The organism is Paenibacillus sp. 01T424 (assembly GCF_056398745.1).
In genome coordinates, this window is sequence record NZ_JBFTPZ010000038.1 from 1 (window position 1) to 57,671 (window position 57,671).

General features: G+C 43.1%; 50 protein-coding genes and 1 pseudogene (1 of these 51 running past the window's edge). 19 read left to right on the forward strand and 32 right to left on the reverse strand.

Translation table 11 applies throughout. The features are described from left to right. Positions 1–26: 26 nt before the first annotated feature. Both AC1DPK_RS24770 and AC1DPK_RS24775 read left to right on the forward strand, forming a co-directional pair. Positions 27–170: a tautomerase family protein gene (locus AC1DPK_RS24770; protein ID WP_477511975.1), complete on the forward strand. Its 144-nt coding sequence runs from the start codon at positions 27–29 to the stop codon at positions 168–170. Positions 171–283: 113 nt separating this feature from the next. Further along, positions 284–2,035 carry a methyl-accepting chemotaxis protein gene (locus AC1DPK_RS24775; protein WP_441880943.1) on the forward strand — a complete coding sequence of 584 codons (1,752 nt, stop codon included), beginning with the start codon at positions 284–286 and terminating at the stop codon, positions 2,033–2,035. Between the two features lie 107 nt (positions 2,036–2,142). Here AC1DPK_RS24775 and AC1DPK_RS24780 read toward each other — a convergent pair whose 3' ends face one another. The 5 genes from AC1DPK_RS24780 to AC1DPK_RS24800 form a co-directional block, all read right to left on the reverse strand. After that, a complete protein-coding gene (locus tag AC1DPK_RS24780; RefSeq protein WP_441880942.1) occupies positions 2,143–2,814 on the reverse strand; it encodes a hypothetical protein in 672 nt (223 codons plus the stop codon). Continuing rightward, complete coding sequence (locus tag AC1DPK_RS24785) at positions 2,807–3,493, reverse strand: hypothetical protein (protein ID WP_441880941.1); 687 nt, start codon at positions 3,491–3,493, stop codon at positions 2,807–2,809. The genes AC1DPK_RS24780 and AC1DPK_RS24785 overlap by 8 nt, the downstream gene beginning before the upstream one ends. Before the next feature lie 14 nt (positions 3,494–3,507). Further along, entirely contained in the window at positions 3,508–4,137 is a 630-nt protein-coding gene (locus AC1DPK_RS24790; protein WP_441880940.1) for a DUF4004 family protein, read from the reverse strand. 165 nt (positions 4,138–4,302) lie between these two features. Next, the gene (locus AC1DPK_RS24795; protein WP_339203848.1) at positions 4,303–4,935 is read right to left on the reverse strand and encodes a hypothetical protein; all 633 of its coding nucleotides are present in this window, start codon (positions 4,933–4,935) and stop codon (positions 4,303–4,305) included. A 139-nt stretch (positions 4,936–5,074) separates the two neighbouring features. Further along, entirely contained in the window at positions 5,075–5,578 is a 504-nt protein-coding gene (locus AC1DPK_RS24800; RefSeq protein WP_477511939.1) for an ankyrin repeat domain-containing protein, read from the reverse strand. A gap of 194 nt (positions 5,579–5,772) precedes the next feature. Between AC1DPK_RS24800 and AC1DPK_RS24805 the strand changes: the two genes are divergently transcribed. Further along, on the forward strand, positions 5,773–6,192 hold the full coding sequence (locus AC1DPK_RS24805) for a GNAT family N-acetyltransferase (protein WP_441880938.1): 420 nt from the start codon (positions 5,773–5,775) through the stop codon (positions 6,190–6,192). A gap of 159 nt (positions 6,193–6,351) precedes the next feature. Here the strand turns inward: AC1DPK_RS24805 and AC1DPK_RS24810 are convergent, their stop codons facing one another. The 4 genes from AC1DPK_RS24810 to AC1DPK_RS24825 form a co-directional block, all read right to left on the reverse strand. Continuing rightward, complete coding sequence (locus tag AC1DPK_RS24810; RefSeq protein WP_441880960.1) at positions 6,352–7,356, reverse strand: alpha/beta fold hydrolase; 1,005 nt, start codon at positions 7,354–7,356, stop codon at positions 6,352–6,354. A gap of 219 nt (positions 7,357–7,575) precedes the next feature. Next, the gene (locus AC1DPK_RS24815) at positions 7,576–8,742 is read right to left on the reverse strand and encodes an MFS transporter (protein WP_339203852.1); all 1,167 of its coding nucleotides are present in this window, start codon (positions 8,740–8,742) and stop codon (positions 7,576–7,578) included. Positions 8,743–8,910: 168 nt separating this feature from the next. Beyond that, positions 8,911–11,817 carry an excinuclease ABC subunit UvrA gene (uvrA, locus tag AC1DPK_RS24820; RefSeq protein ID WP_477511940.1) on the reverse strand — a complete coding sequence of 969 codons (2,907 nt, stop codon included), beginning with the start codon at positions 11,815–11,817 and terminating at the stop codon, positions 8,911–8,913. 7 nt (positions 11,818–11,824) lie between these two features. Beyond that, on the reverse strand, positions 11,825–12,781 hold the full coding sequence (locus AC1DPK_RS24825; protein ID WP_477511941.1) for a nucleotidyltransferase domain-containing protein: 957 nt from the start codon (positions 12,779–12,781) through the stop codon (positions 11,825–11,827). Positions 12,782–13,019: 238 nt separating this feature from the next. On the opposite strand from AC1DPK_RS24825, the gene AC1DPK_RS24830 reads away from it, so the two are divergent. Together AC1DPK_RS24830 and AC1DPK_RS24835 are read left to right on the forward strand one after the other, a co-directional pair. Next, positions 13,020–14,528, forward strand: a complete 1,509-nt coding sequence (locus AC1DPK_RS24830) for an S-layer homology domain-containing protein (protein WP_477511942.1) — start codon at positions 13,020–13,022, stop codon at positions 14,526–14,528. A gap of 29 nt (positions 14,529–14,557) precedes the next feature. Beyond that, a complete protein-coding gene (locus tag AC1DPK_RS24835) occupies positions 14,558–15,277 on the forward strand; it encodes an ankyrin repeat domain-containing protein (RefSeq protein ID WP_441880934.1) in 720 nt (239 codons plus the stop codon). Positions 15,278–15,339: 62 nt separating this feature from the next. Here AC1DPK_RS24835 and AC1DPK_RS24840 read toward each other — a convergent pair whose 3' ends face one another. Together AC1DPK_RS24840 and AC1DPK_RS24845 are read right to left on the reverse strand one after the other, a co-directional pair. After that, entirely contained in the window at positions 15,340–15,786 is a 447-nt protein-coding gene (locus AC1DPK_RS24840) for an acetyltransferase (RefSeq protein WP_441880933.1), read from the reverse strand. A 24-nt stretch (positions 15,787–15,810) separates the two neighbouring features. After that, the gene (locus AC1DPK_RS24845; RefSeq protein ID WP_441880932.1) at positions 15,811–16,725 is read right to left on the reverse strand and encodes a GNAT family N-acetyltransferase; all 915 of its coding nucleotides are present in this window, start codon (positions 16,723–16,725) and stop codon (positions 15,811–15,813) included. Positions 16,726–17,027: 302 nt separating this feature from the next. On the opposite strand from AC1DPK_RS24845, the gene AC1DPK_RS24850 reads away from it, so the two are divergent. From AC1DPK_RS24850 to AC1DPK_RS24865, 4 genes are all read left to right on the forward strand, one after another. Beyond that, entirely contained in the window at positions 17,028–17,840 is an 813-nt protein-coding gene (locus tag AC1DPK_RS24850) for an alpha/beta fold hydrolase (protein WP_477511943.1), read from the forward strand. 134 nt (positions 17,841–17,974) lie between these two features. Then, positions 17,975–18,409: a YciI family protein gene (locus AC1DPK_RS24855; protein WP_441880930.1), complete on the forward strand. Its 435-nt coding sequence runs from the start codon at positions 17,975–17,977 to the stop codon at positions 18,407–18,409. A 244-nt stretch (positions 18,410–18,653) separates the two neighbouring features. Then, complete coding sequence (locus AC1DPK_RS24860) at positions 18,654–19,310, forward strand: transmembrane-type terpene cyclase (RefSeq protein ID WP_441880929.1); 657 nt, start codon at positions 18,654–18,656, stop codon at positions 19,308–19,310. A 215-nt stretch (positions 19,311–19,525) separates the two neighbouring features. Further along, positions 19,526–20,425, forward strand: a complete 900-nt coding sequence (locus AC1DPK_RS24865; RefSeq protein ID WP_477511976.1) for an SDR family oxidoreductase — start codon at positions 19,526–19,528, stop codon at positions 20,423–20,425. An 84-nt stretch (positions 20,426–20,509) separates the two neighbouring features. On the opposite strand, the gene AC1DPK_RS24870 is transcribed toward AC1DPK_RS24865, so the two are convergent. From AC1DPK_RS24870 to AC1DPK_RS24885, 4 genes are all read right to left on the reverse strand, one after another. Next, positions 20,510–22,195 (reverse strand): response regulator transcription factor, encoded by a 1,686-nt coding sequence (locus AC1DPK_RS24870; RefSeq protein WP_477511944.1) that lies wholly within the window; start codon positions 22,193–22,195, stop codon positions 20,510–20,512. A 28-nt stretch (positions 22,196–22,223) separates the two neighbouring features. After that, a complete protein-coding gene (locus AC1DPK_RS24875; protein WP_477511945.1) occupies positions 22,224–23,549 on the reverse strand; it encodes an ABC transporter substrate-binding protein in 1,326 nt (441 codons plus the stop codon). A gap of 121 nt (positions 23,550–23,670) precedes the next feature. Beyond that, a complete protein-coding gene (locus tag AC1DPK_RS24880) occupies positions 23,671–25,452 on the reverse strand; it encodes a sensor histidine kinase (protein ID WP_477511946.1) in 1,782 nt (593 codons plus the stop codon). 26 nt (positions 25,453–25,478) lie between these two features. Then, positions 25,479–25,661 (reverse strand): hypothetical protein, encoded by a 183-nt coding sequence (locus AC1DPK_RS24885; protein ID WP_441880924.1) that lies wholly within the window; start codon positions 25,659–25,661, stop codon positions 25,479–25,481. 53 nt (positions 25,662–25,714) lie between these two features. Between AC1DPK_RS24885 and AC1DPK_RS24890 the strand changes: the two genes are divergently transcribed. The 6 genes and pseudogenes from AC1DPK_RS24890 to AC1DPK_RS24915 all read left to right on the forward strand — a co-directional run bounded on the left by AC1DPK_RS24890 (position 25,715) and on the right by AC1DPK_RS24915 (position 33,363). Then, entirely contained in the window at positions 25,715–27,109 is a 1,395-nt protein-coding gene (locus AC1DPK_RS24890) for an ABC transporter substrate-binding protein (protein WP_477511947.1), read from the forward strand. A 98-nt stretch (positions 27,110–27,207) separates the two neighbouring features. Further along, positions 27,208–28,122: a carbohydrate ABC transporter permease gene (locus AC1DPK_RS24895; protein WP_430054572.1), complete on the forward strand. Its 915-nt coding sequence runs from the start codon at positions 27,208–27,210 to the stop codon at positions 28,120–28,122. A 15-nt stretch (positions 28,123–28,137) separates the two neighbouring features. Then, positions 28,138–28,953, forward strand: coding sequence for a carbohydrate ABC transporter permease (locus AC1DPK_RS24900; protein WP_076271505.1), 816 nt, complete (start codon positions 28,138–28,140; stop codon positions 28,951–28,953). Between the two features lie 17 nt (positions 28,954–28,970). Further along, positions 28,971–31,004 carry a DUF5107 domain-containing protein gene (locus AC1DPK_RS24905; RefSeq protein WP_477511948.1) on the forward strand — a complete coding sequence of 678 codons (2,034 nt, stop codon included), beginning with the start codon at positions 28,971–28,973 and terminating at the stop codon, positions 31,002–31,004. Between the two features lie 502 nt (positions 31,005–31,506). Next, a pseudogene (locus AC1DPK_RS24910) lies at positions 31,507–32,670 on the forward strand (family 8 glycosyl hydrolase); the annotation flags it as partial. A gap of 48 nt (positions 32,671–32,718) precedes the next feature. Next, entirely contained in the window at positions 32,719–33,363 is a 645-nt protein-coding gene (locus AC1DPK_RS24915) for a discoidin domain-containing protein (protein WP_477511977.1), read from the forward strand. Between the two features lie 65 nt (positions 33,364–33,428). Here the strand turns inward: AC1DPK_RS24915 and AC1DPK_RS24920 are convergent, their stop codons facing one another. Continuing rightward, the gene (locus AC1DPK_RS24920; RefSeq protein WP_339203870.1) at positions 33,429–34,019 is read right to left on the reverse strand and encodes a TetR/AcrR family transcriptional regulator; all 591 of its coding nucleotides are present in this window, start codon (positions 34,017–34,019) and stop codon (positions 33,429–33,431) included. Between the two features lie 52 nt (positions 34,020–34,071). Further along, the gene (locus tag AC1DPK_RS24925; protein WP_477511949.1) at positions 34,072–34,527 is read right to left on the reverse strand and encodes a VOC family protein; all 456 of its coding nucleotides are present in this window, start codon (positions 34,525–34,527) and stop codon (positions 34,072–34,074) included. Positions 34,528–34,750: 223 nt separating this feature from the next. Here AC1DPK_RS24925 and AC1DPK_RS24930 point away from each other — a divergent pair, with 223 nt between their 5' ends. Together AC1DPK_RS24930 and AC1DPK_RS24935 are read left to right on the forward strand one after the other, a co-directional pair. Continuing rightward, entirely contained in the window at positions 34,751–35,104 is a 354-nt protein-coding gene (locus AC1DPK_RS24930; RefSeq protein ID WP_477511950.1) for a PadR family transcriptional regulator, read from the forward strand. Then, a complete protein-coding gene (locus AC1DPK_RS24935) occupies positions 35,091–35,642 on the forward strand; it encodes a DUF2812 domain-containing protein (RefSeq protein ID WP_477511951.1) in 552 nt (183 codons plus the stop codon). Before AC1DPK_RS24930 ends, AC1DPK_RS24935 begins: the two co-directional genes overlap by 14 nt. 63 nt (positions 35,643–35,705) lie before the next feature. Here the strand turns inward: AC1DPK_RS24935 and AC1DPK_RS24940 are convergent, their stop codons facing one another. Then, entirely contained in the window at positions 35,706–37,508 is a 1,803-nt protein-coding gene (locus AC1DPK_RS24940) for a glycoside hydrolase family 3 protein (protein ID WP_477511952.1), read from the reverse strand. Positions 37,509–38,296: 788 nt separating this feature from the next. After that, a complete protein-coding gene (gene bglX / locus AC1DPK_RS24945; RefSeq protein ID WP_477511953.1) occupies positions 38,297–40,471 on the reverse strand; it encodes a beta-glucosidase BglX in 2,175 nt (724 codons plus the stop codon). Positions 40,472–40,586: 115 nt separating this feature from the next. Here bglX and AC1DPK_RS24950 point away from each other — a divergent pair, with 115 nt between their 5' ends. Then, positions 40,587–41,381 carry a helix-turn-helix domain-containing protein gene (locus AC1DPK_RS24950; protein WP_441880917.1) on the forward strand — a complete coding sequence of 265 codons (795 nt, stop codon included), beginning with the start codon at positions 40,587–40,589 and terminating at the stop codon, positions 41,379–41,381. 58 nt (positions 41,382–41,439) lie between these two features. Here AC1DPK_RS24950 and AC1DPK_RS24955 read toward each other — a convergent pair whose 3' ends face one another. From AC1DPK_RS24955 to AC1DPK_RS25010, 12 genes are all read right to left on the reverse strand, one after another. Next, on the reverse strand, positions 41,440–42,189 hold the full coding sequence (locus tag AC1DPK_RS24955; protein ID WP_441880916.1) for an N-acetylmuramoyl-L-alanine amidase family protein: 750 nt from the start codon (positions 42,187–42,189) through the stop codon (positions 41,440–41,442). Between the two features lie 179 nt (positions 42,190–42,368). Further along, on the reverse strand, positions 42,369–43,472 hold the full coding sequence (locus AC1DPK_RS24960) for a hypothetical protein (protein WP_441880915.1): 1,104 nt from the start codon (positions 43,470–43,472) through the stop codon (positions 42,369–42,371). After that, positions 43,469–44,938 (reverse strand): HAMP domain-containing sensor histidine kinase, encoded by a 1,470-nt coding sequence (locus AC1DPK_RS24965; RefSeq protein WP_477511954.1) that lies wholly within the window; start codon positions 44,936–44,938, stop codon positions 43,469–43,471. Before AC1DPK_RS24965 ends, AC1DPK_RS24960 begins: the two co-directional genes overlap by 4 nt. Beyond that, the gene (locus AC1DPK_RS24970) at positions 44,935–45,630 is read right to left on the reverse strand and encodes a response regulator (RefSeq protein ID WP_441880913.1); all 696 of its coding nucleotides are present in this window, start codon (positions 45,628–45,630) and stop codon (positions 44,935–44,937) included. Before AC1DPK_RS24970 ends, AC1DPK_RS24965 begins: the two co-directional genes overlap by 4 nt. A gap of 228 nt (positions 45,631–45,858) precedes the next feature. Beyond that, positions 45,859–46,488, reverse strand: a complete 630-nt coding sequence (locus AC1DPK_RS24975; protein ID WP_477511955.1) for a hypothetical protein — start codon at positions 46,486–46,488, stop codon at positions 45,859–45,861. Between the two features lie 231 nt (positions 46,489–46,719). Beyond that, the gene (locus AC1DPK_RS24980) at positions 46,720–47,715 is read right to left on the reverse strand and encodes a cell wall hydrolase (RefSeq protein WP_477511956.1); all 996 of its coding nucleotides are present in this window, start codon (positions 47,713–47,715) and stop codon (positions 46,720–46,722) included. Positions 47,716–47,860: 145 nt separating this feature from the next. Further along, positions 47,861–48,406, reverse strand: a complete 546-nt coding sequence (locus AC1DPK_RS24985; RefSeq protein ID WP_477511957.1) for an RNA 2'-phosphotransferase — start codon at positions 48,404–48,406, stop codon at positions 47,861–47,863. A 32-nt stretch (positions 48,407–48,438) separates the two neighbouring features. Then, positions 48,439–49,530 carry an NAD(P)H-dependent flavin oxidoreductase gene (locus AC1DPK_RS24990; protein ID WP_477511958.1) on the reverse strand — a complete coding sequence of 364 codons (1,092 nt, stop codon included), beginning with the start codon at positions 49,528–49,530 and terminating at the stop codon, positions 48,439–48,441. A 160-nt stretch (positions 49,531–49,690) separates the two neighbouring features. Then, a complete protein-coding gene (locus tag AC1DPK_RS24995) occupies positions 49,691–50,320 on the reverse strand; it encodes a hypothetical protein (protein ID WP_477511959.1) in 630 nt (209 codons plus the stop codon). A gap of 173 nt (positions 50,321–50,493) precedes the next feature. Continuing rightward, positions 50,494–51,534 (reverse strand): serine hydrolase domain-containing protein, encoded by a 1,041-nt coding sequence (locus AC1DPK_RS25000; protein WP_477511960.1) that lies wholly within the window; start codon positions 51,532–51,534, stop codon positions 50,494–50,496. After that, positions 51,534–53,948: an excinuclease ABC subunit UvrA gene (locus AC1DPK_RS25005; RefSeq protein ID WP_477511961.1), complete on the reverse strand. Its 2,415-nt coding sequence runs from the start codon at positions 53,946–53,948 to the stop codon at positions 51,534–51,536. Before AC1DPK_RS25005 ends, AC1DPK_RS25000 begins: the two co-directional genes overlap by 1 nt. Before the next feature lie 26 nt (positions 53,949–53,974). Next, positions 53,975–54,910, reverse strand: a complete 936-nt coding sequence (locus AC1DPK_RS25010; protein WP_441880906.1) for an AraC family transcriptional regulator — start codon at positions 54,908–54,910, stop codon at positions 53,975–53,977. Positions 54,911–55,088: 178 nt separating this feature from the next. Between AC1DPK_RS25010 and AC1DPK_RS25015 the strand changes: the two genes are divergently transcribed. Further along, positions 55,089–55,733, forward strand: coding sequence for a phosphatase PAP2 family protein (locus AC1DPK_RS25015; RefSeq protein WP_441880905.1), 645 nt, complete (start codon positions 55,089–55,091; stop codon positions 55,731–55,733). A gap of 179 nt (positions 55,734–55,912) precedes the next feature. Here AC1DPK_RS25015 and AC1DPK_RS25020 read toward each other — a convergent pair whose 3' ends face one another. Beyond that, a protein-coding gene (locus tag AC1DPK_RS25020) for a hypothetical protein (protein ID WP_477511962.1) crosses the window boundary here: on the reverse strand, positions 55,913–57,671 show its 3' portion. Its footprint extends 641 nt past the window's final position; 1,759 of the gene's 2,400 nt are visible here — the last part of the coding sequence; the start codon falls outside the window, past its right edge; the stop codon is at positions 55,913–55,915.

Genomic DNA, 57,671 nt, shown 5'->3' on the forward strand with positions numbered 1-57,671 from the left:
GCGTAACAGAGACCATTGCAGCAGAATTGAGCGTAACAGAGACCATTGCAGCAGAATTGAACTCTCCAAAGGAGCGAATTCGCATTTTAGTTACAGAAATCCCCTCCACCCATTGGGGAATTGCCGGTGTTCCAGCAGCAGAAATTATCGCTCCGCCTAAACATACGTAGTGACTTCCACCTGCATAAATTCAGCCACTTTATTGGACGGTGAGATCGGTACCGCCAATGATGGTGGCTATTTGTTTTGATAACTGTTGCTTAGAAAAGGGGTTTACCTAACGATGAAACAAATCAGCAATTCTAAACAAATGAAACTATCTTTTTTTGGAAAAAACCTGCTTCTCTCCGGTTTGAACATCGTCTTGATTGCGCTTATCCTCATTACAGCCAGCTATTTTATCCAAGAACGAGTTTTAGTCAAAACCTTAAATCAACAGGCAGAAGGTTTTGCAGCGCTTGCTGCAAGTGAATTCGAATTAGCCGAAGTTAAAGAAGCTTTCCAAAATCATGACGTAAACAGTCCGCTCCACAAAAAACTTATTGGGAAAATAGCACATTTTCAAAATACGAACAACAGTGTATCCCAATCCTATTTATACTCTGTTGATATCGCACAAGGAAAAACGCCGATTCTGCTAGCCGTCCCGCAAGACTATATTGACTCCGGCTACACGCCGGGCACCGCTTATGAGCAATCCCCCGTCATGCTGAAGGTCATGAAAAAGTTGCTCGAAAGCAAAAAAGCAGCAACAACAGACATTTACACAAACCGTTATGGACAATGGATAACCGTCGTTCATCCCATCATGGATGAGCAGAACAATGTCATTGCGGCATTTGCGATTGATCTTCATGCGGATATCGTCTCCGAAGGAAAAAAAGAGCTGCTCCTATGGACGTTGTCCGTTCTGATAGCAGCGCTTCTCGTCATTTTGTTTATCCAAATTGTTGTGCTGCGCAAATTGCTTTCACCTATTAAAGAGTTGAACGGTGCTTTTCGTAAAGTTAGCGAGGGTCAGCTTGATGTGAGTCTGCCCACTAATCGTCTGGATGAATTAGGCTTATTGAATGCCCGTTTCAATGAAATGATATTAAGCTTACGAGACATGATTAATGGTGTACAGCAAAATGCCCATCAAGCAACGATTCAAGCGAATGAACTAGCAACGAATGCCGAGCAAAATTCGAAGTCGCTTAGTGAGGTTTCACACCGCATTCGCCAGGTTGCTGTTGGCGCAGAAACGCAGGAACAGGTAGCCTTCGAAAGCTCTCGTGCAATGGAGGAAATGGCAGTGGGCATACAGCGTGTAGCTGAATCCGCAGCTAGTATGGCGGTTGCCTCTGAGGATATGTCTGAGGAAGCCTCACAAGGCAATCTCTATATTACGAAAGTTATCCATCAGATGGATGGCATCCATCAATCCGTTCAACAATCGTCCGCTTCCATCAACTCGCTAAGCGATCGCTCTAACGAAATTGTGCAAATTGTCGAGGTCATTGCTGGAATTGCATCACAGACCAACTTATTGGCACTGAATGCCGCCATTGAAGCAGCCAGAGCCGGCGAACAGGGAAAAGGATTTGCAGTTGTCGCAAGCGAAGTTAGGAAGCTAGCTGATCAATCCCATCAGGCTGCCACTCAAATTGGCGTATTAATCCTTGAGATTCAACGAGAAATAACRCAGGCGGTACATGCCATGGATGAAGGAACGAAGGAAGTAACACAAGGCATGTTAATCGCGGAGGAGACGGGAGATAAATTTCAAACCATATATGCGGCCACGCACAATGTTGCTCAGCTGATTCAAGAGGTTTCAGCCATATCTGAGCAAATGTCAGCGGGCTCTGAGGAAGTCGCCTCCTCTGTTCAGGAGCTCTCAACTATAGCTGAAAGCTCTTCAAAGGCTGCTATTGACGTCGCTAATGCATCGGATGCACAGCTCGATTCTACGAAGGAAATTAGCGCTTCCGCTGTATCACTTAATGAAATGTCCAAGCAGCTGCAAACATTAATTAGCAAATTCAAACTATAAAATAAAAAAAATGCGTCGGCAGATATAAAGCATACACTCTGCCGGCGCATTCATTTCCTCCCACCTAAATAGGGAAAGCTTATTTTGTTCAGGGCGTATTAAAAAAATCATAGTTTTACCTTGTTTTTCACAACTGCACTCTTATGAATTTTCAGTTCATCACGGTATTCCACCGTCTCAATTTCGCAGTCTATACCTATAATTACATTCTCTCCTCTAACGATACTTGCCTTCGTATAATGAAGCTCGATGTTATCGCCCTCGATCAACCCCGCATTGAATATAACCCCGTCCATCGATTTCATCAGCCTCAGCAATGTTCCCACTTTGCTTCTTTTAATTTTGATTTTGCTGCCTCCGACCTCTTTGGCAAAGCTAGGTCCGAACATACTAATAGCCAGCTGATCTGAGCTTAATAATCCATCGATATTTACTGCGCCACTTATGTGCAGCTCTTCCGCTTCACAATCACCTGCTGCATCCAATTGACCCGTTAATTTAATTTTGTCTACTCTAACTCTTCCTTTTGACTTCATCTCACCTCGTCCTTGCAAGCTAAGCCCATTTAAGCTGCCATCAACGGCACATACGCCCGTTATCTTCATATCTTTCGCAATTAAATTTCCAGCGATCTTGACTTCTCCCGTCAGTCTGAGCTTCTCACAATCCACATCACCGTTAAATTTACATTCGCCTGTTATATTCACATTTTGATAAAACCCGCCCGCTGACGTTGTTTCACCTAATACTTTCAATGGATTCCGTATAGGCTCAGTCACTAACCTTCTCCTCCTTCATAATTGCAGCGCCGGGATGTACGGACAGCTTCGAGCGATATTCTACTCGTCCTATCGAGCAGCCCTGACCAATGATGACAACATTACCCCTAACGATATCTGCAGTTGTAAATTCAATATCAATATTGTCGCCTTCAATGACCCCAACACGCAGCTCAGGCTTTAGCTTCGGAATAATTCCACTGAATAATTTATTCCACATTCCCACGTCTGCCTGCCTGATGACCAGGTTTTCCACGCCAATCTCATTCGCTTTTCCTTGGCCTTGCAGTTGAAATTCCAGCTGGCCCGCACTGAACAAGCCGCCAACCGTGAAGCCGCCCTTACCTGTAAAATGCTCTAGCTCACAATCACCTTTTATGCTCATCATGCCATTTAATTCACAGCTTTCGCCGCTAACTCCGCCCGCGATAGTAAGCAAACCATCCGCCTTCATATTTCCAAATTTCATATTGCCTTTCACATCCATCGTACCATTAACTTCAAGCTCATCTGCCGTAAGATGTGCCTTCATTCGTATATGTCCATTTCCCTTAAACCTTCGCGCAACAATAGGTCCGCTTACTTTGCCAACACCATCTATAGATACGTTATCGTAGCTTCCACCTGCGGCACCGCTAACTCCGCTAATCTTTAAATCTGACAGCTGATATTCCGTCATCGCTCTTCCCTCCATTAAGAAAGCTTCCCTTTTAATTGTTCAATCAAATCACCTAAGCTTAGCTTGGCAACAAGTCGGACACCCTCGTCAAATACTAATTCAGTTGGCGAGTGCGCCATGATAAAGGAAGTCATCCCCATTTTTCGAATAAAAAATAGATCCCAGCTTTTCCCCTCGAACTTCCTGACCTTCTCGTTCAAGGTTTGAAACAACAGTTCTGCTTCCTCTAAGCTCAGCTCTCCAAGGCCAAGCAGGTAGTCAACTGCAAATAAATGCACAAGCTCGTCAAAAGAATATTGTCCACCAATTCCAGATAACGCTCCGAACCTGCTTAGGGTCGTAGACGAAACAATGTTACGTTCTCCAATTTCTGCAGCAGTCAATGTCATACCATTAATCGCGGACGTATCAGATAACTTACCTGCTAGGTCATCTAACGAAAGATCATCCTTCATATTAATGATGTTATGGATGCGCGCTAATATCGTCTGTTTTGGGAAAAAGGTTTCTTGTCCTGTAAACGTTGATTTTCGAATAAACCATTCCTCAGGAATAAGCTTCTTTCGTTTCCAACGATATAATTGCCCATACGAAATGCCGGTTAAATCCAGCAGCTCCTTTTTCGAAATTAAATCCTTATCCACTATAATCACCTCTCGAAATGATCGTAACATAACACTGTTACGTTGTAAATGAGAATATCGCAATAAAGAAAGGTTTGGCTGGCTTGCTATTCTTCATTTACATAAAAGAAAAAGGCAGCTCCCGATTCCATTACGAATCAGAAGCTGCCTTTTGATGAAAAAATTTTAGGAATTTATGCCATGTTCATTTCGGATGTTATACATGCCTTGAATTAGCAGCTCCGCAGGATCCCGGTTCAACTGCAAATGTGTCAACAATAGATGTAACGGAATAGCGCAAACGTTGTTTCCGTCTTTAATCGTTGGAAATCCAGCTTCAAAGACTGGACCGTGTTCTTCGTTCCAAGCCAGACCCGCATGTACCTGTTCCGGAGCAAACTCTTCCGTCACAGCTGTTATACATTGTGGAACGAGTATTTTGTCGATTACCGCTTTAGCCTCCTCTTCACTTGCAGCTGCTTGTGAGAGAGGTTTCCCACCCTCGATCTCCATAAGATCGACGAAGAAAGAAGCCATCCACACCGCAGGATCATTGCCCGATTGGAATCTGTTGACCAACTCATGCAAGAAAAATCCGCAGGAATATACGCTGTCCGACTCATCCTTCACATGAAATACAAAAACTGGGCCATAAGCTTCGTGGTTCAATACTTGTCCTTCAACATCGTTAAATTGCATTTTTAAAGCTACGATGCCATTATGGTGAACAGCCTTAATAAGCTCCGCCCATTTCTCCTCGGTCATCGCCGAATCCTTACTGCTTACTTCCTCATTTGTTGTCTCATTGTTTATTGTCATAGTTCTACTCGTCTCCTATAACAGCATCATCTTGTAAATCTCGTTTTTTTCACTAGCCTATCCATCAGCAAGCTTTCTGCTCATTAATTATAGATTACCACAATTACTTACTTTGTTTATATGCAAGTATTTTCCAGACTCATAATCTACTGCGAAGAAACTCAGCCACATTATGGTTTCCTTGCTTGACTGCAAGAGACCAGGCAGTATTCCCTTCTCGATCTTCAGTGTTTAAATTTGCTCCATGCTCAAGCAATATGCGAATGATTTCAATATTATCATCATGAAAAGCTGCAGTATGCAAGCAAGTATGACCATTGCTGTCCAGAAGATTAGTATCGGCATGATGTTTCATAAACAAATTAATGAGATCTATATTTCTTTCGCCTGCTATTGCAGCATGCAAGGCTGTATTGGAGGGAATGAAAGAAATCTTGGAATGAGAAACTGCATTAATGTCAGCACCATAGTCAAGCAATACCTGTGCCGCTTCTTTATTGCCAAAATGTGCTGCGAAACCGAGTGGTGTAAGACCATCCTTATTTTCGGCATTTGCTAGGCTCGGGTCCGATTCTAATAAGCTATTTAGCTGAGTTCCTGACTGAATCGYTTGAAATAAATCTTCGATCAACGGACCATTCATTTTTTTTCCCACTCCATTTCAACTGGTTTCATTCTACAACATTACCAAACTTTAATAGACGATTTCAATTATAATAAAATACGTTTATAAACTATTTTTTACTGCTTCTATTTCTAACAATTGTGATAGATTAAAATAGATAGGTATTTTTGCTTGCATGAGGTAAATGCAGGGATTAGAGAGGCGTGTGAAGTATGGAATTATACATATCAAATGAATGGACTAACGATGATAAATCGTATGTTAGCAGCAATATGTTTGCTTTTAATTTAAAGCATTTTCCTGATGACCTTAAAGGTCGCTATCAGGAGGTGAATTTATTTCTCAAAAACGCTGATGGGCAAATTTTCGGCGGGCTTCTTAGCGAAATATGCTGGAACTGGATGCAGATTGAGTACTTATTTGTTGCGGACGAAATTCGTAAATCCGGGTATGGCAAGCAGCTTTTAGACGAGGCCGAAAAAATAGCTAAAGCGAAAAACTGTGATTTCATAAAGCTGGATACCTTAAGCTTTCAGGCGCTCGATTTTTACAAGAAGCAAGGTTTCGAGGTGTTTGGTTCGATACCGAATGCTGGCGGTTATACGCACTTTTATTTAAAAAAAGACCTTTAACCGCTTTGCTTTTCTAATTAGAGCGCCAGATTAAAAAACCTCCATCGAAAGATGGAGGGAACCTTGTCGAAACTGATTATAAGAAAAATAATAGGACGATGCTCCTCCCTCATCTTTCCTTCTTACCTAATAAATGAAGAATTGAAACATTCATGTCCTCTAGTGAGCAAGCTGCTTCCATATTTTATTGAGCCACTCCGCGAATAACGCTTTCTCTTCGAATTGCGGATAATGAGCGGATTGTTCAAACAGAACAAAATCTTTCACAGGAGCATGCAGCACGTCAAAATATTGTTTTGCAGCATTCACCGATGTCATATAATCATATTTCCCCATCACAAAATAACAAGGAATATCCAGTGTCTTCACTACATCAATAATATTATTGCTCGCTTCCTCAGCCAGCAGCATCTTTTGCGTTACAGAAATTCCTCTTAAATAGCGAACAACATCAAGCAAATTATACTCAGGCTGAAATAGAAATCCTTTGTAATAATCCATGTTGTCATCAATTAACCTTGCTGCACCGCCATATTTTCGAATGATCGATCTAGGCGTCGTTTCCTCCCCTTTTTCGATTGGTTCTCGAAGTGACTCTAATCTTTCCACTTCCTTGGTATTGTCAGCCAGCTTCGCCTGTTCTATAACGTATTGCAAACTATCCAATTCGCTCGTTACCGTATCAGCCACTTGCCCAATTCCGATATAAGCCGCAAACTTGTCAGGTGCTTTAGACACAGCTTTCATCCCAATGTATGTGCCAAAAGAATGACCGATGAGCAGCACTTTCTGTTGTCCAAATTTCGCGGTTACATAATCGGTCAACGCAAGCAGATCTTCAACAAGCACGTCAGTCGTTAGATTAGAATAGTCTTCATTAAAATGATAAGATTTCCCGCTCCCGCGCTGGTCATAATGTACAATTGTATAGTTTTTCTCAAGCAGATCTTGATATTTCCTTACATACGGAATTTCAGAACACCCCGGGCCGCCATGCACAAAAATGACAATCGGATTGCGTTTGTCTACTCCCCTAATCATCACTTCATGTCCAGTACCATTGATTTCAACTTGCTCTAACGTACTTATGCTGTTGTCACCTTTAATGCGAGGTGTCCACGTTGGGAATATCAATCCGACCAGAACAATCAGAACAATGATCATAATAGTGACCTTCCCTATTTTTATTATTTGCCTATTCAAGAGCTGGCTCCTTCAAAACGTTATTATCCTTTCATTATAAATGATTTCATTTTGACTTCATAATTAACGATTTCCTCGCTAAACTTTGCTGCTGTATGGAGATATGAAAAAAACGACATCGCTGTCGTTTCTCATGGCTATGATGATATAGATGTATCAAATTGAAAAAACTGATCACTATTATGATGCAGCTTCATCTGATGCAGAGAGCCTTTTTCCATAAACCCGATATAGAATGAGACCAAACAGCATGCCGACAAAAGATATGGCGGAAATAGACAAGTACAATGTTTTGCCTCCAAAGCTACCATACACGGCTCCACCTACATAGGAGGCTAAAATGCCTGAAACACCAAAAAACAGCAGCGCAAGCACCGTTTGACCTGTCGCGCGCCATTCGGTTGGTACTATTCGATAAAGATACTGAATAGCTGCTGAATAGAACACAGGGAAAGTCAACAGCTGTAAAATTTGCAAATACGCGAGTATGTGCGGATCGGTAATCCAAGCTGAGAGGAAAAACCGAAGGAAATAGAACACGGCTGAAAACGAAATAATAAGCAGCTCTTTACCTTTGCGCATCCACCAAAAGCTCAGAGCGAACACTACAATTTCACTGCCTGCTGCCAAGAAGAATGCTTGACCAACCAATTCGGTACTCCCGCCAAGCTCACGAATGTATACGCCAAGAAAGGTATCATTCATTCGTGCAGGGACGGAACAGATAAACACCAAGAGCAGAAACATTAGTGTCTCTTTGTTGCTAATAAAATGTTTGAGACTTTTTAAGGTAACCGGCTTGCCTGTCACAGGCGCATCGGGCATGATCCAACCTATAATAAAACTGATTAACCCGATTCCTCCAAAAAGCAGCGCCAAGCTATGTTCACCGAAATAAGAGATAACATAACCTGTAAGCAGCGCTGCTAAGGCATAACCCAAAGCGCCATAAGTACGAATAGATCCGTAGCTGGTTCCTGAAGATTCGGCAATTGTAAAATTCAAGCTTTCCGTTAATGGATCGATGGACATGAGAAAGAAGTACAGCAGCATCGCGTACAGAATGAGCTGCGGATAACTGCTGGAATCATAAAGCAAATAACCAATTATGGTTGAGAAAAATAACAGTACCAACAATACTTTACGAATGGATTTGGTTCTATCGCTTATCATCCCCCATAAAGGTTGAGCGATGAGCGTAACAAATCCGCCTGTTCCTATAATGAAGCCAATTTGCGATGGACTTAGTCCTTGTACATCTAAATAAACCGGAAGGAATGAAATAAACATAGCCAGTAGTGCAAAATACAAAAAATTAAAGCCTCGTAATAAGTTTGATGCCTTCATAAAAGTTTAGTTCCTCCACTTGTTTCTTAAATATAGCTATCTCAATCTTTTATTCTACCATGAAATGAACTTTTATATGTGGCTCAAAATCAAAAAACGGCATCTCTGCCGTTTTTGTTTACCTACTTATACAGTTGAATTCATTTTCACCGCGACTTATATCATTGATCATGCAAGCTCTAGATTAAACGGTTCCCCAGCTACAAGCATCTCACGCAAAAACTTACCGGTAAGTGATCCTTGTGTCTTTGCTACCTCCTCAGGCGTACCGCATGCAACGACCATCCCACCGTTATTTCCACCTTCTGGTCCCATATCTATGATGTAGTCCGCTACTTTAATCATATCCAAATGATGTTCAATAACGACGACAGAATGGCCAGCGTCTACGAGCTGATGAAGGCAATCGATCAGCTTCTGAATATCCTGCAGATGCAAGCCCGTTGTCGGCTCGTCGAGAATATAAAGATTGTGGGACCCCCTAGATAATTTACTGAGCTCCGTGGCGAGCTTAATCCGCTGAGCTTCTCCACCAGACAGCATCGTTGACGATTGCCCGAGTCGTAAATATCCTAGACCCAACTCATTCAAAACATTCAATTTATGCAAAATATAAGGTTGGTCAGAGAAAAACAAAGCCGCTTCCTCTATGCTCATCTCCAAAACCTGAGCAATGTTCTTCTCACGAATACGAACATCAAGAACTTCCTCGTTGAACCTAGCTCCTTGGCATACTGGACAAACGGATTCTACATCCGGCATAAACTGAAGCTGTGTCGTTACCATTCCTTCACCTTGGCAATTTTCGCATCTCCCCCCATTTTTCTGATTGAAGCTGAAATCGTTTTTGGTCAATGTATGTCCGCTTGCGCTAGCCGCCTTCGCATATAAATCACGAATTTTATCAAAGAAACCTACGTAAGTTGCCGGATTGGATCTTGTGCTTCTTCCGATCGGAGATTGATCAATGTTGATTGTGCCAGTTAAATGCTCATGCCCCGACAATGAATCATGCTCTCCAGGAACAATTCGCGCATCACGGATGACGGCATGAAGCTGCTTGCCGATCACTTCGTGGATGAGTGTGCTTTTGCCAGAACCAGAGACGCCTGTTATACAAACCATAACGCCAAGCGGAATGTCGACATTAACATTGCGCAAATTGTTCGCCCTCGCTCCTCGCAGCGATAAGGTCATCCCAGTTGGCTGTCTGCGTGTTGCCTGCACCTCAATACTCCGTTTGCGCGCCAAAAAAGAACCTGTGATGGAGTCTGGGTTGTCTCGAAGCTGTTCAGCCGTGCCCTCTGCCACTACATTTCCTCCATGCAAGCCTGGACCTGGACCGATTTCGATAATGTGATCGGCACTGCAGATCGTATCCATATCATGCTCCACAACAATAATTGTATTGCCGATATCACGAAGCTTTCTCAACGTGTCGATAATACGAATGGAGTCTCTCGCGTGCAAGCCGATACTCGGCTCGTCCAGCACGTAAAGCATCCCCATTAGTCCCGAACTAATTTGCGTAGAGAGACGAATTCGCTGTGCCTCACCGCCAGAAATTGTATCGGAGCGGCGTCCAAGACTTAAATAATCAAGCCCAATATCAAGCAGCAGGTTTAATCGCGATTGGATTTCGGAAGCAACCTGCTGACCCACATTAGCTTGCTGCTCCGCATACTTTACGGATGACAGAAATGCATTTAATTCAACAAGCGAATAGTTGCTTAGCTCATGAATGTCTGCGCCTCCTACCTTCACACGGAATCGCTGCGGCCGCAGCTTCTTCCCTTCACAATCGGGACAAGTATGCTCGACCATCACACGCTTATAAAACTCATCCTCACCTGTGGATTGTGTTTTACGTTTTAAGTATAGCTTGTACCACCAATTGATAATATGAACTAAACCAGCAAAGCTCATTAGCTTGCCAGCATGACGGAATTGCGACTTTGAGGCTTCCTCCCCAGGGAGGAAAGGGAATTTCTCACCTTTTGTACCGTACATCAGGATGTTCTTGATCTCCTCCGGCAAATCCATGTAAGGTGTATCCAAGCTGAACCCGTAATGGCTCGCAAGACTCCGTACGCTTGACCAATGCCAAGTGCCGGTGCTTGGACCAAGAAGCTTCGCATCAATTGCTCCTTTGTTAATGCTTTTGTCCGCGCTTTTAATCAGGAACCTAGCTTCGGCTCGCATAAACGTTCCAATACCGCCGCAAGTGCTGCAAGCACTGCTTGGATCGTTAAAAGAAAAGTAATTCGCGCGCAACTCTCCCATAGTAAGCTGATGCTCTGGACATGCAAAGCCCTGGTAGAACCGATCACGGTCGAGCTTCGTTTCCTCTGGAGTATTTGCGATATCGAATCGGATAAAACCTTCCCCGACCAGCTTTAAGCTGTTCTCAATTGTCTTCACAAGCGCCTTAAACGAATCCGGCTGGACAATAATCTTGTCGACAACAACTTCTATTCGGTAATCTGCCTCTTCATCCAGCTCGATCGTATCACTGAGACTATGCTTATTCCCGTCTATACGAATCATTCGAAACCCTTTGGAACGAATTTCATCGAAGGTTGTTTCATATTTTTCACCATAAATTTTATAAACCGGAGCAAGCACCTCAAGTTCTGTCCCGATTGGCAGCTGACGGATATGATCGATCATTTGTCCTGCTGATCTAATCGGTACGGGATGCTCACAGAATGGGCAGCAGGCTTCTCCAACCGATGCGAAGAGCAGCCTCATAAAATCATAAATATCCGTCATCGTACCAACGGTTGAACGCGGATTAACAATTCCTTTTTTTTGCTCGATAGCAATGACAGGGGACAGTCCAAACACAAAATCAACATCCGCTTTCTTAAGCTGGTTCATCCGACTCTTAGCAAACGTTGAAAGCGATTCCAAAAATCTACGTTGGCCTTCTCCATAAATCACATCAAACGCCAGCGACGACTTCCCCGATCCGCTGACACCCGTGATGACCGTCAGCTTGTCCCGCGGAATGTTCACGTCTATATTTTTTAAGTTGTTTTGTCTTGCACCCTTAACTTCAATAAACTGTCTCATAAGTTAATCACATCCCCCAGATTGGCTCATCGAATTCCTCATACAAATAAGCGGGCTCGAGCAGCATGATTCGGCTTTTCGGCGTCGCTTTTCTCTCCGATTCCAGCTTCATTAGAAGCCCTTTCTCAGCCAGCCAATCGCAAGCTGTTGCTATGGAGCCTGCATCAATATCAATAACCGTGCTGAACTTCATGACGATATCCGTCACGGTGCGAACGTCGCCTTCCTCTTTCAAGTATGCGAGCACTGRCTGAAACAAAAACTCCGCTCTTTCATCTAAATAATGGTTCACAAGCTCTATAGCTGCACGAACCTTCGGTTCGGTAACCTGTTCGCATACTAGCTCCGTGTAGACCTTGGTAAAAAAATCCGGATGATGTACCAATGCCTGCTGAACCGCCTCCCGCATCGGAACTTCCGCATGAAGCAGCACTTCGATTTGCGCCAGTACATCAATCATTTTGATCAACCAGAAAGCGCTGTAAGCTGCATCTTGCTTCACATACAGCCATTTCTCCGATTTGGAAAGCAGACTGAGCACATGACAGCCAAGACGTTGCAGTTGAAGCTGCCTGTCGCGATCGCCAACATAACGAATTTGTTCAAAATATTGCGTTATAGACTCATCCTTTGTGAACAGCAGTGTACTCCGTACAAGCATTGACTGCTGAAATGAGCCGCTGACGGAACGTTCCATCCACCTTTTAAACTCATTGCGCGTCTGAATGCTGGTGTTGATCGGAACATCATTTTCTACAAAACAAACATAACTGTTCTTTAGCTTCTGGTCGTGAACGATCAGCTTGAGGTCAATGTCTGATTTCTCCCATACTTGATCATAGGACAGGCTGCCGAAGAGTACTGCTGCAATGATCTGCTCATCCTGCTTAATTTTTTCGACAAATTGACTCAGTGACTCTATAAGCAGCTTCCTTTTGTCCTCACCGACTTTTTGCAATTCCATGAGCCTCCCCTTTCCGAACTTTAGACTATCTTCTATTAATATATACCAGAAATAGGATTAATCTATCAATTATAATATGTTTGTTCCATTTATTTGTTGGTCAATCTCTGAACATAATTTCGAGAATGTTTATGTGGATTTTATATTTTATTAATAACTGGTTTCTTGGGCGTTTAACTCTATCCTCTATTATAGAAACAGGCAATAACAAACGAAACGATCTGAGGAGGATTTACAAATGAGAAACTATAAGAAAAAAGCAGCAGCCCTTTTGGTTGCAGCTGCACTTGGAGCATCGACCATTCCGTATGCTGTTATGAACGTATCCGCAGCACCAGCAGTCATTACAAAAGTTTCTGCATCCTCACCATTATCCAATAAAGATATAGAAGCAGCTGTTAATGAGCTCGTAAAGCTTGGTGTTATGCAAGGTTATCCCGACCAATCCACGGGTACCCTAAACCCCATTAATCGTGCCGAACTTGCCAAAATGATCGTAAAAACTTTCCTTCTCGAAGACACTGCTCCAAATACAGTAACCTTAACGGATGTGAGTCCGAATGCTTGGTATGAAGATTATGCTGCAACGGTTGTAGCGCTTGGCATCATGCAAGCTGAGAACGGTCAATTTGGGCCTCGAGCTGTGGTCTCAGATGAAGAGCTGATTCAAGCCGTATCCAAAGCATTAAAGCGTGATCTCAAGTCCGTGAATGCATGGGCCAGTCCGTTCAGCTCTACGAATAATAACTTAACCCGCGGCGAAGCTGCTTATTTGTTGCAAACCGCTCACAAGGCTATTCCATCGGACCAAGCTAAAATCACAAACGTCCAAACGCTAAATGCCATTACCCTCATCGTGACTTTCGATAAACCGCTTACGACAACGGATGAAGAATTCACGAAGGCAAAAACAGATTTTGCATTTAACGATGGTCTTACTTTAACCAATATGCCGCGTCTAAAAACCGGTTCCATCGCAACCTATATCGTTCCTACTTCCGTTCAGCAAGCAGGCACAACCTATAATCTCACTTATAAAGGACAACATGCCGCTTCTTTTACTGGAAATGCAACGAAAGTAAATATGACAACAGCAAGCCAAGTAACAAATGATACGTTTGAGGTAGAAGCGCTGCAAGCAAACGGAGTAACTGACTATGGCTATATCATCTCAGCCTATAGCGGCGGTCGAGGTGCGAATGCATTCATCCTCGATGAGAACAACCAAGCAGGCGGCAAGACATTCCAAATCATTTCTTCAATGCAAGCTCGCCAAGTGACGATTACACCTGAAGGCGGTCAACCGATCATTGCGAAATATGTACCTTTCACACAATCAACAGATGGCAAGCAGGAGCCTAAATTCCGCCTTCCCGAAGGGCAAACATTGAAGCCGGGCGTGACTTATATGGTAACGTCAGATTGGGCTGCTATCGCGAACGCTTCCTTTGTAGCAAAAGAAATACCAACCTTGCAGTTAACTGGTGCTGAAGCTGCTAGTGAAACTTCGATTCTCTTGACTCTAGCACAAGACCCTGGAGATGAACTATTCTCTGGCCGCAGTGTTGAGTTAACGGCGCCAACTGGCGAGAAGATCGTTGCTTCCTATAAATATTCCAGCCGTAAAGGCGCAGTTGGCGTATTTGATTTGGCGAAAGACACGAAATTAACGCCAGGAACAACGTACACAGTAAAACCGATAGGCTCGTGGGCAACCGCCCAAGATGTTACAATGTCCTTAAAATAAATTAATTTCTGAGAAAGGATGGGTGTGTGATGTTGCGGTTAATTATAATCATGCTAGCTCTTATCATTTCGGGCTGTCAGGAAAATAATGATCAGGAATTAACAAATGATGAGCAGCATGCAGCCCAATCGGTGAACAACGAAATGGACAAGTTGAATAAAGCTTTGTTAGCAGCAGCAAAACAAGGAGATCGAGCGTCAATAACTAAGCTACTAGCCGAAGGTGCCGACATCAATGCGACCGACGATCAAGGCAGAACCTCTGCAATGATTGCAGTGCATACGAACCAGCTCGATGTGTTTAACCTCTTTATAGAAAAAGGAGCAAATATCAATATTCAAGACAGTCGCTATGACAACCCGCTCCTTTATTCAGGCGCAGAGGGGCTGATGGACTTCGTTCAAGCATCGATAGCTGCCGGCGCAGATACAACCATCACCAATCGCTTTGGCGGTACCGCACTCATTCCAGCTGCAGATCGTGGACATGTTGAGATTGTAAGGGAGCTGCTAACCACATCCGACGTCAATATCGATCATGTGAATCAGCTTGGATGGACCGCACTTCTTGAGGCTATTATTCTCGGGGATGGCGGAGCAGATCATCAGGCGATCGTGCGATTATTAATCGATCACGGCGCTAATGTAAATCTTGCGGATTCAGAAGGCGTAACCCCGCTGAAGCATGCCCAGAACCGGGGTTTTAAAGAAATGATTGAAGCCTTGCAGCAAGCTGGTGCACAGAAATAGCGGAACGATAATTTATACAAGAACAACCTACGTGGAGTGGGTTGTTCTTTTGTATATTTATTTCAACGCTTTAATACTAAGTGAAGTATCGGAAATGGTCGTCCTGAACTGTCTAGTTCAGAGCGTCCTTGCTGTACAAAACCATATCGTTTGTAGAAGGTGAATGCTCCTTCGTTTTGCTCATTGACATCGACTTGGAGACTGCTGCCTTTTAATGCTTCGGCATGTTTTATTAATCGACTGCCTATACCCCTTCCGTGGTTATCGGGGTGTACGAAAAGCATCTCGATCTTTGTTCCATCAAGCCCAATGAACCCTGTCGGTACTTTGTTTTCATTTACCTCTACCCAAATCTCAACTTCCTTTAACGCACCATTTTGAAGCATCTGATGATAGAATGCAATATCCTTATCTGTCAAAAATGTGTGCGTATGTCGCACAGCCTGATACCAAATATCCACTAATTTATCGTGATCGTTTTCTTGATAGGGAACAATTTTGTTTATCATAACTCATCCTCCGTATTCATTCACTCATTTGTCAGAGAGTTGTTTTAACCAGGAATAACTAATACTAACCTGCGAGAATCCAAGTGATTTATATAAACCTGCATCCGATGCGACATATACATTTTCAGCACCTAAAAGCCTGCATCTCCGCATTCCTTCCGTAAGTGCAATGCTTGCTAGTCCCATACGCCGGTAATCCGGATCTACACAAACAGGTTCAATATAGGCTGCTCGACTAAGATGATCATACCAGAACCCTGCATACGCAACAAAATTCCCTTCTTCATTTTCAATTACGATATTTATAGAAGGATCATATCCAGGTGCACTCTGCATATAGCCTGAATTCCATAAATCTTTGGGGTCCGGTTCGCCAGCATGATCAAAGCCCCGCCATAAAACGCGCAGCCTGCGTCCATCATCTTCTTTTTTCCGAATATTTCTTACTTGAAGTCCTTCAGGCAGCTTCAGATCAGGGAGCTCATCTACGATTGACCTGCCGGAGTAAACCTCATAGAGAGCAGCATCCCGTATATATCCTCTTTCTTCTAATAAAGCTTTCAATGCTTCATTGCTCTCATCCACATGAAACTCTATACTTTTCCGGCCATCTTCTTTTATTTCATATAAATTCGCTTCCGCGTATTCAATCATTTCCGAATACAGGAATGTATAATTCGGGTCTACATCCAAATATACCTCGCCTAGTTCGCTCTCGAAATGAGCAACTGCTACTATTTCTCCATCTTCTTCCCACAGTCCGATTTGTTCGAACACTCCAGCTTGTTTCAGTGGTACGATATTGGGATGAAAAACGATATATTCCCACCGGGCTGGCATAAATACATGACCAACAGACCATTTTCCAAATATATTTATCAGAAAATCTCTAACCCTGATAAAATCATCTTCTTTATAATGCCCGCACTCTATTCTCATTTGCTTACATTCCTCTCAAACTGCTATTCGGTTGCGCCTTTGACGATCTACAACTATTTAAGCATAGTTACTGCAAATCAGAGATACTAGGGATAAAATAGATATAAACAAATAATCCTGCGCTTTAGATAGCAAATCCCTTTCAATCCTTCATTTTATACAAGTTTACATAACCCTCGTTTTTGCTTTTAAACAGCAAGCAAAATATTTTTAAATTGTTTATGAAATGGTGTCGATATTCCCATCAGCGGTTCGTCGTCTTAATAAAGACATAAGGCTATTTATTCTAAGGAGGCAATCAAATGTATACCGCAACTTCTAAAGACGGAACCAAAATCGCATATGACAAAATGGGTAAAGGGCAAGCACTCCTATTAGTAGCGGGTGCTTTCAGTTACCGAAAATTCCCCGCACAAGTACAGCTAGCACAATTATTGAGCGAGCACTTTACGGTTTACAACTACGACCGCCGCGGCCGCGGCGATAGCGGCGATACACAGCCATATGACACAACCCATGAAATCGATGACCTTAAGGCGATGATTGAAGAGGCTGGCGGCTCAGCATATGTTTGGGGACTGTCATCTGGAGCAGTTCTCGCCCTACAGGCCGCTTCGAATGGAGCTAATATCACAAAACTGGTTTTACATGAGCCGCCATTTGTTGTCGATGCAGCAGATCGCAAAGCGCCGAAAGACTTTGCAGAACAGGTCATGAAGCTGATTGCACAAAATCGCCGTGCAGATGCCATCAAATATTTTATGACTAAAGGCATGGGAGCCCCCTCCTTTATAGTTGCCATGATGCGCATGATGCCAAGCGTTTGGTCTAACCTTATGGCTGTCGCTCATACACTCCCCTACGATGCAGCATTATTGGATGGCTTTATGGATGGAAAACCACTTCCTGCCAAGCTTTGGAGTACGGTTACAATGCCAACGCTGGTGATTGAAGGAACCGAAAGTCCAGCTTCACTGCGGCGGGGTGCCCAGGCCATTGCTAAGGTGCTCCCACATGCCCAGCTCGTTAGTAAAAAAGGGCTTGGACATACCAAGAAGCTCGACGCCAAACGAATCTCTGTGGAGCTTATCGCTTTTTTTAAGAACAATCACTAAATAAAAATAATAACGAATAGATGTAGATGAGATGTCGATCTATCGATGATTAATTCGTCGAATAAGTAGAAGCTGAATTATCGGACTTACTTCAATCGGTATAAGCTTTACTAAAAAATAGGAGGAATACACCTATGAGATTTATGATGATTGTAAAGGCTACAACAGATTCAGAGGCTGGAGTTATGCCAAGCTTGGAGCTCATTAATGCTATGCAGAAGTATAACGAGGAGTTGGTAAAAGCCGGTGTCTTGCTTGCTGCTGATGGACTGCTGCCAAGCTCCAGCGGCATTCGGATTTCTTATCCGGAACCAGGTGGCAAGCCGAAGGTGATAGACGGGCCGTTTACGGAAGCCAAAGAATTAATTGCCGGTTACACGTTGATTGAAGTCAAATCCAGAGAAGAAGCCGTTGAATGGGCCCTTCGTTTTCCGGATCCCCATGGATTTGGCCAAGGCGTAATTGAGCTCCGACAAGTATTCGAGGCAGAAGACTTAATGAACAATCCCGAAACCCTTGCAAAGGAAATGGAGCTTCGTAAACAAGTTGTCGACCAAAAGAATACGTGAATTCATCCTCTCTTCACCACGCTATTAATTTGTTAAAAACGCTAAGTTTTGAGAAAGGAGATCCTTGTCGATCTCCTTTTTCATTTTCCAACTAACAATAGCCTGGCTTCCCTTTGTGGGCATAACAATTCTTCTCTTTTTTCGTTCAAGGGTCTACAGGACATACTAATTTCATATAGATAGACAAGCTAGATGCCTGTACTAGTTGGGCGAATCATATTAGAAAGGATGCGATTGTCGTTATATGGAGCATCTGTTGCCTTTAAAAGTAGAGTTTCTTCTCATGTTTGGGGTAGCACTATTTTGGACGATCGTCTATATTCTCGTTATTTACAAAGGGTTTAAGGATCAAGCCTGTGGAATGCCGCTCGCCTGCATATGTGCAAATATTACTTGGGAATTTCTATTTACCTTTATTATGCCGTTTCACCCGCTTCAGCAAATCGGGACCTTAGTGTGGTTCTTGCTTGACTGCATTATTCTGCTTCAATTCCTCTACTATTCCAAAGGCACCTATCCTAAACGCGTTATTCACGCTTCTGTTTTCGCGCTGCTTGTAATCGCATTTCTGCTGCATTATGGTATGGCGGTTGAATTCCATGATAAGATGGGCATTTATTCGGCCTTTGGCATCAATCTGCTCATGTCGATTCTCTTCATCCGAATGCTGATGATCAAAGACTTGAAGGGACAATCCCTGTCTATCGCTTATTTCAAAATGATAGGCACTTTATTCGCCTCCATCCTCTGCTTCTCGCTCTTTCCGCAATCTCTACTATTGTTTATCATGTATGTTTTGATCCTTGTACTGGACATTGTTTATATCCTACTTGTTTATAGGCTTTCAATTAAAACCGTTCACAAACATACGATCAATAAAACACCGCATATCAATGCCTAATGCCTGCTAGCGGATTTCTGCGGAATAACCTTGCTCGGCAAATAATTGCTCGGCTGCATCAAGAATGATCGCTTTGCTTCGTGCAGTATCATAAGTCCTTTTCTTCTAAACAGCCATCTTTATAAACTCCCTCCAATATGCAAACTAACTAAGAGTTGCGTTTTAGTTGCTGGGTGAATACCCTATTGCAATGAACTCAAATGGAGGATACCATGATGATTCCGTTTTATCCCTATTATGGCTACGAAACAAAGTGCAAACAGGAGCCCCTAACCTTTCCGCCCCAGCATCAAGACAGGCAGCCTGGCCTTGAGTACAAAATGAACCCATTACCGATTTCCGACAATCCCGCATATAAAGGAAGTGGAAAGCTGTCCGGCAAAGTAGCTATCATTACTGGAGGAGACAGCGGAATTGGCCGAGCTGTTGCCATTGGCTTCGCCAAAGAGGGTGCTGATGTCGTTATCGTTTATTTGTACGAACGTCAAGACGCGCTTGCAACTCAGCAAATGGTAGCGCAATACGGTGGTCGCTGCCTGCTAATTGAAGGTGATCTCCGCAGGCCAGAGCTCTCCACAGAAATCATCAGAATAACACTCGAGCATTATGGAAAAATCAATTGCTTGGTGCTTAACCAAGGAGTCCAGTTTCCTCAGACGAGTATTTTGGACATATCGAATGAGCAGCTGGAAGATACTTATCGGACCAATATTTTTCCTCATTTCTATTTGACGAAAGCCGCGCTTCCATATCTTCAACCAGGCAGCACCATCATCAGCACAGCCTCCGTAACTGCTTATGCAGGTGCCCCGCTTCTGGTCGATTATTCTTCAACAAAAGGGGCAGTCGTATCTTTTACCCGTTCGTTATCGCTGCAGCTCGTTAATTGCGGGATACGTGTTAATGCTGTTGCACCGGGTCCGATATGGACACCTCTGACCGTCTCCAGCTATCCAGCTGAATATGTGCAAACATTTGGCGCCAATACGCCAATGAAACGCGCAGGGCAGCCATTCGAGCTCGCTCCAACCTACATTTATTTAGCTTCAGACGATTCATCATTCGTTACAGGTCAGGTATTGCATGTCAATGGCGGAATCATGACAGAAACTTAGTCTTCGCTGCCTTCTTACCTTTTCACAAAATAAGGGGTTGCTCCTCAAGTAGATTAACCTACTTGAGAAGCAACCCCTTAGCATTTATGAATGCTTTAAATAATAGGAAGCCGTCATGGGACGTTTCTCACATTTCTTGCGATAGGTTACTGGACTAAGTCCCGTCACCTTCTTAAAAATTCGGCTGAAATGCTCAGGATTAACATACCCTACACTTTCTGCTACATCGTAAATTTTCAACCCGTTCTCTAGTCCTTCTTTCGCTTTTTCAATTCTTAAATTGGTCAAATAGTTGATAAAATTAATACCGATTTCTTTCGCAAATTGTTTGCTAAGATAACTGTCACTGACTCCGACCATGGCGCAAATCGTAGACAAATGCAAATCTTCATTAAAATGATTATCTAATATAGCTTTAGCTTTCGCTACAACAGGGCTCAGCCAAGCAGCTGTTTTGTCGAGCTTAGGATGCAGCTTATCATGCAAGGCATCAAGAAATAATTGCAGCCATTCCATGGTTTCCTCCCATGTCTCTATACTCCGGACATGCTCAACCGGTTGAGGAAATCTTTCATGCAGCTTATCCCACGACATTCCTCGCTCATGCATCAGCGTACCCGTTTCCCAGATCAAATCGCTGAGTGCTTTTTTGATAGGCTCAGGCGAGGATGGAAAGTATTCAAGCAGCAGCTTGAATCCGTGCTGAATGGACTGTTTCCATCGCATAGGGTCGGTATCTTTTAGCGCTTGCAGCAGCTCGAGCTTAAATGGCGCCCATGCTTCTTTCCAATTGTCCTTCTCTGAACCCATTGATCGTTCGGCTTCTGGATAAATCAAGTGATCATATCCTTGATAGTAACTAAGAAGGGAAAGCCGTTCAGCTTGACGGAACAAACGATTCCACTGCATCACTCCATTGGCAGAGTCACTGATGCCGATCGATAAATGGAGATTCAAAAACTGCCGCAGCCTTATTTTCACATCCGTTAAGACGGCTTGGGTCAAACTTCGAATAGCCATCGCACTGCATTGCTCAGGGAAGGTGAAATATAGGATATAGTTCCGTTCATCATGACGACAAACGCGGCATATTCCTTCATTTCTATCCGTGTTCGTTACGGTTCTAATGGTTTGCATAATGATTTGCTTCGTATGCTCGAAGTGAACCACTTGAGATAATCTAATGAAGGCTACCTTCTGATTTTTCTCGCCCAACTGTTTCCGAACGATATTCAATCCTAATTTCAACTGTTCATCGAGTTCATATTCAGATGAGCTCAATCCATCTGACACCGACAGCTGATGGAGCATGGAACAAACGATTTCGTCTTCATCTAGGGCAGACAATTCAGGTTCCGCAGCCTTGCTCTGCTCACGCCTATTCAATTCCTCCACTGTCTTATTCAGCACAGGCGCAATATATTGTTCATCCAATTTCGCCTTTAGCATATAATCAAACGCCCCAAGTACAAATGAGTCTCTTACATAGCCATAGTCGCCATATGCACTAAGCATAATAATAAGCGGCGGGCGTTCGAACGACACATCTCTAAGTGCTGCAAGCAGCTCCACACCATTCATGCGCGGCATCTTTATATCTGCGAAGATGATGTCGATATCCTGACGATCTTTTAGAAGATGCAATGCTTCTTCTCCGTCGCCAGCCTCTCCTGCAATTTCAATATTTGTTGAAGTTAAAGCGATATATTCCCGAAGCGCTAATCTGGCTAAAGGCTCGTCATCCACGATAAAGGCTTGGTATTTCGGCATCTTACTCCCCCTCATACATCGATAGGCTTTAATTATGCTGAACATATTGCACCGCTTTGCTCCAGTTTTCATTCATCTTGTTCTGAATGCCTGCTACCGACTCGCCTGCAAAAATTTCTTGCGCCAGCTTTTTCTCGTCATACTGCGCTGCGTTTTTCACTTGTACAAATTTCTCATCTAACGCGGAATACATAAAAGGTACAAATGGATGCTCTCTATTCTCCTCATTAAAAAAGGGAAGTATGGACTGAACATCCGTTAACGTCGATGAGCTTTGTGAGTTATTTATAAAAGCCTGATAAACCTCGGGGCTGAATACCCATTCTAGAAATTGTATCGCTTCTTCTTTGTTTTTGGAGTTTTTGTTAATCGCCATATACTGGTCCGGCATCGTTACAGAAAGCAGCGGTTCTTTGGTCGTTTCCCTCCACGGCAGTGCAAAAGCACCTATATCCTCATCATTGCTCACTTTTGCCACATGATCCGAGTAATACCATTGACCGAGTGCGATCATTGCCGCTTCTCCGGACTGAAACAATTGTTTCGCCTGATCAAAGCCAATTTCGAGCGCGTTGGGACCAGCTAATTTATTTTCAGCGATCGTCTTGAGCATATCGGCTGCTTTGCCAAAGGCTGAGCCTTCTCCGAATGGCTTCAATTCGTTTGATATATTGGCCAAATAGTTCTCGTCCTTCGAAAGGATTGGCGGTCCAAATTCAATAAATGGATAGAAGGTCCAATCATCTTTGCCCCCGATAGCAATCGGAATATATTTGCCGTGCAAATTAATTTGATTCAGCACATCCATAAATTGTCCTAAGGTTTGCGGAACACTAACGCCCACCTCTTCAAAAATACTTGGTCTATAATACACATACTCAGAGAAGGATATGAGCGGCAAGCCAAGTGTTTCCCCCTCTATTTCAGCTGGGTATTTATTTCTGCTCGTTGCTTGCAATTGATTAAGAGACAACAATGAATTTTTATAAATAGGCAAATGACCCGGTTTCAAATAAAATAGGTCAGGCAAATCATTTGCCGTCAGACGCACCTTTAAATATTGGCCGCTATTATCTGGAATCGTCTCTACTTCCACTGTTACATTTGGTTTGAGAGCCGAATATTCCTTCACCTTCTCCGTCCAAAATTCGATATCCGTCTTCGATTCCCATATTCCAAATTTCATTTTTACCGGCTGATTTTGATTGGAGGTTTGTTTCTGCGGTGTATTAACAACCAAAGAATAAATCGTATCATTGGTATCAGCCTTAAACATACCGATCCATCCTGCAAGCAAGCCTACCGATATCAAAGTAACGACTAAGACTGTGACAATATTTTTGTTAAATTTCATTTCCACTTCTCCCAGCAAAACCTGAACCCGCAAACGAATGATTGCGCTTTCAAGTATATGGCATTTATTATACAGCGTTTATGGTTAGAAAAGATGACATTTTTAGTTCAAACATGATCATTTATGCTGAAAAATCAGCCATTTCCTCATCCGGTTCATTAATCAAAGGCAATCGAATGCTAACCTTTGTTCCCTGCGGCAGATTAGACTCGTACCGTAATCCATATTGCAAGCCGTAGTGCAGTTGTATCCGTCGATGTACATTTCGATTACCCATTCCGCTAAACGTATAGGAGGCCGTTCTGTCTTCAAGCTGATCAATGACGTCTGACGTCATTCCCATCCCATTGTCTGCGATCGTAATGAGTAAATTTTTATCCTCCTTTGCGATTGTGATTGTGATGATTCCAGGGTAATCAATATCCTTTAGACCATGAATGATGCTATTTTCCAATATAGGCTGCAGCAATAGCTTTAACAAATAATGTCCTGAAACCTCAGGATCGATGTTCCATTCCATTTGGATGGGCCTGCCGAAACGAATCTCCATAATGTACAAATAATGCTTCAAATGGTCGACTTCGTCCGCTATCGTAGTTAGAAGCCCGCCGCGGTTAAAAGAGGAAGCTAAAAGCTGTGTCAACGAGTGAGTCATGTTGCGGATATTGTCCGCTTTGCTTATTAAAGCCATAAACTTAATTGCGTTTAACGTGTTGATTAGAAAATGCGGATTAATTTGCGACTGCAGCGCGGCAAATTCAGCTTTACGCTTTTCGACCTCCTGCTTCTCACGCTGGCTTATTAACTGGCGAACCTGTTCGGTCATTAGATTAAAGGAATGGCCCAGCCTTACCATCTCCAAGCTGCCTGAGCCTGTAAATTTCGCATTTAAATCTCCACCCGTTACACGAACCATTTGGTGGAGCAGCACACGGATCGGCTTTGTCACATTGGAAACAAAATAGAAGGAAACGAGCACAAACGCTAAAATGATCAAAATAGCGAGAAACCACACAAACGAATTTACATTTCGGTAATTGGCGAGCAAATCTGCGAATGGAATAATTTGAACAATGTACCAATCCGTATTGTCTACTTTTGCATATGTTATTAATTTCTTATTGTCCTCTGAGTCATCCACGAAGGACCCTTCTACACCGCGGCTTATTTCTTTCGACCAATTGTTCACAACGTGGCTTCCTCTATCAATAACTGTATTCGAAGCGATGATTTGACCTTTGCCGCTTACAATATGCAGAACTGATTCCGAATTATCGCGTGACTGCAAAATATGATCGAAAGTTCCGCTTTCAAATGTAAAGAGGATCAATTCCATTTTGGACATCCGATTAGTCGTGCTTGGAGAGAGCGCAGCGGCCATCATGTACGGATTGTAATTCCCATAAAGAGCGTTGGGAAGCATGCCTTGAAACCGTATGACGTCAGGCTTGCTAATCGTGTCACGGTACCAATCTTGCTCGCGTACAGCAGAGTCATCCAACATCATGTTTTTTAAATAAGAATATGATTTTCCGTTATCAAAAAAAAAGTTAACAGAGAGCACACGGCCAGAGACCGATGCGGTGTACTTCTCGATCATTATTTTCAGCTTATTGGYAGCCTTCTGCTTTTCGATGCCGCTCAAACGATTAATATCAAATATGGTGAAAATGACATCCTGATCTACGCCAATCGAAGCAAACAGACCAGACATGCGATTGATTTCTTGACTTACTGAATATGAAAGCGCTTTCGATATTTGCAGTGAGCGCCCAGTGTTTTGTTCGAGAATATCCCGTTCGTAAATGTTCAATATGACTGAGCATATTAAAAAGACAGGTACGATAACAACCGAAATAAAAAATAGTTTTAATATGGTAGACATGCGCAAGTTTTTTTGCATATTGGCTCCTTGATTAGATGTTAGGYTTACTCCTCGTATATAACCACCTCAAGCTCATCGCTGTCAATATTCATTTTGGCAAAACCTATTTCCTTTCTATTAATAAAGTAATGCACCCGCTCGCTGTTTGCTGCAACCGCTTCCTTATCAGCAATAACCAAATATAAATTGAGTACAAAATATGACGGATTCAGTTCAAAAATGGTCATGTACCCGGTTGCATACCCAGCGGTATACTTACCAAAAAAAGGAGGAGTCAACAATGCAAAGAAACAAAATATTTTCGATTTTATTAACAGTAATGATGATCTTTTTAGCCGTCGGGTGCTCAAACTCGAAGAGCAACAACCCGGAGGTTACCGAGTCTCCCGCTCCTGCTGCAACAACCGAGCCCACTTCTGCTGCCGAGCCAAGTCCCGATGCTGCCGGCCTTGATGGCAAAGTGGTCTTCTGGTCCATGTGGAGCGACACCGAACCGCAAGCAAAAGTGATTAAAGTGGCAGTCGATGAATTTAAAGCTGCTAATCCAAAAGTTACCGTCGATCTGAAGTTTACAGGACGGGATATTAGAAAGCTGATTAAACCAGCACTCGACGGCGGCGAACAAATCGATATATTCGAGGATGATCCTTCCGTTACGATGGCGATAGTTAAGGACCATTTGCTGAAGCTGGATGAATATTTGGCTACACCATCTGTAGGCATGGAAGGAAAATCATTGCAAGATTCACTTATGCCAAGCTTAATGGATTGGACAAAATCTTTGTCAGTAACAGCAGGACTTGAAGAAGGCCACTATGCGATTCCACAACAGCCGTTCGCTGTACTATTTTTCTACAACAAAGAAGTGTTTGAGAAAGCAGGAATTACGACTCCGCCTAGCTCATGGGAGCAGTTTATGGAATATTGTGAGCTGATTAAAAAATCTGGCGTTGCTCCAATTACATTCGATGATGCATACCGTGATTTGTTTATCGGCGGATACCTCAGCAGCGCAATGGGCAATGAATGGGTCGACGCACTCGTGAATGACAAAACAGGCGAGATGTGGAAGGATCCAATCATCCTTCAATTCGCCAAAGATATGGTCATGATGAAAGAGAAAGGTTACTTCTCTTCTAAGCTTGCAGGCAGTAAATACCCAGCTGCACAGCAGGATCTCGTATTCGGTCAATCCGCAGCTTATCTGAACGGCACTTGGCTTCCGAATGAAGTTTCTGCCACAGCAGGTCCTGATTTCAAATGGGGCTCCTTCCAATTCCCAACTGTGCCTAACGGCAACGGAAAAGGTCAGAATGAGCTGACATTTGGCGCACAAGCTCTTATGCTGAACAAAAACAGCAGCAATAAAGAAGCTGCTATCGAATTGGTTAAATATCTGGTAAGCCAAAAAACACAAGCTGAAATGGTGAAGCAAGCTCAAGCTATTCCCGTTTCTATCGATACAGAATGGCCTGCAGCACTCGCTGAAGCAGAAACAGCAATTAACAACGCTAAGGTCAATGCGCCTTGGGGCTACGGAATCAACAACTCCGCTGACTTCTCCAAAGGTGTAATCGTACCCGTATTTATGGAGCTTGCCGCTGGTAAATTAACAGCAGACGCTTACGTCAACAAAATGAGTTCAGAAGCCAAAAAGTTTTATGGCACAAAATAACGATAATTAAATACTTCGATCATTGTGCAGCGATCCTTCGGATTGCTGCACAATGACGTTATAACGGATTATGAATCATATCCGGGAGGGAAATTTACATGCAAATTAAAAAACCGATGATTGCCCTTTTCCTTTTGCCGGCGGTACTCATCTATCTTGCAGTCTTTCTATATCCAACGCTTAGAGCTTTGCTGATGAGTTTCTATTCCTTGCCGTCCATATCAAGCAAAATGTCAGAGTGGTCATTTATCGGATTCGAAAATTACACTGACCTGTTCCGCAACAGCTATTTTATGGACTCTGCATGGAATGTATTGAAAATATGGCTGTTTGGCGGCATCATCACGATTTGCTCCGCCTTCCTATTTGCTGCTATTTTATCATCCGGCGTCCGCGGCAAAACGTTCTGGCGCTCGCTCGTTTATTTGCCGAATACCGTATCTGCAGTCGTGTTATCCGTTATTTGGATTCATTATATATTTAATTCAAGCTATGGCTTCTTAACGAAGCTGTTCCGTTTCCTTGGACTCGATATGCTTGCCGATATTCAGTGGACGAGCGACAGTTATTTGTTCCTCTCCATGCTGCTGGCGTACTGCTTTGGTTCCATTGGCTACTTTATGCTTATCCTTAATGCCGGAATGGACCGTATTCCACGCGACTATTACGAAGCTGCCCTGCTCGAAGGGGCTAATCCATTGCACAAGTTTTTCCGAATCACGCTGCCGCTGCTTCAGGACATATTCCGTATGACGCTCGTTTTATGGACGGTAACAGCCGTGAATTTCTTTGTCTGGTCCGCTACCTTTGGCGGTGCGAGTGAAAGCGTCGCTACGATGACGCCGGGCTACTTTATGTATCTCAAAGTGTTTGGCGACGGCACTTCAGTTTATACGCAGGATGCCTTTAATGTAGGAGCAGGCGCGGCAGTAGGCGTTAGTATTACGATATCAATTCTAATCCTATCCGCCATCATCAATCAGTTCTTCCGTAAAGAACGTCTTGAATATTAAAGATGAGGTGTTAGCATGGTTAATAAAATTCGGTACGTCCCGCTCTATTTGTGGCTGCTGTTCACGATTGTATTGTTCGGCTTCGCCATTCTAGCTTCATTGAGCACAACAAGAGGCATTTTTACAAATTCACTATTTGAGAGCGGCATTCATTTCTCCAATTATATCGATTTATTCAAAACCCAGAAGATGGGACGGTACTTTCTGAACAGTGTTATTTATACCGTTTCAGCTTGCGTCGGTGTTCTCGTATTCGCTGCTCCTGCCGCTTATGTTTTGGGCAGAGTGAAATTTCGCGGCAAAAAAATAGTCAATCTGATGTTTTTATCCGCAATCTCCATCCCTGGCCTGCTCATATCCATCCCGCTTTTTTCATTGTTCGTTGAGCTGAAGCTTACGGGTTCCATTATTACGCTCGTATTAATCTATATTTTCACTAATATTCCGTTTAGCGTATTCCTTCTCACCGGATTTTTCGCTTCCATTCCGAAGGAGTTGGAAGAATCAGCAGCTGTTGACGGCTGCGGCCCTATCCAAACGTTTATCAAAATTATATTGCCCGTTGCCCAGCCTGGCCTCATTACAGTTTCTATTTTCAACTTTATGTCGATATGGAATGAGTATTTGTATGCGCTTATATTTGCTGGTGATCCGAAATATCATACGCTCGCGCTTGCATTGCAATCCATCGTACTCGGCTTTACCAACACAGGAAACTATTCCGGTATCTTTGCAGCATCCATCATCGTATTTTTGCCAACTTTCATTTTGTATTTGTTTATTTCCAAGCGAATTGTTGCAGGCATTACGGTTGGATCAGTAAAAGGATAGAAAGGAGTTCATTCACCATGCGTGTATATCAGTCAACCTTACGGATCGAAGGCTCAAGCATTGGCGGTCAAAATCCGCTGCCGATGTTCCGAAATCGCCAAACACATAGAGAAGTCAGCGATAACGGCACTCTTCCAAGCGAGCTGCGATCGAAGCTAGGATATGAAGCAGGGGAACGTTATTTACCCTATCGAATGCAGGATCGTTATACAAGAGATCGGAAAAATCTATTGCTAGAAACTATCGTGCTCGAAAATGAGCATTTGCAGGCTGTTTTTTTACCTGCTTATGGTGGAAGATTGTATTCTCTTACGGAGAAAAAAACGAATCGCAGCCTTCTCTATACGAATCCGGTGCTGCAGCCTGCCAACCTAGCCATATTGAACGCTTGGTTCTCTGGAGGAATCGAGTGGAATATCGGTCAGCTCGGACATACGTTTACCACATGCTCCCCCGTTCATGCAGCCATTCTGCAAGATGAGAACGGAAACGATTTTCTAAGGCTGTATGATTACGAGCGTTGTAAAAACCTGTTTTGGCAAATTGACTTTCATCTGCCCGCTGGTTCAAACAAGCTCATTCTTTATGTGCGGATCGTTAATGACAATGACAAGTCGGTTCCGATGTACTGGTGGACGAACATCGCTGTAGAGGAAACACCGCAAGCCCGTCTTTTTTCGTCAACAGATGAAGTCATTTATATTGACCATAAAGTGAAAGGATTTGGACTTGGCAAGCTGCCGTATCTGCCGACTGTTCCGGGCAAAGACGTCACCTATCCGCTGAGCTTTCCTTTCTCGAATGAATATTTCTTTCAAACGCCGGCAAGCTGTAATGCGCCTTGGGAGGCTGTCGCTTATGAGGATGGACGATTGTTTTATGAACGCTCCACCTCTCTTCTCCGTTATCGCAAAATGTTTTGCTGGGGAAACCATGCTGGTGGAAGACGATGGTGCGATTATCTTGCTAACCCCGGTGAAGGAAATTACATTGAAATTCAAAGCGGCTTAGCGCCTACGCAGCTGCATGGACTTGATATGCCTGCTCAATCGGAGTGGGATTTCACGCAAGTGATTGGCATGACCGATATTAAAATCGACAAAGCCCATCAACAGGATTGGAATCAGGCGAATCAATACATTCGAGATTGTGTCGATCTTCATATCGATGCCGAAGAAATGGAGAAGCTGCATGAGTCCATGCGAGTTCTCGCACAACAAGCACCTGAGCAAGTCCTTTATACGGGTTCACCATGGGGTGCGCTAGAGCAGCTGCGCCGAGAACTGAAGGAAAATCGAACGATTCCTGAAGGCTTTTATTTTACTAAGCTAAGCACAGAACCAGAAGCCGAGCATAGCGATTGGCTCTCCCTTCTTGAAACAGGAACGCTTCCAGTCCACGACGTGCAAGAAGTGCCGAAAGCATGGATGGTTCAGGATGAGTGGCTTGCCCTGCTTGAAGAGAGCCTTGCGCACCAAGAGAATCAATCATGGAACGCTTATATGCATTTGGGCATCATGCTTTATGAGCGAGGAATGGAGCAGGAAGCTATCGATGCATGGGAGAAATCGATAGACATTCAACCATCCGTATGGGTGTATCGAAACCTAGCAGAAGCGATGAAATATGCCTCGCGAATTGATCTGGCGATTGCCTACTGGAAGAAAGCCTATCTCGTTTCCAACTCGTTCCCTGATCGAGCTTTGGCTGAAGAATATTTAAATTTGCTCATTGCTGACAAACAGTACGAAAAGGCGTGGCAAATGTACAATGCATTGCCTGAAGCCTATTCGAGCAGTGACCGCATTCAAATTATAGTAGGCGTTGCCGCACTTGAGCTTGAACAGGATGCGTTCGTTAAGCAATTGTTCCTTAAGGAATTTGCGGTCATACGTGAAGGTGAAATATTAATCATAGAGCTATGGTATAAATACAATGCCAAGAAGCTTGCACAATCAAGGGATGAATCCTATTCCGAAATACATCTTGAAGAGGCGAAAAATAAATTTCCGCCGCCAACCAACATTGACTTCAGAATCATAGGTGAATAAAAAGATGACGGTGCGTAGTAACGTGCCGTTTTTCTGTGCTTTGAGCATGCTGCCTCGCCCTATTCTGTTCCGTTTTAGGCATAATATAAAAATTGAAATTGGCTGTAGACATATACAAATTTTGTGTGTTACATTGATTAACATAGAGGCATGAACGAAAAACAACTATCAAGAATGGATGGCTAGAAGTAACTTGGTTGATTCTATAGTGTGTCCTGCACCTTTAGTCTCATCTGAATTACTTTTTTTATAGGCCTAAAGTTAAAGCGCTTAAACGTTTTTATTTTTTGTGTTTAAATTAAAGCGCTTTAATTTTGTTTAAGCTTGATTACATGCAAAGGAGGCTGCGAATCTGTCGACGGTTATACAACTATAATTTTAGGAGGAGTTTTAATTGCGCACTTTAAAAGCAAACAAAAGTATGATGAAATGGATGGGTCATGTCTTTCTCTGCTCAGCGATGCTTCTAACTTTATTGGGTGCACCCGCTCCACTTCAAACGAAGGTGCATGCTGCAGGAGAGCTTAGACCATTTCCGCAGCAGCTGAGCTATCCTGGCATTATAAAACCTAACCATGTCACTCAGGCAGCTATGAATACAGCAGTTTCGAGTTATTATACTTACTGGAAATCAACCTATCTAAAAAATAACCTCTCCTCATTGCCAGGCGGCTATTATGTCAAAGGGGATATTACAGGAAGCGCTGAAGGTTACGACCCGCTTGGTACTTCAGAGGGGCAAGGCTATGGCATGGTCATCACCGCTTTGATGGCAGGTTTCGATTCAAATGCCAAAACCATTTATGACGGCCTATTCAAAACCGCTAGAGCTTTTAAAAGTTCGGGCAACTCAAATCTTATGGGCTGGGTAGTTGCAGACGCTGCTGGTGCACAAGGACATTTTGGCTCCGCTACCGACGGTGATTTAGACATCGCTTATTCCTTAATACTTGCTGACCGGCAATGGGGATCAGCTGGCACGATTAATTATTTGGCAGAAGCCAAAAAAATGATTACGAACGGTATCAAGGCGAGCAATGTCACGACGAATAACCGCCTGAACCTTGGCGATTGGGATGCTAAGAGTGCATTAAATACCCGTCCCTCCGACTGGATGCTCTCGCATTTAAGAGCTTTTTATGAGGTGACAGGAGATCAAACCTGGTTGAATGTCATTAACAACTTGTACACGGTTTATAGTCAGTTCTCAAGCGCCTATTCAGCTAGCACAGGGCTGATTTCAGATTTTGTTGTCGACAATCCTCCAAAGCCAGCTCCACAAAACTACTTAGATGAATTTCCAGAAACTAACGAATACAATTACAATGCAAGCCGGGTTCCATTAAGAATCGTAATGGACTATGCTTTCTACGGCGACACGAGAGGCCGAGATATTGCTAACAAAATGGCCGTATGGATCAAAGGCGCCACAAGCGGCAATCCGAATAACATTAAAGATGGATATAAACTAAATGGCGGAGTTAGCGGTTCCTACGCAACTGCTGTTTTTGTATCGCCGTTTATTTCAGCAGCAACCACGAGCAGCACGCACCAAGCATGGGTAAATGCTGGATGGGATTGGATGAAAAACAAAAAAGAATCCTATTTCAGCGATTCCTTCAATTTGCTTAATATGTTATTCATTTCAGGAAACTGGTGGATACCAACTGCTGGGGGAACTACGGACACCCAAGCACCTACTGCACCAGCGAATTTGACTGCATCCGCTGCATCAAGCAGCCAAATTAATTTGAACTGGTCAGCTTCTACCGACAATGTTGGCGTATCAGGTTATCAAGTATTTCGCGGCGGCACATTAGTAGGCTCTCCTTCTGGCACGACCTATACTGACACTGGCCTAAACGCTTCCACGTCATATAGTTATACAGTGAAGGCCATTGATGCTGCGGGCAATCTTTCTGCGAGCAGCAATACAGCCAGCGCAACAACGAGTCCGAATTCAACAACAACGAACCTTGCTTTAGGCAGGACCGCTGTAGCAAGCTCAATTGAGGGAACAGGATTTGAAGCTTCCAAAGCGACGGATGGCAATTCGACGACAAGATGGGCGAGTGTTGAAGGAAGCAACAACGAGTGGATTTACGTAGACCTTGGTTCCATTCAAAACGTCAACCGTGTGAAATTAAACTGGGAAGCCGCTTACGGTAAAGGCTATAAAATCCAAGTTTCCACAAATAGTACAACTTGGACAGACGCTTTTACAACGACAACAGGCAATGGAGCCATCGATGATATTACGTTTACATCCAAAAGCGGAAGATATGTAAGAGTGCTTTGCACGGCGCGAGGCACAGCTTACGGATACTCACTTTTTGATTTCGAGGTATACGGCTCTTAATAGGTAAACACACACAAAGCCTGACCGATAACTGTCGGTCAGGCTTTGTTTTGTTTGTCTCTCATTTAACGAAGGCCGTCTAGAAGCTTACGCAGCGTCTGCAAACAATCCTCCATCGCTTCAGCAGCCTCAGCAGTATCCGATATTTGTGCGAGCCAAAGCGCCGCTTCATTCATAGCTCCCGACAACAAATGAGTGGCAGCATCCAGACGAACACCCTTAAGGTAGCCCTGCTGCTGCATCATTTCCAGCTGTTCTAGCAATAATTTCATCGACTGCTGCTCATCCAGAAGCCGCCATTCCTCCCAGCCAAGCACGGCAGGACCATCGATTAGCATGATCCGCCTGTTTTGCGGCTCGATTGCGACAGTCACAAATGCGCGGCATCCCAGACATAATTGCTCCCACAGATCGTCGCTAAGGGAAGCCTCTTCCTCCAGCCGCTGCGCTACTTCAGATTGAACAAGTGAAAGCACCGCTCGGAATAAACCTTTTTTACTGCCAAAATGGTGATACACAGCCCCCCGAGTGACCTCAGCATCTTTGGCTATTTCCTCAAGTGAACTGTCCGCAAATCCGAAAGTGGTAAAATGATGCCTCGCCACTTCCTCTAGCTTATGAATCGTCTCTTCCGTATCTTTTTTCGTTTTCCTCATCCTGTTGCTCCTATTTTCTTAAAAGCTCAGAAGGAGCTTCAAGCAAGCACATTTAATTATCAGCTGCTGCTCCCTCTTGCTGCCACACAGATTGCACATAGTTCATGCTTTCTTGTTCCGAGGGCGGAATAATTGCAATGACATCTATTAATACGCCGCCGGGATCAGAGAGAATAAAATGTCGTTGCCCAAAATCCTCATCGCGAATATCCTGCTCCAAAGACAGCTTCGCGTCAAGGACCAAGCGCTTGTACTCACTATCTACATTATCAACTTCCATGTTAAGAATCAATCCTTCAGCTCTCTTACGATAGCTCGCGGGAACCGTGGAATGACTTGCTGATAGCAGCGCTAATTCATAAAAGCATTGCCCTTCACCCATCTTCCGCAAGCTCACATACCAGTCAGACTCGTACACAACTTCAAAACCAAAGTAACGTTGATAAAAATCAGCACTTTTCGCTACATCCTGTGACATCACAACAGGWTAAAAACTGTTCATTTTCAAATGGAAGCTCTCCTTTAGTATTTATAGGATTGAATATAGTTGGATTTTAACATACATACTGTATGTATGTAAATAGCATATGATTTACTCTGCATGTTTAAGTGACTTAACCCAATAATATAAAATTTGACAATTAATCATCAAGCACTTATTATATCCATAACAGATATATCAACAATGGATATATCCATTAAAGATACATCTTTGAAGTGGGGGTGATCTATTGTCTAGAAATAACTCGCTGCAAATGGATCAGTTAACTGATTCTGCCTACTACATATTGCTTGCTCTACTATCGCCAAAACATGGGTACGCAATCATGAAGTATATCGAAGAACTGACGAGCGGTGAGATTAAGATTGGGCCAGCTACTCTCTATACCTTGATCAAGAAATTGCAAGAAACCGACTTTATTGTGCTTAATGAAGACGAAGACGAGCGCCGGAAAACCTACCACGTCACCGAAAAAGGAAGATCTATTATCGCTAGTGAAATCGAGAGAAGACTAAGAATGGCGCAGCACGGTAATGTTGCACTGCAATCTGCGAAGGAGGAATTTAATGATGGAAATGGATAAAAAGACTCGTTATATGGCATCAGCAGGGCTTGCTTTTGCAGAACACAAAGAGATGAACAAGCTAAGCAAACTATCCGAGCAAGGATGGTTTTTAGAAAAATTCTCCTTTTTAGGTTATACACTGCGCAATGGACCCAGCCATAAACTTATTTATTGCCTCGATATACGTCAATTACAAGAGAACGAACTAAACAATTATAGAGAAATATTCGAAGCTGGCGGTTGGAACCATGTATGCTCATCAGGCGATCTTCATGTTTTTTCGGCGGAACCAGGAACAGAACCCATATACACAGATCGAACATCGACGTTTGAGAAATATTCAAGAACACTTAATTTGTACAAAATGGCTTCATTTATCTTGTTGGTTTTAACGATTGGCATTATCGGACTGCTTTATTTATCTGCTGAAGTATGGCAGAATTTCATTATTCAAAATGCCGCTGCAGTAGGTTTGGTATTTTTCTCTATTTTACTAGTCCCGTCAATTATGATGTTTGTGGCCTATTCCCTCCGAGTAAACAAGCTTAAAAGCTAGAATGGAATTGCTATACGGAGAAATGACCTTTCGGAAATTAAGAAGGTCATTTCTTATGTCAGGCTAGCGATAGCTCAAGCCAAAGTTTCTTGAGTATTCGTTATTTAAGGTCACAGGCAGCTTCCCTTGTGGCTTGGAACCAAATATGACCTTCACAGCAGCCTCCCACGATATCGGAATCGGTGTTATCCAGTACCAATTATCAAGCGCATAGGTTGAAATATATGCCTTCACGTTCTGATATCCCAAAATATCGCTTGGGTTTCCAAGGGAGACAGCTGCTACCGGCTTTCCAGTTGCAAGTAATCCGTTCACCAGATCCACTTGCCCTTGTGGTATTTGCTGATCCGACTTTGTAAACACAATAATTCGATCTGCATTTTCAGCCTTCTCGACCGCCTTCTTAACCGCTGACTTTGTAGCATCTAACACTGCTCCCGCAGCTTCTGCTGCCTGATAAGAAATGACTTTGCCTTTGCTTATTTGCCTAACTGCTTCTGCAATCTGATCCGCATAAGCCATACTTACGACAAGCGTTGTCTGATTTGCTTCCGCATCAAATGGAAGGACATTGTCATTTTTGATGAGCGTTATGGAATCCAGTGCCATTCGCTCAGATAACTCACGGTGTTCTTTTTTCCCCACTACTTGGCTCACATGATTAATGTCTACCAAACGATGCTCAAACATCTCTAGCTTGAATTTATAGGTTAGTATCCGTTCCACCGATTCATCCACTCGGCTTCTCTCGAGCTTGCCAGCCTGCAATGCTTCATAAAGGGACTCCAACGTATCGAATTGATCAGCTTCAGAGCCATTTGCCATGACGATATCTGCTCCCGCATTGATGGCCATAACCACCGCTTCACCCGCTCCCCAATTGTCGGATATCGCTTGCATCACCATAGCATCTGTGACAATGATCCCTTTAAAACCCATTTCATTTCTCAACAATCCTGTAAGAACTTTCTTTGAGAGTGTCGCAGGAAGTTCAGCATCAATTGCTTCAATAATAATATGTGAAGTCATAATAGATTCGATTCCTTGGTCGATTACTGCTTGAAATGGAGGGAGATGCACGGTCCGCAGCACTTCTTCGCTGTAAGACACTTTGGATAACGACATATGAGTATCAAAACCTGTATCCCCATGCCCTGGAAAATGCTTGGCGCTGGATATCATTCCTTCGCTTTGATAACCCCTCACCTCTGCAACAGCCATATCGCTTACAAGCTTCGTGTCTTCTCCAAAAGACCGAACACCAATCACTGGGTTCATCAGGTTCGAATTGACATCAACGACCGGCGAGAAACTCCAGTGAAAACCCATTGCTTCGGATTCAACAGCCGTCAAGCGCGCAGCTTGTTCCGCATAATCCACATTTTGTGTAGCTCCAATTGCCATCTGTCTTGGCAATACCGTTGCCTCATCAGGTACTCTTTGAGCTGCGCCATATTCCAAATCGCCAGAAATAAATAGAGGGATACCTAATCTAGATTCAGATGCCAGTTGCTGGAGCGCATTAGTAAACCGGGCAGTATCGGCAGCAGAATTCATTCGTCGATTCAAGAGGGCACTCCCTACACCGTATTCCTTGATCATTTTATTTGAGAACGAATCTGCTTGACCCGTAGGTGTATACATTACAAGCTGGCCTATCTTTTCCTTGTCCGTCATTTGACTTACAAGCTGTTTAGCTTTGCTCGCATTGGATATCTCTTTGTCTGTAGATTCCGAAGGTGATGGTTTTTGAACCGTTTCGGGTTCATTACTCTTTTTTTGGAAGTCAATCGGTGTTATTACGAATATTAGAGCTATGGCGATAACCATTACAAATGCAAATAACATAACTGATCGCTTCTTCATCGTTACCTTCCTTTGCTTATTCATTTCGGATGATATGAGTTAATGCTTCCCATATGTTCCGAATAAATCCCCCTTCATTCACATTTCTTGCCTAGTGTAGCACGACCATTTTTAGGAGAACAATATTGGAAAACCATTATTTATTATAGTTATCCACGCTTTTAAATCTGCTCAAAAAACAACACTCCTAGCCATTTGTTGACTTGGAGTGTGCTTATTTTACTAGAATTGCTGGTGGTATTATCGCGTGATGACTATACAAAACCTCCATAAATGACAGCTGGTGAAGCATGACTTCAATCAAATCTATAAACCTCCAACTGCTTTGAAAAACGTTGTCAGACTACAACTAACGAACCCAGAAGTGCTTATTTAAAGCATTCGTAGTGGAATAAAATTGTAACGAACTCCAGAAACGTTATTTCGAGAAAAACAGCTCATAAGACCCTGTAAAACTTGTAATAGCGCCAATAAGGTTCGTTAAAATCTGAGAACAATCGTTTTCTGCATAATAAGCATGATACAGTTCCTTAGAGAGTCGACTTGGGGCTGACTAGAGCAAATCGATTTTTGCATCGCAGCTTGCCAAAGGTAAAACTAGTGCTTAGCTTGCTCTCGCTTGCCCATAATCGGTTTAAGCAAACAATCATTCACCAAATAAAAAAATAACGGTAAAGGGACAGCCCTTCACCGCTATTTTTTTCATGTTCTATAATATCTCTGCTCAAAGCGAGCGCTCACTCTGGCGAATTCACTACTACTGCTGGAACAGCATCCCCTGTTCACATTTATTCTACTGTGATTGCACCGATCAAGCCCTTCTCGGAATGAGGACCAACCATCAGCTGGAAAATGCCAGGCTCAACCGACAAACGGTCATCTGCTCCTATGATGGCAAGCTCCGAAGGGGTTACCGAGAATGTCACCGTCTTCATCTCACCGGCACTTAAGCTCACCTTGGCAAAACCTTTTAGTTTTTTGAGAGGCTGTGTTACGCTTGCCGCTGCATCACGAATGTACAGCTGCACCACTTCTTCACCCGTAACGCTGCCTGTATTCGTAACATTTACAGTAACAGATACGGAATCCGAGCTGCTTATGCGAGCTGAGCTCACGACTAGATTGTCATATTCAAAGTCGGTATAGCTCAGACCGTACCCGAACGGATATAATGCTTGCACTGGAGCATCGATATATCTTGAAGAATACACGCCTCCTGGAGGACGTCCTGTGTTCTTCCTGTAATAATAAAGCGGGATTTGTCCTACACTCCGCGGGAATGTTGCTGTCAGCTTGCCGCTTGGGTTATAGTCACCAAACAAGACATCAGCTATTGCATTGCCGCTTTGAATACCTAAGTGCCATGCTTCTACAATTGCTGTTGCCGTGTCATCCAGCCAAACGGTTGTCAGCGGACGGCCATTGAACAATACAACGATAACCGGCTTGCCCAGCTGTATTGCTGCTTCAACGAGCTCACGCTGCTTACCCGGCAAGTCCAGTTCTGATCTGGAGTTTCCTTCACCGCTCATCGTCAGACTTTCGCCTACTGCAATAATAGCAGCATCCGCCCCAGCAACTGCTGCCAGCGCCTGTTCAAAGCCGCTCTCGTCTTCACTTTCAATGCCGCAGCCTTCCGCATATAGCAGCTGTGTGTCTGGCGATACTTTCGCCTTAATGCCATCAAGCAGTGAAACGACATCATCCACATTGCCGTCGGCCGCCCAGCAACCAAGCGGGTCTTTCGTGTTCGTTGCCATCGGTCCAATAACAGCCAGCGTTTTCAGCTGCTTAGAAAGAGGCAGTATACGATTATCATTTTTAAGCAGAACGATAGACTCTCTTGCTGCCTCGCGCGCCAATGACACATGCTCCTCTGACAAAATAACACTTTGGCTTCGTTCTGGATTTACGTATGCATTCTCGAACAATCCTAGTTTCATCTTTACAGCTAAAATTCTGCCTACAGCGGCGTCGATCAGACTCTCGGCAACCCGTCCCTCTTGAACGAGCTTCGGCAAGTATTTGTAGAATATGCCTGAATGCATATCCATATCCGTACCCGCTTTAATCGCAATTTCACACGCTTCCTCCGCGTCTCGGGCAACACCATGAGTGATTAATTCGCCTAGAGCATTGTAATCACTAACGATGACGCCTTCAAAGCCCCATTCCTCACGCAAAATTGTCGTAAGCAAATAACGGTTGGCACATGCAGGAATGCCATTCAATTCATTAAAGGATGCCATAATGCTAAGCGCTCCAGCTTCAACCGCTTTACGAAACGGCGGCAAAATAACTTCACGCAGCACGCGGTCCGAGACGTCTACCGTATTATAATCCCTGCCCGCTTCCGCAAATCCATATCCGGCAAAATGTTTAGGACAGCTCGCTACAGAGAGGCTTTCGCTTGAAGCATCATCGAGCTCGGCGCCCTCAACCCACGCTTTTGCCATAATCTCGCCTACATAAGGGTCTTCTCCCATCGTTTCGGCAATTCTTCCCCATCTAGGATCTCTCGTAATATCGATCATCGGCGCAAACACCCACGAAATACCGTCGGAAGCTGCTTCCTTAGACGCTGCTGCTGCTGTTCTTCTAATCAGATCTGGGTTCCAGCTTGCCGATTGAGCGAGTGGAATAGGGAATACTGAACGATAGCCGTGAATAACGTCTCTCCCAACGATCATCGGTATGCCAAGGCGTGACTTTTCAATGGTTTGTTTTTGCAGTGTATTCGCTTGTTCAACGCCCGATAAATTAAACAAAGAGCCTAACATTCCTTTATCGATGAGATCCTTCATAATTAGATTGATCTCACCGCCGGCATCCGGATTTATCGCATGAAAGCCCCAGTCAAATTGCGACATTTGGCCAATTTTTTCTTCTAATGTCATTTGGGAAATCAAGGACAATACTTTCTCCTTTATTTCCGACGAGAACAACTTCTTGTTTCCTGCCATCGATAACAACTCCTTCATGTATATACTGTCCATTATGAAGGAAATAGACAGGCATTTGTAGAAACAAACTAATGATAAACATCAACGATCTGCTTATGGAAGAGGAGAAACAGTAATGAAGGAAACTGGAATAAAGCTCGATTATTGTGCCTTTATGTACCATAATACGCCTTTTAGACATACCTTTAAATCCGGCCTCGAAACCTATATCATTCGATTGCAGACTGAAGGCTTATGCCAAGCATTGATTGCAGGGCAGGTCGATATCATCGAGCCTGGCGACCTTCTTCTGTTTGCCCCTGGTGAAGTTTATGATCTGAGAATTGGCGAGCTTGGGCCAAGCGGAGACTATTATGTGATCTGCAGCGGTTCTTGGCTTGATGAATGGTGGAAGCTTCAGCGAAGACCCCAAAAAACAAAAATAGGTGAGAACGGGAGAATAGCAGCTTTATGGCAGCAATTAATACTAGAAAGCAGACGGCATGACGGCGGTAATCCTGAACTATTGTGTACGCTGATGCAATCACTTTGCTATTTGCTCGATAGAGCCATAGATGAAGCAACCTCATACAACTCCGGTCCCAAGCTGCTCGCTTATAAAATAAAGCTTTATATCGAGGAGCATGCAGCGATTCCGTTCACTTTATCCGATGCTGCGAAACATACGGGACTTAGCGTATCCCGCTCGGTTCAGCTGTTCAAAGCTGAATTCGGCATGTCCATTATGCAATATGCCCAGAAGGTGCGTCTGGCGATGGCGCTGGAACTAATGGGCAAAAGTCCGCTTACGCTCGAACGTATTGCCGAAGAAACCGGATTCGGCAGCTATACTTACTTCCATCGCGTGTTCCAGCGGTATTACGGCATCTCACCTGGCGCATACCGAAAACAAATGACAGAAAAACAATAAGCCACGTCCAGAGGACGTGGCTTATTGTTTCATTTCCTTTAAACGGATTACATTCGAATTAGGATTGTATGATTGCATCTTCTGAATTGTTTTTAAAATATTGCTTCAAACCTTCAACAATAGCTTTCGCAGCACGATCTTGTCCATCTTCTCCAAGTAAAACGGCTTCTTCAACGGGGTTTGTCAAATAACCTACTTCGAGCAAAATCGCCGGCACCTTGCTTAGTGAAAGAACCTTTAACTCTTCATTCCGTATTCCGCGATCCCGAAAGCCCATTGCCTTTACAACTTGATTATGCATAGTCTGAGCTAATTCAATATTTTCATCAAAACGATAAAACGTTTCAATTCCACCAACATTCTCGTCCTTATAGGTGTTCGCATGAATGGATAGAAGAACATCTGCTTCCATTTGATTTGCTATATCAGGACGTACGTCCAGATCAATAAACGTATCATCATTCCGGGTTAGATGCGGCTCAAACATGTTCTCTTGCTTTAACAGTTCGTACACTTTCTGAGATAACGATAGTGTAAAATGTTTTTCCCTTTTTCCGCTAGCTCCTTCCGCCCCAGGATCTTTGCCGCCATGCCCTGCATCAATGACAACTTTGTATATCCTATCTGGTTTTCCATCCAAGGATTGCTGCTTCGTTGGAACAATTGGCGGATTGGCTGACAGAGCTTGCGACTTTTCTTCTTTGTTTGCGGCAAAGCCTATTAAAGTTACACTAATTAAAACTAGAGTGAATAAAAGCACAATTAGCCTGACTATTCGCGATTTTCGTTTTTTCGTATACGAGTACATGTTGTCCTCCTAAGTAATAGATGTTTAGCAGCTTCTTTATTTATACATAATCCTCATTTCGAGCACTTCTCCAATTTGTAAACAAGTTGTATCTAAAAATGTTGAAATGCGTCGGCTTATGAAACACAAAAAAACAGCCATCACCGATGGAAGCAGTGATAGCTGTTTGGAAACATGTTTTATTTAAACTCAATGATGTAATTCATCGATAATTGTACGGACAATTGGCTTTTTACTTGAGCGTCAAATGACTTCCAGCCGCTCAAATAGAGCTTGTTGCCCGATGGACTCCACTCCATTTGACCCGGATTTATTCCTTTGAACACCTCCTGTTCATTCAAAAGATTGTTTCCTTGCAATTTGGCAATATAGATATTCAGCGAATCTTTCGAGTATGCAATATATTTGCGATCCCTTGTTAAACGGAAATTACCCACTTGCTCACCTAAAATCGTGGTAGCTTTATTGCGGCGATCATATGCAAACAGCAAATTGTTCTCGCTGACAAACAAAATTTGATCATTATTGAGAAAGTCTACCGTCCCATCACGATTCAATAGATGATTATACAAACTGGAAATTCCAGTGCCGTCTATTTTACCGAACAAGATCGATTGTCCATCATACATTTGTCTGATGATCAATACCGTTTCTCCATTATCAGAAATTTTCGCATATCTCGACCAGCTTTTCTCACTTTCATACGGAACATCATATTTCTTCATCTTTTTAGTCGTAACGTCGTAAACGGCAAGCTTTTCTACTTTCTGATCATCCCATATGAAAAAAGAGAGATACCGGCTGTTGTTAGACCAGATCATCGTAGCCGACAAAGAGTCCTGCATATCCTCGACAGTAATCGCCTTGCCATCAATCTGGCTGTAGATCTTCAGGGTTCTGTTTTTGTTATTATCCCAACCGTAAACTGCGATTTTAAGCCCATCTGGGGACACCATGCTTGCTTCTGAATATTGATTGAAATTCATAACCTCTTTCATCGTCTGATTCTTATAATCAAAGCGCTGCAAGGTTTGAGTAAAATCTATATTTTTGAGCATGCCTAGAATCTGCTCATTGTCTGACCATCCGAGAATTTGGATTTCACTCTCCTCTTCCTCAAACATGCGATAGATTTTGCTTACTTCAAAATCACCGTTCGAATGGGCCAATTCTGGTGCCGCTTCTGTATCTGGTATAACGACGGTTCTTGAATTAAATTTCGTAGATGCGCAGCCCGACAAAATAACGAGGATAAGCAGAGCAAATACTGATTTTCTAATCACGAGGTCACCTGCTTGTTATCAAATTGCGGGATGTGAACAATTACGCTTGTTTCTCTATCCTCGCTTTGGATTTGAATGGTTCCTTGATGTTCTTCAACAATGGCTTTGCAAATGCTAAGCCCCAATCCGCGGCTCCCGACTTCTTTCACAAGACGACCATTTTCTCTATAAAAGGGTTCATAAATACGGGCTAAATGTTTTGGTGCAATGACATCTCCCTGATTTATAAAAGTGAATTGTATGACCTCGGAGATCAGACCTGCCTTCACTATAATTTCAGAGGAAGCATCGCTGTATTTAATCGCATTATCAATCAAGTTGATAAACAGCTGTCTTAATTTAGTTGGACTGCCCTCAATGATGAGATGATCTTCTAATTCGCAAACAATATTTTTGTTATACTTTTGGGCTTTGAACGCCATACCTTCACAAACGCTTAGCAAAATAAACCCTGCATCAACCATTTCATAGGATGCTTTAGAATCTGTTTCCTTAGACAACTCCAATAGCTGCAAAACCATTTCGTGAAGACGAGCACTTTCATCCRCTATATGCACAATACCTTTCTCGAAAAAAACCTCATCATTTTGCCCATTGTCTTTGATCATCTGCGCGTAGCCCATGATAGAAGTTAGAGGTGTTTTCAGCTCATGGGTAACATTGTCGTAAAATTGCTTGCGATGCTGGTTTAACTCTTTAAGGCGGTCACGGTCCTTTTCTATTTTGCCAATTTGAAGTCTAATTTTCTCAATCATTTGATTGAAGTTATGAGCAAGCTTGCCCAGCTCGTCCTTTCGGTTTAAAGAGATATGGACATTAAGATTGCCGTTTATCACTTCCGTTGAAACTTTGGTCATCTTGACGATGGGCAGTGTAATGTTCCAGAACAATGCATAACAAAGCAGCAAGCCCATAGCAAAGATAGCGATCGTGACATACAAAATGACATCTAATATTTGCCTGCTGTTCTCATAAAGCATCGATACGTCTTTGGAAAATCGTAAAATACCTATTTTTTCACCGTCAATGACAACCGGATATGAAAAATAGATCGTAGATATTTTTTCTTGATGGGAGATGGTATAAGCGGTTTCTCCCTTGAGAGCATGCTTGAAATCGTCTCCAAGTGGACTCATGAAGGGAGCACTGTCCGATGCAGCAAGCTGCTTGCCCTTTAATGAATAAACAGCCACTTGGCTAGACGTAATATTTTTCAAATCAACAACCAACTCTTTAGACATCTGCTCGAAATAAATTTCATCATGACTATAATGATTGATCATAAACGTCTGTTTTACATAAACATTGCTGTTTTTCTTCATCGTATTCAAATCCTGTGTAATGATAGTTTCGTTGCTGGATTCAATAATTTGCATGACAAAATGATGCAGCAGCAATAGCGAGGTGACAAAAATAACTAACAATCCGATTAAAAACTTAACCTTGATAGACTGTACCATATTCATTCCACATTCTTCTCGAATTTGTACCCGACACGAAATACCGTAGTAATGATGTCATTGGCATCAAGCTTTTTGCGCAAACGCTGAATATGAATATCCACGGTTCGAGTATCACCAAAATAATTATAGCCCCATACTAAATCAAGCAAATTTGAACGAGTAAATACGCGTCCTCTAGAGCTCGTCAAAGTCATCAATAGGTCAAATTCTTTTGGTGTCAGCTCAATGAGCTCATTGTCTTTTTTGACCATTCTTTCGGGTACATTAATTTCTATCGTTTTGAACTTGATGATTGCTGGCGCTGCTTCTTCGTTCACTGCCGTTATAGGATTGATTCTGCGCAGTAATGTACGAATGCGGACGATTACTTCACGCATATCAAATGGTTTCGTAATATAGTCGTCGGCGCCAAGCTCCATTCCGATAACTTTGTCGGAAATATCAGACCTAGCCGTAATCATGATGATCGGAAGCATGTATTTCCCCATAATTTGCTTGCAAATATCAAGTCCGCTTTGATCGGGAAGCATCCAATCAAGCAGCAGCAGATCAGGCTTGAACGCTTCGATTTCTCTTAAGCCATCCTTGCCGTTATGCGCAAGCTTGGTTTGAAATCCCTCTTTCTGCAAGCCATATGCAAGCAAATCAGCTATCGCTTCTTCATCTTCTATGATCAATATTTTGGTAAGCTCCATTCGTTCATCTCCATTCACCCTTGATCGTATCACAGYCTCGTTTTCACAAACAACTAAGCCCACAAAAGTTTACAGTATTGAAACAAGTCGGATGCATAACAGTTGGATATACTTAGCATGCGCAAAAAAGCAAATATCGACTATTAAAATTTGAAGTTGCTCGCTGTGTACGAATAAAAAAACGCAACCCATATCGGGTTGCGCTAAATACATTTTGATTTGTAAATGTTAGCCTATGCCATGCTCTTTTCGAATGTTGTACATTTCTTGAATCAACAGATCTCCTGGATCCCGGTTCAACTGCAAATGAATCAACAAGAAATGCAAAGAAATCGCACATACGTTATTTCCGCCTGTGAGTGCCGGAAATCCAGCTTCAAAGACTGGACCGTGGTCTTCCTTCCAAGCAAGACCTGCATGCACCTGCTCCGCAGCAAACTCTTCCGTTACTGCTTTTATACATTCCGGAACGAGTATATTGTCAATTATCTCTTTAGCCTCAGCTTCATTCGTTGCTGGTTTTGGGAGGGGCTTGCCACCCTTCGTCTCCATAAGTTCAACGAAAAATGAAGACATCCATACTGCAGGATCATTGTCCGATTGGAACCTGTTAAGCAACTCATGCAGAAAAAAACCGCAGGAATATCTACTACCCGATTCATCCTTCACATGAAATATAAAAACTGGGCCATAATCATGGAAATTCGAAACCTGTGCCTCAACATCGTTATACTGTATTCTTAAAGCTGCAAGGCCATTATCGTAAACAGCTTTTATAAGCTCCGCCCATTCCTCCTTGGACATCTCTGTTTCCTCGCTATTTACTTCCAAGTCAGTTGTCTCATTGTTTACGTTCATAGTTCCACCTGTCTCCTATCATACTATCATCCTGTAAAGTAGGCTTCATTGCGATCATATCATACGGCAACTCTACTGCAAATCTATTATAGATTACCACAAATGGTTTCAGTCATCCAACAACGATACGGCAGCTCTGTCTTCGTCCTCTTAACAACAAGGGGAACAAATCCTTTGGACTTGTTCCCCTTGTTTTCTGCACCTTGCAATGGTTCAGCGGCTATCTTATAACTATTTTGCAAAGCTATGATTGTCGATTGTCACAATAACATCTAAGCTGGACCAAAACGATCCTTTGGAAATATCGGGATTGAAGAAATAAACAGCATTCTCCACGTTATTTTTACCGTTGAGCGCATCTTTCGCTGCACGAAGTGAGCTTGCATTTGGCTTACTTTTATCTAAGAGTCCATTATGTGCTGGAGGAAACTGCTTGCCTGAATAAATGACGTCGCGTATCGTATCCGGAAACCGCTCATCCTTCACTCTGTTTAATATGACATTCGCTAATCCAAGCTGTCCTTCATAGGATTCATTGCCTGCTTCAACCATCGTAATCTTAGCAAGCAGCATATAATCCGCTTCCGTGAACGGTTTTGCTATTTGATCAACATTTGAAGGAATGATGACCTTGAGCTTTGTTCCCGGCTTGATCTTCGCCTTGCTATCGAGTCCATTCCATTTGAGCAGCTCTGATTTGGTGCTGCCAAACTCCTTGCTGATCTCATCCAAGCCGTACTCTTCTGTTATTACAGCAGGCTGTACTTTTATAAGTTCAATAACGTTTGATTCTGCATTCAATACCACATTAGCATGTAGCATTTCTGACAATTGGCGCAGAGGAGCATACAGCCTATTGTCCTTTAAAAATGGCACTGCATCCAACTTATAACGGGCTTCGTTAAAATATACGACTGGTACTCCATTTCCCAGCACGACTTTATCTTTTAATTCTGTATGTATTGTTACTTCTTCGTTTACATTATCCCAGCTCGACTTCGCACCGAACATATCAGCTATGCGGGCTACCGGAACAAACAATCTTCCTTCTGACACATAAAGCGGATCTGTTATCTTCACTATTTTCCCATTAAATTTTATCGTCCATTCATCCGCAGCAGCTGCATTCCCTGCATGGACACTCGACATAGGTCCGATACAAAGCAGAAACAAACCCAATATCATGGTGATTATAAGACCTCTAATCCGCTTGGCATCCCTGATCATGCGTACCTCCCAGTTAATTAAGTTGGTGTAAAATCCAACGTTCATCTTCTGGGCAAAATTATATCACAGTTTATTGCGACATTAGCATTAACATTTTCACAGAATTAACCACATTCGATACAAAAAAACAAAAAAATGAAAGCACTTACTTCATAATGATACAGGCAGGCGGTATAAAATCAGAAAGCCAAACGCCATTATTAGCTAAATAAAAGCTGCCGCCAAGAGATAATGCAAGCTCGGTGTTAATATGCAGGATGACGAGTTCTCCTCGCCTTTTTCCTGCAAGTGTTGCAAAATCAAGCGATTCTGAAAGATGAACATATTGTCTTCCCATTGGCTTTAAACCTTCGGCTAAAATAATATTCGAAACCTTAGTGTTCGTACCATGAAACAATAGGGCAGGGGGCTTCGCCTCTTTATAAGTTATTCTTTCAACGCTGTGCCCATAGTTTGCACGAATAAAGGCACCAACAATTTCATATCGCTGCTTCTTACAATGGCGGACGACTTGCTCAATAGCACTATTTTGAATGCTGCTCCATCTTGCTTCATTCCGAATGGAAGAAACGAAATCATCCAGTTTACAAAATCCCTCTTGGTCTAATGTAATGCCAAAAGCATCAGGAGAATGTCTTAAAATTTTACTCATGAACTTACTTAGAGATTCTTCTTGTTTTTCCGTTAACATTTTGTTATCCCTCCTTTTTTCGGAAATTTATGTTATTGGGACGTGCCCGTCTCACAAATGGAAAGTGCTTGCCGAATTGTCTCTGCAACAATATCCTCCGCAGTTTGGCCAGAAGTAAGCATCCTCGTTCCTTGACCAGCCCATAGGGACATATATTCTGAATTGTTTTGGCTGCTTGCAGCGTTTCTTATATCACGAGTCACGGTGTTTTGAGTAGGAAACGGAAGGGGCTCGATCCCGTTCTCTTCCCATTGCTTAACAAATGAATTACGTATGCCTCTAGCTGGTCGACCCGAGAAAGCTTTCGTAATAACTGTGCTCTCCTCTGTACTTTTCAGCAGAGCCTGCTTATAAACCTCATGCGCACCAGATTCTATCGCTGTAAGAAATCGCGTCCCCATTTGGACACCCTGTGCTCCTAAAATAAGAGACGCTACTAATCCTCGTCCATCCATAATGCCGCCCGCAGCAATGACTGGAATACTCACTCGATCTACAATTTGCGGTACCAAAGCAAATGTTCCTATATTTGCACCCAGCTGATGTTCGGTTATATCAAATGTTCCTCGATGTCCGCCCGCTTCGCTGCCTTGGGCAACTATCGCATCGCAGCCTGCTTGCTCCGCCAGAAGCGCTTCGTTCACCGTAGTTACCATCGCAACAACAAGAAGATTAGCCTCTTTAGCTTGCCGCAAGAAAGGCTCCGGAAGAATACCGAATGCTGTGCTGATGACAGGAACCTTCTCTTCGAGCAAAACAGCCATTTGTTGGTCAAAACGATCGGGAGTCGTCACATGTTCCGCACTCGCATGAGAAATTCCAAGCACATTCCGAACAAGATTTAACTCTCGCTGAACTTCTCCAATTCGAGTATTGTGATCCGAAGTTTGCATCGCAAATAGATTAACTGCAAAAGGCTTATCTGTCAGCTTGCGGATTTCATTAATCGTTTCTCGAATGGCAGCCGGCTCCATATATGCAGCACCAAGCGTTCCTAGTCCACCTGCATTCGATACTGCTGCTACCAATTTTGCAGTCGATGGCCCGCCAGCCATTCCAGCTAAAAAAAGCGGATAACGAATATTAAACAGTTGGCAAAGCTCAGTATGTAGATTTATATTCATGTTTTCTTCTCCAATTTGTTATGATTTATCGAATCATTAGAGTCAACCCATTTATTATTCTTATTCTCTTAAATTGTACACTTTTTATGATCTTAGATCGATTTTATCATATAAAAAAAACGCAGCCCAATCAGGCTGCGTTAAATCCTATCTTCGTTATTTATTCTAAGCCATGCTCATTCCGAATGTCATACAATCCTTGAATCAGCAGCTCCCCTGGATCCCGATTCAACTGCAAATGTGTTAGCAATAGATGCAAAGAAACAGCACATACGTTATTTCCATCTATGATTGCTGGAAAACCCACTTCAAAAATCGGACCGTGGTCTTCCTTCCAAGCCAGCCCCGCATGTACCGGTTCCGGAGCAAACTCTTCTGTTACAGCTTTTATACATTGCGGTACGAGTACTTTGTCTATGATCTCTTTAGCCTCATCTTCATTCGTAGCCGGTTTAGGAAGAGGCTTGCCACCTTCTGTCTCCATAAGATCGACGAAAAAAGAAGCCAACCATACGGCTGGATCATTATCCGATTGGAATCTAGCAATTAACTCACGCAGAAAAAATCCACACGAATAAACACTGCCCGATTCATCCTTCACATTAAATACAAAAACCGGGCCGTAATCTACGAAATTTGATACCTGTGCTTCAACCTCGTTAAAATGCATTTTTAAAGCTACAAGGCCATTATGGTGAACAGCCTTTATAAGCTCAGCCCATTTCTCCTCGGACATCGCAGCTTCCTTATTATTTACTTCCTCGTTAGTTGTCTCATTATTCGTTGTCATAGTCTCACCTGTCTCCTATCCTACTATCATCTCGTAAATCAGGCTATATTTAGCTATCTCGTAGGGTAACTCTTCTTGAATACGATTATAGAATGCCACAAATGCTACATCTATTATTATAGGCATGTGTCAATCAGACTAGCAAACACTAGACGATAGCAAATAGAGGATATTCAGCGGATTACTACAGAGGGAATGATGCAATTTTTAATCAGAGGCCATATATCACGAGGTTTGCTGACGATCTCGGAAGCTATGGAAACTATCAAATCCTTGGCCGGAATGCAAACAATAGCATTGCCTCCATCACCCATTGCCATATATGCATAATTCCCATCCTCTTCATGCAGCCACCACAAATAACCGTATTTGTTCGCATTCATTGCGATCGACTCATCATGCCACGTTTTGGAGATGAACTGTTTATCCTCCCAAATACCGTCATTTAAATATAGAAATCCAAAACGCGCCATGTCTCTGAGCGTTAGACAAAGTCCCCAACCCCCTGTCGAATTTCCGTTAGGGTCATGAATCCATCCTTTTAGGTTTTTCCCAAATACATCTTCGATACCAAACGATTTCATTTGGCGATCAGCAATGGTTTTCATCCCAATTGGCCCAAACAACTGCTCATTTGCAAACTCACGAGCGCTTTTACCTGTCGTGCGTGTCAAAATAACCGACAGCAGATGTGCACCCGCAGTACAATACTGAAACTCGCCTATTCGCCCTTTTTGTCCTAATAGGTCAAGCGTATATTTGGTCCAGTCCTTTTGCCTCCGCAGTCTGTCCAGCGGCTCCCGCACTCCCCCTCCTGGTTTCCATGTAAAAGGAAATGGCGCCGTCATCGTGAGAAGCTGCCGGATCGTTACCGCCCGTTTCTGAATGTCGCTGRCATCGGAAACATATTCGGGAAAGAAATCCAGTATCTTTTCGTCTACACTTTTGATAAATCCTTTGTCTATAGCGATGCCGATGAGGGCAGATATCACGCTTTTCGTTACCGAAGCTACATGATGGGTATCACTAGCGATAAAGCTGTTTTCATACTTTTCAAATGCGATATAACCCTTATGCACAACAACAATACCATTTAGATTGTTATATTGGGTTTTAATTAAATGATTAAGTTCGGAAAACTTCTCCGTGTCCATGCCAAGAGCTGCTGGCTCCCTCGTCCGCCACTCTGTTGTTGGCCAGTAATCTCTTTGCATTATAGATACCTCCCGGTTAAGGACTTTGGATTTCCTTTCAGCACATCGGGTGAACCTTCTGCAATAATATAACCTCCTTCTGGGCCGCCGCCAGGTCCAAGTTCTATCATCCAGTCGCAGGAAGCGAGAACAGCCGGGTTATGTTCAATGACGATTACTGAATTCCCATTTGCTATAAGCTCGTCTAACAATTCAATGAGCTTTGCGGTATCATACAGACTAAGACCAGTGGTAGGCTCATCCAGTATATACAGGGTATTCCCTTTCCGTCTTCGGCCAATCTCTTTAGCGAGTTTTATTCTTTGCGCTTCACCGCCGCTTAAAGTGGGAGTGGGCTGACCCAGTTTTAAGTATCCGAGCCCCATTCGATCCATTACTTTCAAAGCTGTCACAATCACCTTGTTACCTTCAAAGAAAACAACCGCTTCCGAGACGCTCAGTTCTAAGATGTCAAAAATATTTTTACCTTTGTATTCGACCGATAACGTGTCATGGTTAAACCTTTTCCCATAGCATGCTGTGCATGGTTTTTCTATTTTCAAATTGCCGCCCAGCCAGATTGCCGTATGTCCACTGCCGCAGCATTCCGAACAAGCACCTTTCGAGTTGAATGAGAAGTGGCCTGAAATAAAATTCTGATTCACGGCTGCCGGCTGTTTGGCAAACAGGCTGCGAATTTTATCCCAAATGCCTATATAAGATGCAGGATTGGAGCTCGAGCTCCTGCCTATAGGTGCCTGTGATATTTCGGCATAGCCACAAATATGCTCCAAGCCCTCCAGCCTATCCGCAACCATTTGAGTCATCAAGGCTTCTACCTCATTACCCATTTCGGTTTCTTCGTTGCCTTCCTGCTTATTACGAAAATGGTTTTTCAGGAGAGGGAGCAGCGTATTTGAAATCAGCGAGCTTTTACCGCTTCCCGACATACCTGCAATCCCGACCATTACACCTAAAGGAATAGCAGCTGTCACATTCTTGAGGTTGTTCGTTTTGGCATGTCGAATGGTTAGAACAGGTACCGTTTCAATACACGGATGTTTAGTTCTGGACGGCATGGTCATTTTGCCTGAAAGATATTGGCCAGTGATAGACTCCTTGCACTGGAGCAATCCTTCTAAATCACCCTCATATATAACCTCTCCACCTTCAATACCCGCCATGGGTCCTATGTCAATAATGTGCTCCGCTATTTTGATTGCATTACTATGGTGCTCTACAACAATCACCGTGTTGCCCAGGTCTTTGAGTTCTTGTATAAATTTTAAAACATCCAATTTTTCAAACTCATGCAGTCCTGCAGTAGGTTCGTCGAGAACATAGATCATCGAATCCATTTTTGCATCCAAATGTGAATGCAGAAATAATCGCTGTATTTCTCGACCACTCAAAGTTGGCATTTCTCTGTAAAGAGAAAGATGACCGAGACGTGCTTTAATCAAGTTATTCGTTTTAAGCAATATTTCTTGCAGCAAGTTTTTACCCATCATCGTGAACGTGTTTTGCTGGCGTAAATCTTCAAGTACTTCATTCACTTCTGAGATTGTCATCCGCCCAAGTTGACCAATATGCTTGCCATTTAACAGCACTTCTCGTGCCTCTTCACCCACTCTAAATCCATAGCAATCGGAACATACAATATTAGCATACACACCATTTAACGGTTCTCCTCTATGAAGGCGAGTATGAAATATGTTCGTTAAACAGGCGCTGCGTTTTTCAGAATTGCCGTTTGCATAATGCCCATAGATGATTTCTCCCCTTACTTCTTCTGGTAGCTGTAAGAAAGGAATAGCTAAATATGAATGGAACTTCCTTTGAAATAATCGCAAATAACCAGGAGTTAAGCCGACTCCATCAAGAACCTGCTCCAAAGTCATTCGACTATCTGATACAAGCTTTTCTAGGTCAACTTCAAAACACGATCCTCGCCCAGAGCACTTGATACACATTCCATGTGGAGAAAGGTTGGAAAAATAACTTGGCGACAATCGCTCCTCGCTATTCCCGCATTCTAAGCAGAATAGGTTGTCATTCACAGCTGTTCCGCAGGTGGAGCAACGGATTGACCCTTCTCCAGCATAGAGCAGTGCCAACCTATTCATAATATTGGTCTTTGAGCCTACGGTTGAGCGCGTGTTGCTTTGACGGATCGTATTTTGCTGCACTGCTATGGCTGGGCTTAAACCTTGTATACTGTCGAATTTGTCTTCATTATCAAGCCCAGCAACAATACCTAAGGATTGCAAGTATTGCTTGCGTCCTTCCTCAAAAATAATATCGAACACAAGGCTGGATTTGCCTGATCCGCTGACGCCAGTTGCTGCCACCAGCTTGTTTTTTGGAATTGAAATGTCTATGTTCTTGAGGTTATGCACTCGTGCCCCTTTTATCGTTATGGTTTTCTGCTCCATTTCATCGCCCCTTATTCTAGATTTGACTATGCAAGAGGTCCTACCGGCAAATAAATATCTACGACATGTTTTGTTTGTGGGTTTGAGTCTGGTTCGCTGACATATACTTCAAAACTTGAGGTGTCACGAGGAAGATAACCGCTTTGGGGCAGCCATTCGCCGCATAAATAGTCCCAAGCCTCACTATACTCATTTTGGTATATTTCAAAATGACCTACAGCGTATTTGCCGGAAGGTATAATCATGATTCCGACATCACTATCCCCTTTTTCGATGAATTGGGCAGCGCTGCTAGGGATTGTCACACAAAGGCTGGTTCTTCTATGATGATCCTCTGTAATTTCCGGATGATCATGATAGATCGTCAACACTTTTATGCTGCTCGAATCGATGAAGTTCCATTTGCTTAAATAAGCGAACAGCTGTCGCAGGAGTGATTCAAAAACAAGCTTTAATTGTCCATAGCTGCCAAGATGTCTCACATAGGCAACATTCATCTCGCCAATCGTCTCAATGGTTACCTTTCCTTTTACCTTATTTTCATCATCCTTTTTTGTCATTTTCAGCGTACTTTCATGATAAGGAGATATTTTTATCAAGTCTTTGCAATTCTTGCGATATTGATTTCTATAATAGCTCGGGCTTACACCATAATAATTTTTAAACGCCCGTGAAAAAATCGAAGTATCCGTAAAACCAAATCGATATGCTATTGCCGTAACTGTCATATCTGGCCGATGAATGAGAAAATTTAGTGCTTTCTCCAGCTTCACTCGGTTTACGTATTGCAGCAATGATTCATTCACGATCCCTTTAAAAATTTTATGAAAGTGATACTTTGAAAACCCGGCAATGGAAGCAAGCTCATCTAGTGAAAGAGAATCACATACATTTGCTTCTATATAATCCTGCACTTTATGAATGCGACGCAAATACTCTTTTTTACTTTGAGATATTGTCATATATGATCCCTCCGCACCTTCAGGAGCAACATTACTCCATTACAGAATACAGAATAACATATGTTAAAATATGTTTTTCCAAAAACGAATTGAATAATGTATTACATTTGTGTATTGTTCTGGCATCTGATGAAGTTTAGAATGAATAAAACTTCAAGAGAAGCGAGTGAGGACTAAAATGAAAATGTGGATTGAAAAATGGAAACACCTTTTAGGCATTCTTTCCATTCCTCTTCAGGGGTTTATTTATATGGGGATTGCCAGCAATATTGGACCAGACATTATTTTGGATTATTTTTGGATAGATACTTTAATTCCTTTTGTAAAATGGTTTATCTTCCCTTATATAAGCTGGATGCCCGTTTTATATCTAAGCTTTTTGTATCTAGCTATTAAACATCGCCGTATTTATTGGCGTACTCTATTGATCTATAATATTTCCGTCATGGCGTGCAATGTTGTTTTCTGGTTTTTTGCTACCCTTGTACCTCGGCCCGATGTTGATGGCGCTGACTTGGCGAGCAGGCTTGTTAATTTTATTTACGAGTCTGACGCACCCTTTAACTGTTTTCCAAGTGTCCACTGCTTAACGAGTTATTTGCTATTCATAACTTTGAAACGTGAATTAGTTGTCAAACTGTCTGTTAGAGTCTTTATGTACATTTTGTTGTGGCTTATTATCATTTCCACTGTCTTCACCAAGCAGCATGCACTCATTGATGTATTTGGGGGAATTCTCTTCGCTGAAGTGACATACCAGATTGTCCATTATATCTCATCTCGAAATCAGCGGCGTGACAAGCTGGCTACTACAAGTATGTAGCGATGGACTTATGATCATTACAAAGGGCTGGAAAGTAGAGGTAACAAAAGGGAGGACCATCTCAGAAATCAGAAGTGGTCTTAACTGGAAGACTTACATAATGGGGAGTGGGTTTCCTGCAAACTTGCTTCCTCCAAAAAAGACCGTTCCCCTATTATGTATAGGAAAACGGCCGTCGCTTAATTTACTACTTCTTCCCGTTCTCCCCAAGTCGTCACTCTGACGCTAACTAGAGGCTTCGGATCGCCTTCGAATTTACAACTGAATGATAGCGTCTGTCCACCCGTTCTTACGATTGGCGCATCGGCGGAAGCATGAATGGTTCTTAGCAGATTCCAGTTCTGATCGTAAACTTTACCGATTCTGTCACCTTCACAAACGAGATATTGATTCACGAAAATTTCTGTATCAAACGTCATATAAACACCGTTCGTATAAAAAGTTGGACGTTTAATCGAAGCATCATCGTTACCATATGAAGGAATGACACGCAGCGTAAATTTAAGCGGTTGATCCGCATATCGGTTGAAGTACGTCCAATCTGCTCCCCCTGGCTGACCTGGCTGCAGCTCCGCCGGGTTGCAAACGAGCGGTTTTGAGATATGGACAGGGTATAAATTCCACTTCCCTTCACCTGAAGCTTCCAAATGCCAGTCGCTTTTCGGGTCCTTCAACCGTTCCCGTTGTTCGGATGTGAAGGCGCCGGCTTGTCTTGCTGTCTCCCACTCGCGCACGGATGTGAATACCGACTCGATGTTACCGTTTCGCCCAAGCACCTGCATATCGGCAAYTAAAGCAAAACCAGCGTTGAAACCTGCCGCTTTCGATAATACCCACTCTATTTCATCAGGTGACGTCGCTTCGAACTGATCGGAAGCAGAACGAACAAGAAACCATCCAAGCATTGACGGAATGAAGTTACGGGCAAAATACCGCTGGTTGGTAAGCCGCCATTCAAGCTGCCCTTCACGTGTTGCAGCACCCCAAGGCTCGCCCCAGTTGAACCTTGTGAATACATGCCACAAATAGTTCGGAACGACAATGCTAGCATCGTTAATAACTTCTTCTCCCCAGCCGTCATAACACATTTTCACAAAACGATTCACTCCGTACCCGTCATGACCTGTTGCATAGCAGCCTTCCAAACCATCAAATGATATTTGCTTCAAGCCCGTTTTCATAAATAGATCGTTGATGCGAACGCAATATTCGTCCTGCAGCTCAATGTTCGGGAAAAATACATCGTAAGGGTGATCCCATAGTCGACCTATAATCGTACCACTTTCATGCGTCGCGATGGTTGTTCCATTTGCTCCACGCTTAACGCCTGTCAGCTTCCAAGGCGCACTTTCTGTAACTCCATCATATTCTATTTGTTCACTTCCGATTTGTGCTGTATGCCGGAACAAATGTAGTTGAAACGGCGCGGGATCATCAACCTCGATACAATCTGCTTCTAAGTCAACCGTTGCAACTAATCGCGACATGCCTGCCATTTGCAGCCTTTCATCCGGCACTGGCGTTACATAGGAATCATTTAATGTCGTAAAGTTGGATAGTGTATGCACGCCGACATGAACACCCTCACCTTCTGCCATTGCCACAGAAGACTTTAAACCCTCATCCCCATTCGGGAAGCTTTTTGGCTTCAGAGTGAAATGTCCCCAATTGATGAATGGATCGGGATGATACACGTATTTGAGACCAGCCATTTTTGTAAAACGTACAGCTTCGGACATTGTAGATTCGGAGAAATCCGTAATCAGGTAGGATTGGTTTGCCATAGGCGATATTTTACCCCAGACCCCTTCGATCATAGGATGAGGCAGCCCTTCTCCAATCTCAATCGCTTCAATCGTCTCAAACACATGCTGTAACTCACAACCGAACAAAGCAATACTTGTTCCAACGATTGATGCGTCGTCCCCACTTATGGGC

Coding starts and splice junctions, on each gene's coding strand:
- AC1DPK_RS24940 (WP_477511952.1), bottom strand. CDS start 37,508: ATGAAGAAGCGATCAGTTATGTTATTTGCATTTGTAATGGTTATCGCC.
- bglX (WP_477511953.1), bottom strand. CDS start 40,471: ATGGCAGGAAACAAGAAGTTGTTCTCGTCGGAAATAAAGGAGAAAGTA.
- AC1DPK_RS24845 (WP_441880932.1), bottom strand. CDS start 16,725: ATGAGAATAGAGTGCGGGCATTATAAAGAAGATGATTTTATCAGGGTT.
- AC1DPK_RS24890 (WP_477511947.1), top strand. CDS start 25,715: ATGCAAAGAAACAAAATATTTTCGATTTTATTAACAGTAATGATGATC.
- AC1DPK_RS24950 (WP_441880917.1), top strand. CDS start 40,587: ATGAAGGAAACTGGAATAAAGCTCGATTATTGTGCCTTTATGTACCAT.
- AC1DPK_RS25010 (WP_441880906.1), bottom strand. CDS start 54,910: ATGACAATATCTCAAAGTAAAAAAGAGTATTTGCGTCGCATTCATAAA.
- AC1DPK_RS24905 (WP_477511948.1), top strand. CDS start 28,971: ATGCGTGTATATCAGTCAACCTTACGGATCGAAGGCTCAAGCATTGGC.
- AC1DPK_RS24835 (WP_441880934.1), top strand. CDS start 14,558: ATGTTGCGGTTAATTATAATCATGCTAGCTCTTATCATTTCGGGCTGT.
- AC1DPK_RS24795 (WP_339203848.1), bottom strand. CDS start 4,935: ATGACAATAAACAATGAGACAACAAATGAGGAAGTAAGCAGTAAGGAT.
- AC1DPK_RS24850 (WP_477511943.1), top strand. CDS start 17,028: ATGTATACCGCAACTTCTAAAGACGGAACCAAAATCGCATATGACAAA.
- AC1DPK_RS24865 (WP_477511976.1), top strand. CDS start 19,526: ATGATTCCGTTTTATCCCTATTATGGCTACGAAACAAAGTGCAAACAG.
- AC1DPK_RS24870 (WP_477511944.1), bottom strand. CDS start 22,195: ATGCCGAAATACCAAGCCTTTATCGTGGATGACGAGCCTTTAGCCAGA.
- AC1DPK_RS24805 (WP_441880938.1), top strand. CDS start 5,773: ATGGAATTATACATATCAAATGAATGGACTAACGATGATAAATCGTAT.
- AC1DPK_RS24855 (WP_441880930.1), top strand. CDS start 17,975: ATGAGATTTATGATGATTGTAAAGGCTACAACAGATTCAGAGGCTGGA.
- AC1DPK_RS24985 (WP_477511957.1), bottom strand. CDS start 48,406: ATGTTAACGGAAAAACAAGAAGAATCTCTAAGTAAGTTCATGAGTAAA.
- AC1DPK_RS24935 (WP_477511951.1), top strand. CDS start 35,091: ATGGAAATGGATAAAAAGACTCGTTATATGGCATCAGCAGGGCTTGCT.
- AC1DPK_RS24885 (WP_441880924.1), bottom strand. CDS start 25,661: ATGACCATTTTTGAACTGAATCCGTCATATTTTGTACTCAATTTATAT.
- AC1DPK_RS24975 (WP_477511955.1), bottom strand. CDS start 46,488: ATGAACGTAAACAATGAGACAACTGACTTGGAAGTAAATAGCGAGGAA.
- AC1DPK_RS25015 (WP_441880905.1), top strand. CDS start 55,089: ATGAAAATGTGGATTGAAAAATGGAAACACCTTTTAGGCATTCTTTCC.
- AC1DPK_RS24860 (WP_441880929.1), top strand. CDS start 18,654: ATGGAGCATCTGTTGCCTTTAAAAGTAGAGTTTCTTCTCATGTTTGGG.
- AC1DPK_RS24955 (WP_441880916.1), bottom strand. CDS start 42,189: ATGTACTCGTATACGAAAAAACGAAAATCGCGAATAGTCAGGCTAATT.
- uvrA (WP_477511940.1), bottom strand. CDS start 11,817: ATGAGACAGTTTATTGAAGTTAAGGGTGCAAGACAAAACAACTTAAAA.
- AC1DPK_RS24875 (WP_477511945.1), bottom strand. CDS start 23,549: ATGAAATTTAACAAAAATATTGTCACAGTCTTAGTCGTTACTTTGATA.
- AC1DPK_RS24815 (WP_339203852.1), bottom strand. CDS start 8,742: ATGAAGGCATCAAACTTATTACGAGGCTTTAATTTTTTGTATTTTGCA.
- AC1DPK_RS24990 (WP_477511958.1), bottom strand. CDS start 49,530: ATGAATATAAATCTACATACTGAGCTTTGCCAACTGTTTAATATTCGT.
- AC1DPK_RS24830 (WP_477511942.1), top strand. CDS start 13,020: ATGAGAAACTATAAGAAAAAAGCAGCAGCCCTTTTGGTTGCAGCTGCA.
- AC1DPK_RS24840 (WP_441880933.1), bottom strand. CDS start 15,786: ATGATAAACAAAATTGTTCCCTATCAAGAAAACGATCACGATAAATTA.
- AC1DPK_RS25005 (WP_477511961.1), bottom strand. CDS start 53,948: ATGGAGCAGAAAACCATAACGATAAAAGGGGCACGAGTGCATAACCTC.
- AC1DPK_RS24980 (WP_477511956.1), bottom strand. CDS start 47,715: ATGATCAGGGATGCCAAGCGGATTAGAGGTCTTATAATCACCATGATA.
- AC1DPK_RS24995 (WP_477511959.1), bottom strand. CDS start 50,320: ATGACAACGAATAATGAGACAACTAACGAGGAAGTAAATAATAAGGAA.
- AC1DPK_RS24970 (WP_441880913.1), bottom strand. CDS start 45,630: ATGGAGCTTACCAAAATATTGATCATAGAAGATGAAGAAGCGATAGCT.
- AC1DPK_RS24810 (WP_441880960.1), bottom strand. CDS start 7,356: ATGATCATTGTTCTGATTGTTCTGGTCGGATTGATATTCCCAACGTGG.
- AC1DPK_RS24895 (WP_430054572.1), top strand. CDS start 27,208: ATGCAAATTAAAAAACCGATGATTGCCCTTTTCCTTTTGCCGGCGGTA.
- AC1DPK_RS24920 (WP_339203870.1), bottom strand. CDS start 34,019: ATGAGGAAAACGAAAAAAGATACGGAAGAGACGATTCATAAGCTAGAG.
- AC1DPK_RS24785 (WP_441880941.1), bottom strand. CDS start 3,493: ATGACGGAATATCAGCTGTCAGATTTAAAGATTAGCGGAGTTAGCGGT.
- AC1DPK_RS24900 (WP_076271505.1), top strand. CDS start 28,138: ATGGTTAATAAAATTCGGTACGTCCCGCTCTATTTGTGGCTGCTGTTC.